Here is a 44267-nt window from a genome sequence, read left to right as displayed (position 1 = left end):
ATACCGCTGTTGTATGTGGCCCATTCGGCCGTGCCCCCGGGAGCCGCCTCAGGCCCGACTATCGCGAACACGGACTTGTGAAACAGGCGCTAGCCGCCCGCCACCAGGGCCGCGTCGATCTCCCGGTGCGCTTCGGGGTGCTCCGCCCACCACTTCGCGTACCCGGGATTGCGGGGCAGCACCGAGCGGTAGGCGCGGGCGGCGGCGGCGAAGACGTCGTGGGCCCGGCCGGCGGCGGGGCCGTCCCGGCGGGTGGCCAGCAGCAGGTCCACCATCAGCGGCGCGCCGCGCAGCGGCCGGATCACGATCCCGTCCCCGCTGCGCGACTGCGGCAGCGCGAACGACACCGCCCCGTTGGCGACCAGGCTGCGCGCGGTGCTCGCCTCGTTCACGTGGTGGGTGAACCGGGGCGTGAAACCGGCCGCCGCGCACGCCTGGAAGATCTGCAGCCGGTTGCCGACGAGCTCGTCCGGCGGCGCGACCCAGTCCCGGTCGGCCAGCTGCGCGAGGTCGACGTCGTCCTGGACGACCAGCGGGTCGGTCTCCGGCAGCGCCACGAACTGCGGCTCGCTCACCAGCCGCCGCAGCTCCAGCCCGCGCAGCTCCCGCCGCTCCAGCCCTTCGAACCGGTCGAGCACGCCCAGCTGCACCTGTCCCGACACCAGCAGCTCCAGCAGGTCCGACGCGCCGGACATGATCTCCGTGCGGACCTCCGAGCAGGGGATCACCCGGCGCAGCTCCGCCACGAACTGCCCGAAGAACAACGTGGGCACCCCGCCGACCAGCAACGGGCCGGGCTTGCCCTCGCTGGTCCGCCCGCGGGCCAGCGAGACCAGCTGCTCGACCTCGTCGAGCACCAGCCGGGCCGTGCCGACGACCTGCTTGCCGAGGTCGGTGGGCAGGGAACCGCCGGGGGTCCGGTCGAACAGCCGACCGCCCACGATCCGTTCGACGGTCCGCAGCTGGGCGCTCATCGCGGGTTGCGTGAGCCCCAGGCGTGAGGCGGCCTTCGTGAGGCTGCCTTCTTCCGCGATCGCGCACACCGCGCGCAGGTGGCGTAGCTCAAGCTCGGGCATAACGCTCTTCTATCCCCCTTTCGTATGAGCCGCCAGCCCTTCCGGCGGTCATAGTTGGCGAGGTTCCCCTGCGACCGAGGAGAAGCGGATGCGTCACGCGAGCCAGATCTACTGAAGCGGACTCGGGCCGTCCCGCCCCGCGCCACGGGTGCAGGTGACGTGCCAGGGGGTGCGAGGCCGACGTCCCCACCCCGTTCGGGGCCGCCGGTCGCGACTGCGGAGTGAGCGACCGGCGGCCCCGTCGCGTGGTCGGTGCGCGCGGCCGGCGGGGATCAGGGGTGGACCGGGATCCGCACCGCCGTCCCGGTCACGGTGACCCGGGGGTCGTCGGGCGAGACCGCGATCTCCAACAGGCTGGGCCTGCCCATGTCCACGCCCTGGTGGATGGTGATCGACCGCCGCCGGTCGACCTGCCCGACGGCCCGCAGGTAGCCGCCGAACGCCGCCGCGGCGGACCCGGTCGCCGGGTCCTCCACCACACCGCCCACCGGGAACGGGTCGCGCGCGTCGAAGACGTCCTCGCTGCGCTGGTGCACCAACTGCGCGGTCACCGCGTCGTTGGCCCGCAACAGGTCGCCCAACGCGTCGAAGTCGTACTCCAACGCCGCCAACCGCTCCCGCGTGCGCACCGCCAGCACCAGGTGCCTCGACCCGCCGAACGCCCAGTGCACCGGGTACCGCGGGTCGAGGTCGTCGGCCGACCACCCCAGCGCGCGCAACGCCTCGGCCACGTCACCCGCCGGCGCCGGCGTCGACGACGTGGGCACGCTGGTCAAGCCGGCCTTCCCGGGCGTCGCGGCGATCTCGACCAGCCCGGCGGGCGTGTGGAACCGGACCGTCCCCGTCCGCTCCAGCGCGACCGCCGACGCCACGGTCGCGTGACCGCAGAACGGCACCTCCACCAACGGGCTGAAGTACCGCACGTCGAACTCCCACCCGTCACCGCGCGGGAACAGGAACGCGGTCTCCGAGTAGCCGACCTCGGCGGCGATCTCCAGCATCGACGCCTCGGTCAAGCCGGTAGCGTCGAGCACGACACCGGCCGGGTTGCCGCCGGCGGGGTCGGTGGTGAAAGCGCTGTAGCGGAGCACGTCCGGTTCCCGGACCGCGGTCTCATGCACGTCGTTCATGCGGACAGCGTCTCCCACCACCTACCATCGAGTCCAACGATTCCCTGCGATGGATCCGATCGGTATTGTCGATGCGGTGGACACCCGCCTCCTGCGCACCCTCCTGGTGCTCGCGCGCACGGGCAGCTTCACCGCCACCGCGGCGGAGCTGCACCTCGTGCAATCCACGGTGACGAGCCAGGTCAAGGCCCTGGAGCGGCACCTGGGCGCCCGCCTGTTCGACCGGCTGCCCAGCGGCGCCCGGCTCACCGAGGCGGGCCGGCAGGCCGTCGAGCACGCCCGCGAGGTGCTCACCGCCGAGCAACGCCTGCGTGACGCCGTGCGCGGCAGCACGGCCGTGGAGGGCGACGTCCGCATAGCCGCACCCGAGTCGGTCTGCGCCTACCGGCTGCCGCAACGCGTCGCGGACGTGGCGATGCGCTGGCCGGGCATCTCCGTGCACCTCTCGCCGGCCGGCACCCGCCAAGCCCTGACCGGCGTCCGCAACGGCACCCTGGACCTCGCCCTGGTGCTGGAGGACTCGCTGGTCGCGCCGGGCCTGAAGGTCACCGCGATCGGCGTGGAGCCGATCGAGCTGGTGTCCGCGCCCGGCGTGGTGCTGGACGAGCGGTACTTCCTGCTGGAGGAGGGCTGCTCCTACAGCGACCGGTTCGTGCGCGACCTGCCCGCGACGCCGAGCATCACCCGGTTCGGCAGCATCGAGGCCGTGCGGTCGTGCGTGGTGGCCGGCCTGGGCTGGACGGTCCTGCCGCGCGTCGCCGTCGCCGAGCACCTGGACGCGGGCACGCTCCAGCGCGTCCGTGAACTGCCCGACAGCACGTTGTTCCTCGTCACGGACCCGCGCCGCACCCCTTCCGCGGCCGTCCGCGCCGTCGCGGCCGCGCTCGGCTGAGGACCGGCGCTCATCCGACCGGCTGCGCCAGCATCCCCTCGCAGCTGCGCACGACCACCGCCGCCGCCCGCCGCTGCCCGTGGTCCAGCGCGGGGTCCACCGCGTGCCCGCGCCACCGCCCCAACGCCTCCAGCACGGCCCGCCGCAACTCGCCCTCCGTCGGCTCGTGCTCCATCCCCAACCGCACCACCGGGTTCGTGCCCAGCCCGCCGACCAACCGCGACGCCTCGGCCTCCAGGTCGCCGGGCAGCCGGGTGCGCCCGCCCTGCAACGCGGCCAACAACCTCAGCTCCCGGAAGTCGTGCGCCGAAGCCAGGATCCGCTCCACCGACGCCGCCAACCCGATCGACCCGGGCCGCGGTTCCGCGCGCAGCACCACGTCCAGCCCCAGCAACGCCGCCCGCGCCTTGAGCACCTCCCGGCGCTCGGTGAAGTAGACGCCGATCGAGTCGCGCAGCTCGCCGAGCCCGCTGCGCTGCACCAGCTGCCCGGTCAGCTTCACCTGCGTGTCGAAGCCCTGCCGGATCAACGTCGTCGTCAGCCGCACGCCGAAGATGCCGAACCGGTCCACCAGGCCCCGCCGCGCCGCCGGGTCCAGCCGCACCGGGAAGTCCTCGCCGACGAACCGGTCCGCGGACAGCAGGTGGCCGTCCAACTCCGTGCGCGCCAACGACGCCAGCGACGCCAGCGCCGCGAACTCCTCCGGGCGCAACGTCCGCGCGGCCACCGCGAGCAGCCCCGCCACCGCGACCACGTTCTGGCACAACGGGGTCACCGTCGCCTCGCGCCGGTACCGGCGGGCGATCTGCTTGGCCGAGGACAGCGCGTCGATCCGGCCGCCGCCGATCTCGTCGGCCCGCGACAGCACCAGCACCGTGTTCACCGGCGCGACCCGCGCCACCGGGTGGTCGTGCGCGGTCTGCAGGAACCGCACGTCCGTGGTGTGCATGTGCCTGGTCAGGTACAGCACCGCGTCGGCCTCGCCGTAGACGTGCTCGACCGGCGCGCCCGCCGGCGTGTCGATCAGGGTCAGGTCGCGCAACGACCGCGACGGCCACTCCACGGTCACGCGCTCGGCGTCCGGCGCGTCGACGAACGCCTTGCCGTCGCGGCGCAGCACCGGCACCTCGTACTGGCCGACGTGCGCCCGCGGCCGCGGCCCGTCCTGGTACCACGTGGTGGCGCCGGTCGGCGCGAACTCCTCGCCGATCAACGCGCTGACCACGGTCGACTTGCCCGAGCGCGGCGCGCCCGCCACGGCGACGCGCACCGGCTCGCCGAACCGCGCCTGGTGCCCGCGCAGCCACGCGACCGCGCGCGGGCTGTCCCGGTAGACCACCAGGGCGTCCTCGAGCAGCGCCCAGACCTCGTCCTCCAGCGTCACGCCCGGCGGCGCCTCGCCCGAAGGCATCATGCGCTGATCCCCAGCGGTGGCGCCTGACCTCCCGCGAGCCCTTGGACCCGTTGGTAGAGCTGCACGAGGTCGTCCAGCTCCCGCTTGGCGTCCCGGTTGCGGCGCTCGCGCTCGGTGTTGTCGTCCTGCACCGCGCGACGGGCGCTGCGGGCCGATTCGAGCAGCGTCTCCTGCAGCTCCTCGGCCAGCGTGGCGAAGTGGTTGCGCAGGCTGCGCTGGATGTGCCGGGCCGCGTCGCGGCAGTCCTTGCTGAACTTGATGAAGAAGTCGTCCACGTGCCGGGCCGCGGCGGCCTTGGCGGCGGCCTGCCTGCGGCGCAGCCGCTGGTCGCTCTCGTCGATGATCGACTTGCCGCCGAACAGCGCGCCCGCGCCCAGCGAGATCGCGTTGATCAGCGGCATCCCGGCGAGGCTCGTCGCCAGGCCGAACATCAGCACGCCGCCGTAGGAGCCCTTCAGGCCGGTGAACGCCTTCTGCATCACGCTGAACTTCTCGATCACCGGCTTGTCCATGGGCGCGACCCGGTCCAGCACGTCGTCCGGGAAGATCGACTCGGGCAGCAGGTCGTCGCGGACGACCGGGAAGCTCCTGGCGACCTTCTCGGCCACCCACTCCGAGCGGTCGAGCAGCCAGGCGAAGTTCGTGGTGGCGGCCTCGGTGAGGTTGTCCTCCAGCCAGGACTCGAACTTGTCCCAGCCCAGCGCCGGGTCGGCGGTCTCGAACGTCTTGTCCACCTCGCGCATGATCTTGCGGGTGCGGTCGCGCAGGTCGTACTCGATGTCGGAGACCAGGTCGGCCATCTCGTCGGCCAGCACGGTCTGCCAGCGCGCGGACCGGCGGCGCAGCTCGTCGATGCGGCGCTGGGCCTCGTTGAGCGCGGCGATCGTCTTCTCCGGGCCCTGCGCGACCCCGGCGGTCAGCTCCTCGCGCACCGGCGCGACCAGCTGCTTGATCGCCGACGCGGCGGTGACCGCGACCGTGCGGCGGGCCAGCTGGTCGGCGGCGGCCACGATGTCCTGCCGCACGCAGGTGAGCAGCTCGGGGAAGCCGGACTCGGCGTTGAGCGCCTTGTCGCCGGTCTTGGCCGCGCGCAGGCGCAGCGCGGCGGAGACCGGGACCAGCTTCGCGGTCACGCCGGCGCGGGCCAGGTGCGCCCGGTTGCGCTCGACCACCCGCCGCCACTGCGCCGCGATGTCGATCTTGGTGAGGACCACGATCACGTTCGGGCACGACGTCATGACCTGCTTGAGCAGCTCCAGCTCCGACCCGGTCAGCTCGGCCGTCGCGTCGGAGACCATGAGCACGGCGTCGGCCTGGAGCAGCGCGGCGAACGTGCTCGCCGTGTGCGCGGGCCGCAGGTCGCCGACGCCCGGCGTGTCGATCAGCACCAGGCCCGAGTCGAGCAGGGCTCGGGGGATGCCGACCTCGGCGCGCACGACGTCGCCGCCGTGGTGCCGGTCGGCGCTCACCCGGCTGGCGAGCTGGTCGAGGGGCACGGGGATGCGTTCGGTGGGCGTGTTCGCGATGGACGCGCCGCGCACGAGTGCGGCCGACGGGGTCTCCGCGTGCTGCACGAAAGTGGGAACGGTGGTGGTGACGTCATCACCCACCGCGCACACCGGGGCGTTCACCATCGCGTTCACGAGCTGGCTCTTGCCCTGCTTCGGCTCGCCGATCACGAGCACGCGGAGCTTGGGGTCCAGCTGGCGGGCGCGCTTGTCGCGCAACCGTTCGGCCAGGTCGGGCCGGTTGTGCGCAGCGCAAGCCCGGATCGTGTCGTCGAGCACGTCGAGCCAAGGCGCGGACATCACCCGGCAGAGTGTGCCGGTAAAACCCGTCCGGGTGAAAGTCCGGGGACGTTCCGGGCATGTTCCGGGCACAAGGCGAGGGCCGGTCCCGTCGCGTGGACAGGACCGGCCCTCCGGTGGTGGATCAGTCTCAGAAGAGCAGGTTGTCCACGCCGAGCGAGTCGACGACCGGCAGGTCGAGGCTGTCGACCGTGCCGGTGACGTTGCTCACGACACCGCCGACGCCGGCGGTGTCCGCCACGCCCGAGACCACACCGGTGACGTCGGACAGGGGAGCGGCGCCGTGGGTGTCGAACTCGGCCGAGCCGTGCGCCGAGCCGGACACGCCGAGCGCGTCGCCGAGGCCCGCCACGTTGCCCAGGCCCGCCACGTCGCCGAGGCCGGCCACGTTGCCGAGGTCGCCGACGGGCAGCGAGCTGGTGAGGCCACCGGTCACGTTGCCGATCACGCCGTTGAGCGTGTCGACGGCGCCGAACGCGGTGCTGGTCAGGCCTTCCGCGCCCGGCAGCGAGCCGGTGACCCCACCCGCGGTGGCGACGGCACCGTCCAGCGTGCCGGTCGCCGTGGCGGTCAGGTCCGAGACCTGACCGGTGGCGGTGTGCAGCGTGCCGTCCAGGGTGTCGGTCACGTCACCCACCGCGGAGAAGTCGCCCTCGACCGTCAGCTCCGCCGAGGCGGCGCCGTCGAGCAGGTCCCAGCTCGACACGCCGCCGAAGACCGACAGGCCGTCGGCGTCCGCGCTGAGCGTGCCCGCCACGGCGGCCTTGACGTCGCCGGCGCCGGTGGCACCCGACACCGCGAGCTGGTCCGTGACGGCCTTGAGCTGGAAGATCGCGCCGGCCTGGCCTGCGTCGACCAGGTCGAGCGGCAGGTCCTCGAGCAGCGAGCCGTCGAGGGCGGGCAGGCCCCCGGTCGGCACGTAGTCGAGCACCAGCGGGATGACTTCCTGCACGTCCAGGGCGCTGATGTCGCTCAGGCCGGCCCTCGCCAGGGTGCCCTCGGCGTCGGCCTGGAAGTCGGCCAGCGCGGTCGGGTCGCTGAGCAGGTCGAGAACGAAGTCGTGCAGCGTGTTGGGGCTGGAGCCCATGATGGATGTCTCCTGGTCGAGTAGGACGCGGGTAGCCGGCCCGGCAGGGGTGGGGTCCGGCCTGGTGATCAAGGTATGGGCGGGGGGATCACCGGCCATCGGGGATTACTCCCAGTAGATGCCGCAACCACGATGGGGTGGTTCTCGTTCACTCCCTAGGGGATTAGGGGATGGCCTTGTGACCATCTCGTAACCCGTGTAGGTACTGCCGGTAGTTCGTTCAGGTGAGTGAAGGAGGCTCCGAGTTGCCGTACGTCCTCGGGGTCGACGTGGGCACCACGCGCACCGCCGCCGCCGTGTGCCGGTTGGGCGGGACCGGGCGCGCCGAGCCCGAGGTGGTCGGCCTCGGCGGTCCGGGCGGCGGGGTGGCGTCGACGCTGCAGCTCACCCCCGACGGCGCGTTCGCGGTCGGCGAGCCGGGCGACCCGCGGTGGACCGCGACCGGCTTCGGCCGCCGGGTCGGCGACGCGGTGCCGGTCGTGCTGGGGCCGGACCCGCTGTCGCCCGGTTTCAGGGACGCGGACGCCGAGCGGTGCCCGGCGGAGGAGCTCACCGCGCTCATGGTCATGTGGGTGGCCGACCAGGTCGCCGCGCGGGAAGGCGAACGGCCCGCGCACGTCGTGCTCGCGCACCCGTCCGGCTGGGGCGCGTACGCCAAGGGCCTGATGCACCGGGCGCTGCGGGCGGTCGGCGTGGAGGCGTCGCTGGTGCCCGAGCCCGTCGCGGCGGCCGAGAACCACGCGTACAGCCGGTCCTTCGCCGGGTCGCTGGGCGTGTTCAGCCTCGGCAGCCACGGGTTCGCCGCGTCCGTCGTCGGCCGGGGTTTCGAGCTGGTCAAGACCGTCGAAGGGGTCGACCAGGCCGCCGGCGTCGACTTCGACGACGCGGTCTTCTCGCACGTGCGGACCTCGCTCGGGCGGGAGCTGGCCGAACTGGACGCCGACGACCCCCGCACCCGCGGCCTGTTCGGCAGGCTGCGCCGCGACTGCGAGGCGGCCAAGCGGGTGCTGTCGGGCACGCTGGAGACGTCCATCCCGGTGCACCTGCCGTCCGGGCCGGTGGACGTGCCGATCACCCGCGCGCAGTTCGAGGACCTGATCCGCCCGGACGTGGAGCAGGCCGTGGCGGTGTTCGAACGCGTCGTGTCCGGCGGCGTGGAGATGACCGCGCTCGTCGGCGGCAGCGCCCGCATCCCGCTGATCGCGGCGTCCGTGCCCGGCCGGGTGGTGCTGGAGGCCGCGCCCGAGACGTCGGTGGTGAAGGGCGCGGCGCTGGCCGCGCGCAGGCTCGTGATCGGGCCCGACGCCGAGCCCGAGCCGATCGAGACCTCGGTCATGGTGCGCGACGACGACCCGTCGCTGAGGTTCCCCGTGGGTGGCTTGGAGGCGCCGGACGCGGAGCCCACCGCGCCGCCGCCCCGCCCGCCCGTCGACATCACACCGCTCGACCTGCCGGAACGGCGCACCGTGAAGCGCGTCGTGCGCGGGCTCGTGCCGACCGGTGGGCGCCGTGCCCGTGACAGCGAGGATGGCCGTTGAGCCCGAGCACGACCGCGAGTCCAGTGTTGTCCCAGCAGGTCACGCAGGTCCTGGACGCCGTCGCGGCAGCAGCCGTCGGCTCCGGGCCCGTGCTGCGGCTCGGCGTGGTCGCGCCCGGCGGGTACGGCAAGACCACCGTGCTGCGGGAGATCACGCGGGCGTTCGGTGACGCGGGCGCGTCGGCCTCGGTCGTGGACGACGCGCACCTGCTGCCGGACGCCGAGCTGCTGGCGCTGCGCTCCCTGGTCGAACGGGGTGACGAGCACGTCGTGGTGGCCTACCGGCCGTGGCCGCGGTCGCGCGCGCTGGCGGCGTTGGCCGAGTCGTTGGGCCGGGCGCGGCCGTCGTTGATGCTGGAGCCGTTCACGCGGGAGCAGGTGCGCGCGGTGCTGCCCGCGTCCGCCCGCGGCCTGGTGGACTACGTGCACCAGCAGACCGGCGGCGTGCCGCGGTTCGTGCGGCGGCTGGCCGGGCTGACCGCGGCGGAGCTCACGCCGGAGGTGGTGGCGTCGTTCCGGGCCGACCTGGACTGGCTGGACGCCGACGTGCGGAAGTACCTGCTGGCCGCCGAGGCGGGTGCGGCGCTGCGGCTGGACCTGCTCGGCGGGCTGCTCGGGGTCGACGCCGACGCGGTCGGCGACGTGATCGAGGCGGGGCGGGCCACCGGCCTGGTCGCGGCCGACGGGACGTTGCTGCCCGTCGCCCGGCAGGCGGTGGCGTCGCTGAGCCGCACCGACCGGCGGATCGCCGTGCGGCAGCGGCTGGCCGAGCTGCAGCTGGCGTCCGGCGGGCCGGTGCTCGACCTGGTGCGGCCGTTGATCGGCGTCGGCGGGACGGGCAACCAGGCCGGTGTCGTCGGACCGGAGATGGCGCAGGCGTTCCGGGCGGCGGCCGAGGAGGCGCTGGCCACCGACCCGGCGCTGGCGGCGCGGCTGCTGGCCGCCATCGGCACGGCGGGCGCGGACGTCGCCGTGCGGCGGGCGGTGGCCTCGGCCATGGCGGGCGACCTCGACGCGGCGATGCGGCTCGCGGACCAGGTGATCTCCGGCGGCGACGTCGAGCACCGCGGCGCGGCGGCGGAGGTGGCCGCGATCGCGCTGGCGCACCGGGGCCAGCTGGCCCGCGGCACGGAGCTGCACCGGTGGTCGCCGAGCTCGACGTCCTCGGCGTTCGCGGTCATCGGCCAGGTCGGCACGGGACGGCTGCCGACCGAGCCGCTGCCCGTCGCGCCGCCGACCATGCTCGACGGCGGCGCTTCCCTGATGGCGCAAGGCGTGGTGGAGTCGGTGACGTCGTCCGCGACCACGGCACTGTCCACTTTGGTGCGTGCGGCCGGGTTGCTCGAACCGGCCGGGCGGGCCGTGCTGCTGCCGGACACGCCCGCCGCGCTGGCCGCGCTGGTGGCGTTGCACAGCGGCGAGCCGGGCGTCGCGGAATCGGTGCTGGACCGGGCGATGGCGACGTCGTCGGGCGGCGCGCTGATGGTCGTGCGGCACCGGTTGCTGCGGGCGTGGATCGCGATGCAGCGCGGCAACCTCGCGCAGGCCAGGGAAGCGCTGGTGGCGCTGCGGAAGGTCGGCCGCCCGCTGGAACCGCGGGACTGGCTGTTCGCGGTGGCGCTGGAGATCGGCGTCGCGCGGCGCAACAGCGACCTGGCGACGTTGAAGCGGACGTGGGAGCAGGCGCACGAGGCGGTGCTGAGGCACCCCGTGGACCTGTTCACGTTCCTGCCGCTCGGCGAGTTCGCCACCGCCGCCGCGCGGCTGCGCGACCAGCACCGGCTCGCGCCGCACCTCACCGCCGCGCGGGAGGTGTTGCGGGACTTGGGTGAGCCGAGCCTCTGGGCCGTGCCGCTGCACTGGAGCGCGCTGCACGCGGCGATCATCGCCGAGGAGACGTCCGTCGCCGAGGAGCACGCGGCGTCGCTGGCCGCGTGCCGGGACCGCAGCCGGTACGCCGGGATCGTGTCGGCGGCGGCGGAGAGCTGGCTCGACGTGGTGGCGGGCAAGGTGGACGCCGACCAGGTCGAGGAGTCCGCGCGCGGCCTGCAGGCCGTCGGCCAGTGGTGGGACGCGGCCAGGCTCGCCGGCCAGGCCGCGATCAGGACGTCGGACCGCCAGGCGATGGTGCGGCTCCTGGACTGCGCGCGACTGCTCCAGGGGCGCACCGCCACGACCGCGCGCAAGCAGCCCGAACCGGCGGTGGAGGCCGACGCGGGCAAGCTCAGCGACCGCGAGCGCGAGGTGGCCGAGCTGGTCGTCGGCGGGCTGACCTACAAGCAGGTCGGCGACCGCCTGTTCATCTCGGCGAAGACGGTCGAGCACCACGTGGCGCGCATCCGCCAGCGGCTGGGCTGCACCAGCCGGGCGGAGCTGCTGGACCAGCTCCGCCAGATCGTCGGCTGATCGCACCTCACCTGACCTGCGGTTTCCACGCGACCGCGCACGATCTTGCTCAGCCGTGCTAACTTTTGCTCATGCGAGCAAAGTCCGTGACCGAGCAGGCACGACGGGCGCAGATCGTCGCCGCGGCGATCGAGGCGCTGGCCGAGCTCGGCTACGGGGCGACCTCGTTCAAGCAGATCGCCGCCCGCGCGGGCCTGAGCAGCACGGGCCTGATCTCGTACCACTTCAAGGGCAAGCAGGAACTGGTGGACGAGGTCTACGCGCAGGTCAGGCGGACGTTCGCCGCGTTCGTGCTGGAGCGGATGGACCACAGCGCCACCGCGGCCGGCGAGCTGCGGGCGTTCCTGAGCGCGAACCTGCGGTTCATGCGCGCCCACCGGGCCCACATGGTGGCGTTGGCACAGGTCCGCCCGCACGTGTCCGAGGTGGACACCGCCGACGACGACCACCGCGCGATGGCCGACCTGCTCCGGGAGGGGCAGCGGCGCGGCGAGTTCCGCGGGTTCGACGCGGACACCATGGCGATCTTCGTCCTGGCCCTGCGCAACGGGGTGCTGGCCAGGGCGGCCGATCACCCGGAGGTCGACCTCGACCTCTGCGAACGCGAGCTCGTCACCGCGGTGGAGCTCGCCACCACGAGGGGGTGACCCATGCGTCGGGGGACGCGAGCACTGATCACGGCGACGACCGCCCTGGTCGTGACGGCATGCGGGGGGAACGACGTGGGACCACGCGACATCGCGAAGGTGGAGAACGGCGAGGTGCGCGGCGTCGCGCACGCCGACCACACCGTCTTCCAAGGCATCCCGTACGCGGCGCCGCCGAAGGGCGAGCTGCGCTGGCGGTCGCCGCGGCCGGCGGCGGACTGGGACGGGACCAGGGACGCCACCGAGCCGGGCAACCCGTGCCCGCAGGTGGGCTCGTCCTACTCGGACACCAAGGCGACCGACGAGGACTGCCTGTTCCTCAACGTCACCACGCCGTCCACCACGGGCCGCAGGCCGGTCATGGTCTGGGTGCACGGCGACGGCGCGATCGGCGCGGGCCACCACTTCGACGCCGCCGCGCTGGCCACCAAGGGCGACGTGGTGGTCGTGACGCTCAACTACCGGCTCGGCGTGTTCGGCGGCTTCGGCCTGCCGGGCCTGGCGGGCTCCGGCGCGTTCGGCCTGCAGGACCAGCGCGCCGCGCTGGAGTGGGTCAGGCGCAACGTCGCGGGCTTCGGCGGCGACCCGGGCAACGTCACGCTGTTCGGCGTCTCCTACGGCGCGTCGGCCACCGCCGCGCACCTGATCTCGCCGAAGTCGCGCGGCCTGTTCCACAAGGCGATCATGCACAGCGGGTTCGCGCTGGTCGACCTGCCCGCGGAGGCGTGGTACCCGGACCTGGGCGCGCTGCCGTGGCTGGCCTGGCGGGACACGGCCGAGATCGAGGGCATCGGGCAGGGGGTCGCCGCCGAGCTCGGCTGCGCGGACGTCGACTGCCTGCGCGGCCTGCCCGCCGAGCGGCTGCTGGACCACCCGCAGGTGATGAACATCTTCCAGCCCTTCGGGTACGGCAACGAGGACCTGCCGGCGCTGCCCGTCGAGGCGTTCGCCGCCGGCGACATCGCGAAGGTGCCCGTGCTGGCCGGCAACACGCGGCACGAGCACCGCGGCATCGTGGAGATCTTCCGCGGCCCGGTCGCGGCCGAGGACTACCCGCGGCTGCTCGCGGCGGCGTTCGGCGACCGCGCGGCCGAGGTGGAGCGGGAGTACCCGTTGAGCGCGTTCGAGAGCCCGAGCCGGGCGTGGGCGGCGGTGCTGACCGACCGCGTGTGGGCGCGACCGACGTTCCGGCAGCACGAGCTGCTGTCCGCGCACACGCCCACGTTCGCGTTCGAGTTCGCCGACCCGGCGGCCTCCGAGCAGGGCGCGAGCCACAGCACCGACATCGGCTACCTGTTCCCGGAGGAGGAGTTGGCGGGTCCCCGGCGCGACCTGTCGGACGCGATGATCCGGTACTGGACGGAGTTCGCCCGCACCGGTGACCCGAACGGCGACGGCGCGCACGGCCTGCCGCACTGGCCCGCGTTCACCGAGGGGCGGCACGTGCAGTCGCTCGTGCCGGACGCGATCACCGGTGTGGACTACCGGGCCGAGCACCGGCTGGACTTCTGGGAGGACGAGTAGGGGACCGCCGGACCGGAGACCGCCACGAGGGGAGGCGGCCTCCGGTCCGGGGTGCGGACGGGGGGAAGGTCAGTCGCGCTTGCCCGCGTGCAGCAGGACGAGGCCGAGCGCGGCGATCACGAAGTTCTGGAACGCGGCCGACAACCCGTTCCAGTCCTTGGACTGCCACATCACGAACCACTCGCCGCCGATCGCGATGAAACCGCCACCGAACAGCAGCGCCTGCATCACCCAGCCCGTGGACGACAGCCGGCGCGCCACCTCCTCGCGGCGGCGCAGCCAGGCCACCAGGCCGGCCAGCAGCACCAGCGCGGTGACCGCCTCCCAGGTGATGATCAGCACGTACGCCGCGGTCACGACGGTCGGGTTCGTGATCGCGCGCCACGTCGTGGTGGGCGAGCCGAACGTGGTGTCCATCGCGAACACGTGCTGGACGAACGCGTGGTTGGTCTCGTAGTCGGTGATGTTCCCGAACACCACCAGACCCATGTAGAGCGCGGTGATCCCGGTCAGCGCGGTGATCGCCGCCTTCAGGCTCCCCACCCCGGCAAGTAAACGCATGATCTGTAGAACGTAGTCACGATCGACCGGAAGTCCATGAGCGGATTTCACTTCCACCGGCCCGCGCCGGGTCCGGGAGCACGTCGAACCGGCAGGTCGGCGCGGGTGGTCGCCCGGGAGGGAACGCCCACGTCCCGGATGCGGTCTGGACCACTCGGAGGTTCGGGGTGGACGTCGCTCAGGGGCAGGGCGGCTCGTACTCCAGCTGCGGCAGGTGCTCGACCCACCGCTCCTCCGGCAGCACGCCCTTGGTCTTGAGGCAGAGCCGCCCGATCACGTGCGGCAGGTCGAGGTCCCACACCCGGACCGTGCTGTCGGAGCTGGTGGACGCGAGCCGGCGGCCGTCCGGGCTGAACACGACGTCCCGCAACCCGCCGTCGTGCCCGGTCAGCACCTGGCCGACGGGGACGGGCCGCTGGAGGTCGTGCACGTCCCACAGCCGGATCGTGCGGTCCTCGGCGCCGCTGGCCAGGGTCCGCCCGTCCGGGCTGAACGCCACGGTCACCACCGCCTCGACGTGACCGGTCAGCGGCTGGCCGAGCTGCTTGACCCGGTTGGGCACGGTCAGGTCCCACAGCCGGACCGTGCCGTCGTCGCTCGCGGTGGCCAGGGTCCGGCCGTCCGGGCTGATGTCGCCCGCGCGCACCGCCAGGCTGTGCCCGCTCAGCGGGTGCCCGATCGGCTGGGCGGTGGCCGGGTCGGTCACGTCCCACAGCCGCACGGTCTTGTCCGCGCTCGCCGTGATCAGCGTCTTGCCGTCCGGCGTGAACCCGACGTAGTGCACGTACCCGCCGTGGCCGACGAGCGCGCCTCCCAGCGGCTTCGGGTGCTCCGGGTCGCCGAGGTCCCACAGCTGCACGGAGCTGTCGTCGGAACCGGTGACGAGGACCTTCGCGTCGGGTCGGAACGCCACCGGCGAGCTGTAGCGGGTGCCCACCCCGATCGGCTCGCCGAGCGGTCTGGGGTCGTGCGGGTCGGTGAGGTCCCACAGCCGCACGGTCTTGTCGCTCACGCTGGCCAGCGTCCGGCCGTCCTCGCTCAACGCCAGCGACCACACGCCACCGCCGTGCGAGAGCACGGTCGGCGACGTCGGCCGGCGCGGGTCGCTGGTGTCCCACACCCGGATCGTCCCGTCCTCGCTGGCCGACACCAGGTGGTGGTCGTCGGGGGTGAAGCGGGGCCCGATGGTGCGCGCCGAGTGCCCGATGAGCACGCTGTGCGGCAGGGACCACAGCCGCACCACCGAGTCGTGGCTGCCGGTGGCCAGGGTGCGGCCGTCCGGGCTGAACGACACCGCGTAGACGATGCCGTTGCGGCCGGTCATCGGCCGGCCGAGGGTGGTGGCGTGCGCCGGGTCGGTGATGTTCCACAGCCGCGTCGTGCCGTCCGCGCCGGACGCCGCGAGCACCCGGCCGTCCGGGCTGAACGCCACCGACCACACGCCCTCGGCGTGGTCGGTCAGCGGCCGTCCCACCGGCCGCGGCGACGCCGGGGCCGCCACGTCGAACAGCTGCACGGTGTGGTCCTCGCTGCCGCCCGCCAGCAGGCGGCTGTCCGGGCTGAACGCCAGCGAGTGCACGGTGTTGTCGAACCCGGTGATCGGCTCGCCGACGCGCCGGGGGTCGCGGGGGTCGCGCACGTCGAACAGCACCACGGTCCCGTCGTCGCCGGCGGTGGCCAGCAGCGCGCCGTCCGGGCTGATCGCGACCGCGCGCACCTGGTCGGTGTGCGCGCGCAGCGGGTCGCCCAGCCGCCGCGGGTCGGTCGGGTGGCTCACGTCCCACAGCCGCGCCGTGTGGTCGGCGTTGGCGGTGACCAGCGTGCGGGAGTCCGGGGTGAACGCCACCAGGTAGATGGTGCCGTTGTCGCCGCGCAACGGCTCGCCGAGCGAGCGCGGGCGTTCCGGGTCGCTGACGTCCCACAGCCGCACGGTGGTGTCGTCGCCCGCCGTCGCCAGCGTCCTGCCGTCCGGGCTGAACACCGCCGAGGTGACCCAGCCGCGGTGCCCGGGCAGCGGCGAGCCGAGCGGCTTGGGGTCGTCCGGGTCGCGCAGGTCCCACAGCCGCACGGTCTGGTCGAAGCTCGCGGTGGCCAGGAACTTCCCGTCCGGCGAGTAGGAGGTGAGGTACACCGGGCCGGTGTGCCCGATCAGCGGCACCGCCAGCGGCGTCGTCTGCGTGGACAGCAGCCGGGTCTGCACGTCCCGGTCGTCGGGCCGCATCCGGTGCGCCACCAGGGCCAGCTGCGCCGACAGCGACGGGTCGGACTCCTGCAACCGGTCCGCCTCGGCCACGACCTGCCGGAACACCGCGTCGTCGCGCTGCCGCACGGCCAGCACGGCGGCGGTCGCGGCGATGAGCGCGAGCACGGCCACGCAGGCCACGGCCGCCCGTCTGCCCCACGCGGCGCGCCTGCGGTACTGCATCGACACGGCGAGGAAGTCCTGGGCGGTGCCGGTCAGCCCTTCGGGGCCCGCCGCGTCCGCCCAGTGCCGCGCGGTCTCCAGCCGCGCGCCCCGGTAGAGCAGCGACGGGTCGCGGTCCTGGGCCGCCCACGTCGCCGCGTCCTCCTCCAGCCGCTGCCGCAGCAGCTGGCCCTCCCGGTCCTGGTCGATCCAGCTGCGCAGCCGGGGCCACGCCTGCAGCAGGGCCTCGTGCGTGATCTCCACGGAACCCGCGTCGAGCGTGACCAGCCGGGCCCGCGCCAGCACCTCCAGCGCCTCCTCGCCCGCGGCCCGGTTCGCGGCCTGCTCGACCAGCTCGTGCCGGGTCGAGCGGCGGCGGGTGTCCTGGGTGTCCTCGCCGACGCGCACCAACCGCAGCAACAACGGCCGCGCGGCCTGCTGCGCCTCCGGCGCGAGGTCGGCCCACGCCCGTTCCGCGGTGGCCGCGACCGCGCCCTGGATGCCGCCCGCCGAGCGGTAGCCGGAGATGGTCAGCTTGCCCGCGGCGCGGCGCTGCCAGGTGGCCAGCAGGGCGTGCGACAGCAGCGGCAACGCGCCCGCGTCGTACGCGCCCTGACCCGCCCGCGCCTGCGCGCGCCCGCTGCGCACGCCGAGGTCGCGCAGCATCAGCTCGATCAGCCCGGGCTCCAGTTGCAGGCCGGCCGCCTTCGCGGGCCGCGACACCGCCTCGCGCAGCTCCGCCGACGTCATCGGGCCGAGCACCATCTGCCGGTCCTGCAACGCGTCGGCCAGCTCCGGGAACGCCAGGCAGCGGCCGTAGAAGTCGGCCCGCACGCCGACCAGCACCAGCGCGGGCGGCGTGCCGCCGGGCGCCGCGGGCGTGCACGCCACGTGCAGCGCCTGGACGAACACCTGCAACCGGTTCTCGTCCGAGGACAGCGTGAACGCCTCCTCGAACTGGTCGACCACGACCACCACCCGGTCGCCGCCGTGCCGCGCCGCGTACGCCGCGAACGCCGCCCGGATCTGCGCGGCGAACCGCAGCACGCCCATCAGGGTCTGCCCGAGGAACGTGTCCGGACCGTGCCCGGAGGCCACCAGGTCCTGGTCCATCCCGTCCAGGGTGAGCGCCATGTCCAGGATCTCGGCCAATTCCGGGACCTGCCGGATCAATTCCTTCACCGGGTCCGCGCCGGGCGTTATGACGACCGACGGCCAATTCGTCGAGCCGGCCACGCCCAACGCGCCGGCACGAATGGACGGAATGACCCCGGCGCGCACCAGCGACGATTTTCCGGCACCCGAGGCGCCGACCAGCATCACGATTCCGCCGGTATCCGCGGCATTGCCCAACCGGGACACCAGCGCGGCCGTGCTGCGTTCCCGCCCGAAGAACCAACCGGAATCCTCGGGTTGGAACGCGGCCAATCCCCGATAAGGGCACACACCGATCTCGTCGGAGCTCGGCGGGTCCTCGTCGTCGGGCGAGGACACCGGGCTGGCCAGCGCCTCCTCCCACAGCGCGCGCCACGCGTCGAGGTCGTACAACCCGGCCACCGGCGGCTGCGGACGTGACTTCCTGGCCTCACCGATCAAAATTTCAAGTACTACCGAGAGTGCCGAGAACCGGGCGGGCACGTTGCGGCCACGACGCCAGTCGCTGACCCGTTGCGCGGTCGCCCGGATCGGTCTGCCGCGCTCGTCGGCGCGCCGCGCGCGGCCGACCGACTCGGTCACCTTCTTCAGAGGTGGATCGCCCGCCTCCGCGTAGAGCAGTGCGAACCGCTCCGCGAACACGGCACGGGGACCTGACCCCTGACCGGAACCAGCCATCCGCGGCGTGCCTCCTAGAGGTCCGGTGTTCCGGACCGGAAAACCGGGTGTGAGCGCGTGAACAGGCCGTTTGTCGACCGGTGGTGCTCTTCTCGGTCCACCCTAACGACTTGCGCTGACAAGCTGAGCGGGACGTTCCGGTGACGTCGACGAGTTGTGCGAAGGGACCGGTCAAAGTGGTTTCGCAGGCAACTACCGCGAGTGGCGGCTCGATCGTCGCTGAGGGGTCCTGGGGGTCTTCTCAGCGATGCGCGCCGAACCGACCCGCTCGGTGGAACGGCGCGGCGACCTGCCGCGCCGACCGGAGTTGACCCGGTGCGGACCACCCGTCAGCCGGTCACGGCCCGTGAGGACCGGGGAGTCCCCGGTGAAGCACGGGTCTGCCCGATCCTGAGGACGGTGCTCGACGCGCACGGCCGCGACGGGGCCGAGGTGAGGCTGGACCTGCTGGCCCGCCTCGCCGCCCCGGCGCACAGCTAGTCGGTGTCCGGCCGAAGGGCGTCGCCGCCCTCCGGGAGCGCCGCACAGCGCGGTGCGGCGCGACCGGCCCGGCGGCGTTTTCCACCATGTCGCATTTCCGCCGGCCACGGGCCCCCGCTTTGACCGATGCTGGTGTCGTGCACGAAGACGCGGAACGTTGTGTCCGGGCCGTGCGGTCGAAAGACGCCCGGTTCGACGGGTGGTTCTTCACCGCGGTCCTGACCACCCGGATCTATTGTCGGCCGAGTTGTCCGGTGGCGCCGCCCAAGGTCGAGAACATGCGGTTCTACCCGAGCGCGGCGGCGGCGCAACAAGCGGGATTCCGGGCGTGCAAGAGGTGCCGGCCCGACGCGTCGCCCGGTTCGCCGTTGTGGAACCACCGCGCCGACTCGGTGGCGAAGGCGATGCGGTTGATCGCCGACGGCGTGGTGGACCGGGAAGGCGTGCCCGGCCTCGCCGTCCGCCTCGGCTACAGCGTGCGGCAGGTCGAGCGGCTGCTGCTGGCCGAGCTCGGCGCGGGGCCGTTGGCGCTGGCCAGGGCGCAACGCGCGCAGACCGCCCGGCTGCTCATCGAGACGACCGCGCTGCCGATGGCTGAGGTCGCGCCGGCGGCCGGGTTCGCCAGCGTGCGCGCGTTCAACGAGACGGTGCGCGAGGTGTTCGCGCTGTCGCCGACCGACCTGCGCACCCGCAGGCGGCCCCCCGCGCCCGACACGCCGGGCGTGCTGTCGCTGCGGCTGCCGTTCCGCGCGCCGCTGCGGCCGGACAACCTGTTCGGCCACCTCGCCGCGACCGCCGTGCCGGGGGTGGAGGAGTGGCGCGACGGCGCGTACCGGCGGACGCTGCGGCTGCCGCGCGGCCACGGCGTGGTGTCGTTGACGCCGCAGGAGGACCACGTGGCGTGCAAGCTGGCGCTGAGCGACCTGCGCGACCTGTCGATCGCCATCGCCCGGTGCCGCCGGATGCTCGACCTCGACGCCGACCCGGTCGCGGTGGACGAGCAGCTGCGCTCGGACCCGCTGCTCGCGCCCGTGGTCGACGCGGGCCCGGGACGGCGCGTGCCGGGCACCGTCGACGCCGCCGAGTTCGCGGTGCGCGCCGTGCTCGGGCAGCAGGTGTCCACGGCCGCCGCCCGCACGCACGCCGGTCGGCTGGTGCGCGCGGCGGGCGACCCGATCGCGGACGGCGGGCTGACGCACCTGTTCCCGACGCCGGAGGCGCTGGCGGCGTTGGACCCCGCCGTGCTGGCCGTGCCGCAGGCGCGCCGGACCGCGTTCCGCGCGCTGGTCGAGGCGTTGGCCGGCGGCGCGATCGACCTCGGCGTCGGCGCGGACTGGGCGAAGGCCCGCGCGGACCTGCTGGCGCTGCCCGGGTTCGGGCCGTGGACGGTCGAGGTGATCGCGATGCGGGCGCTCGGCGACCCGGACGCGTTCACCCCGACCGACCTGGGCATCCGCGTCGCCGCCCGTGCCCTCGGCCTGCCCGACACCCCCGCCGCCCTGGTGCGGCGAGCCCAGGCGTGGCGCCCATGGCGCGCCTACGCCGTCCAGTACCTCTGGGCCACCGGTGACCACGCGGTCAACCGGCTGCCCGCCTGAAAGGACCTCGCACCGATGAGCCACACCACCGTCGACAGCCCCGTCGGACCGCTCACACTGGTCGCGCACGGCGACGTGCTGTCGGGCCTGTACATGACCGGGCAGCGATACCGGCCGGCGGACGACGCGTTCGGCCCGGAGGACCCCTCGCCCTTCGGGGACGTGGTCGTGCAGCTGGCCGAGTACTTCGCCGGCACGCGCACGGCGTTCGACCTGCCGTTGGACCCGATCGGGACGCCGTTCCAGCGGACCGTGTGGCGGGCGTTGGCCGAGATCCCGTACGGCGAGACCGTGACGTACGGGGAACTGGCCCAGCGGCTCGGCCGGCCGTCGGCCGCGCGGGCGGTCGGGCTGGCCAACGGCCGCAACCCGATCGGGATCATCGTGCCGTGCCACCGGGTGGTCGGCGCGAACGGCGACCTCACCGGGTACGGCGGCGGGCTGGAGCGCAAGCGGCAGCTGCTCGACTTCGAGCAGGGCTCAGACGACTACCGGCTGCCGATCTGACCTGTCCGCGCGGCGGGCGCGGCGCTTGCGGGCGTCGCCCCGCTCCAGCCACCACTCGGCCACCAGCAGCGGGATCACCCAGCCGAGCCACGCGGCCATCCCGGAGATCGCCTGCAGCAGGGCCACCTCGCTGCCGCCGAACGTCGTGTCGAGCTGTGGCGAGAGCGTGATCGTCGCGACGACCCCCCAGATCCGGTTGGTCATGATCGACGCGGTGAGCGCGAAGCTGCGGATCATCCACCGGCGGTGATCGACGAACCGGCGTTGCCGGGCCATCCGGAACCCCACCGCGGTGAACACCAGCCACAGCGAGCCCATCAGCACGTTGCCCGCCTGGTTGAGCGGCCCGAACGGCGACACCGCGCCGATGGCCAGCGCCGTCACCCCGGCCGGCAGCACCCCGCCGAGCACGTAGACCCGGCCGACCCGCCGGTGCGCCACCGGGTACCGCTGCCGGAACCAGGGCCAGACCTGCACCACGCAGGTCAGGATCGCCACGGACCCGAACACCACGTGCGCCACCAGCACCGGGAAGTGCCACGGGTGCGCGGGCGGCTCCGGCACCCGTGACAACGCCGGGTCCAACGTCAAGTACGGCGGCAACGAGAACGCCACGAACACCAACACCAAGAACGCGAACGGCGCCACCCAAGGCCGCCGGAACCACTTCGTCTTCCCCATGCCCCCACCCTCCCCACCACCGCGCACCACCCCCGCACCAACCGCGCACCACCACCCCTCCCACCGGGACCGACAAGAGAAGTTGTCTTGACAGAAGAAGTTGTCGGTGAGAGGGTTGGCCCATGCTTGACGTGGCAGTGATCGAGGACCCGGCGACGGCCGAGGTCTCGTTGGACCCGGTGCGGGCGAGGTTGTTGGCCGAGTTGGCCGAGCCGAGCTCGGCGACCATGCTGGCGGCGAGGATCGGCCTGCCCCGCCAGAAGGTCAACTACCACCTGCGCACCCTGGAGCAGCACGGGCTGGTGGAGCTGGCCGAGGAACGCCGCAAGGGCAACATGACCGAACGGGTCATGCGCGCCACCGCCGCGTCCTACGTCATCTCGCCCACGGCGCTCGCCGCCGTCCAACCCGACCCGGAACGCGCGCCCGACCGCCTGTCGGCCCGCTGGCTCCTGGCCGTCGCCGCGCGGCTGGTCCGCGACGTCGGCAACCTCCTCACCGGCGCCGCCAAGGCCGACAAGAAGGTCGCCACCTTCGCGCTGGACGGCGAGGTCCGCTTCGCCACCGCCGCCGACCGCGCGGCGTTCGCCGAGGAGCTGGCCACCGCCGTCACGACCCTGGTCGCCAAGTACCACGACGAAGCCGCCACCGGCGGACGCCCGCACCGCGTCGTCGTCGCGGTCCACCCCAGCATCCCGAAGGAGTGACGATGGGTCACGCGTTCGAAGGCGTCAACGAGGTCGAGCTGGACGGCGTCACGCCGGAGCAGGTCTGGGAGGCCATCGCCACCGGCCCCGGCATCGACTCCTGGTTCATGGGCGCCAACGAGGTCGAGCCGGGCGAGGTCGTCCGGCAGGCGTTCGGCGGGTACGAGCCGACCCACCGGATCACCGCCTGGGAACCCGGCAAGCACCTCGCCTACGGCGGCGACCCGGCCCCGGACGGCCGGTTCATGGCCTACGAGTTCCTGGTCGAGGGCCGCGAGCGGGGCAGCACGGTCCTGCGCATGGTCGCGAGCGGCTTCCTGCCCGGCGACGACTGGGAGGACGAGTTCGAGGCCATGACGGCGGGCGGCGAGATGTTCTGGCAGACCCTCGTCACCTACCTCCGCCACTTCGCCGGGCGCACCGCCCGACCCGTCACGGTCATGGGGCCGCCCGTCGCGGACTGGACCGCGATGTGGCCCCGCCTCGGCCGCAAGCTCGGCCTCGACGGCGCGCCGAAGACCGGGGACCGCGTCGACCTGGACGACGGCGTCGTCTACTTCGCGAACTCCCAGACCGTCGGCATCCGCACGGAGCACGCGATGTACCGCTTCTTCCAGGGACACCCCGGCGCCCTGATCGCCATGCACCACGTGTTCGCCGACGACCACCGCGACGAGCGGACCTGGTCGACCTGGATGGGAGACCTGGCATGACCACCCTGCGGCACAACGACACCAGCACCGGCGCCGGCGCCCGCACCGGCGCCCGCACCCAGACCACCAGGCTCCTGCTCGGCTGCGGCGTCCTGGCCGGCCCGCTCTACCTCGTCACCGGCTTCGCCCAGGCGTTTACCCGCGAGGGCTTCGACCCGACCCGCCACCCGTTCAGCTTCCTCTCCCTGGGCGAGGGCGGTTGGCTCCAGATCGCGAACTTCGTCCTCACCGGGCTGCTGTTCCTGGCCGCCGCGGTCGGCGCGCACCGCACGGGCGCGGTCGGCCGGTGGGCGCCGGTCCTCATCGGGGTCTTCGCGGTCGGCATGGTCGGCGGCGGCGTGTTCGTGGCCGACCCGGCGTTCGGCTTCCCGGCCGGCGCGCCGGAAGGCCAGGCGGCGGCGCTCTCGTGGCACGGCGTGCTGCACGGCGTGGCGTTCTTCCTCGCGTTCCCCGCGCTGGTCGCGTCGTTCTTCGTGCTGGCGCGGAAGCTCACCGGGCCGTGGGCGCGGGCGAGCGTGGTCGCGGGCGTGCTGTCGCTCGCGCCGATGCCCTTCCTGGGCACGGGGTTCGGCACGGTCCTGCTGTACGGCGGCGCCGTGGTGGGTTGGTTGTGGGCGTCCGCCGTCGCGGCGAAGCTGCGCTCCGGGATCTGAGGGGACGGGCACATCATGGGACAGGTCGTTTCGAAGGACGGCACCGCGATCGCCTTCACGCGCATCGGGTCCGGGCCGGCGTTGATCATCGTGGACGGCGCGCTGTGCTACCGGGCCTTCGGCCCCTCGACGGCGTTGGCCGAGGCGTTGTCCGAGCACTTCACCGTCTACACCTACGACCGCCGCGGCCGGGGCGAGAGCGGCGGCGGCACCGCGCCGCACGAGGTCGGGCGCGAGGTCGAGGACATCGCCGCGCTGATCGAGGAGGCGGGCGGGTCGGCGCACCTGTTCGGCATGTCCTCCGGCGGCACGCTGGTCGCCGAGGCCGCGCACCGGGGCGTCGCCGCCGAGCGGATCGCGATCTACGAGTCGCCGATGATCGTCGACGGCACGCACGAGCCGATGCCCGAAGACCTGCCGGCCCGCGTGGCTCGCGCGGTCGCGGAAGGGCGCCGGGGCGACGCGGTCACGCTGTTCATGCGGTACGTCGGCACACCGGGCCTCGTCGTCGCGGTCCTCCGGCTCATGCCACCGTGGAAGAAGCTCAAGGGCGTCGCGCACACGTTGCCGAACGACTTCGCGCTGGTCGGCGAGTTCCAGCGGGGCACACCGCCGCCCGCCGACCGGTGGTCGCGCGCGGACGCGCCCGCGCTGGTGATCGCCGGTGGCAAGAGCCCGGAGTACATGCGCAACGCGCAGCGGCACCTGGCGTCGGCGCTGCCGCACGGCGAGCTGACCGTCCTGCCGGGACAGACCCACATGGTCAAGCCCAAGGCGACGGTCCCGGCACTCGTCGACTTCTTCCACCGCGGCGAGGGCTGAGCAGGCGCGCGGAACCTGGTGGTGGGCGAGGACTTCCTCGTCCACCACCGTCGCGCGCGACGGCTTCAGGGCTTGCGGCCCACCGCGCCCGCGATGCAGTAGCTCACCGAGTCGAGCTCCTTGAGCCGCGGCCCGTCCGGCCACCAGTCCGCGCAGATCACCAGCCCCGGCTCGACCAGCTCCAAGCCGTGCAACAGCTCGTGCATCTCACGCCTGGTGATGAACCGCCCGCTGCCCATCGGCGAGTGCAGGAACGTCTCCTCCATGCGCCGCGCGATGGCGGAGTGCTCCTCGGTCTCCGGGTCGAGGAAGTGGGAGATCGCCACGTACGAGCCGGACGGCAGCGCGTCGATGTACTCGGCCATGATCTCGGCCGACGTCGGCGCGTCGCCGTTGTAGTGGTGCAGCGTGCCCATCTGGAACAGCGCGAGCGGCTCGGTGAAGTCGATGTGCTTGCGCACGACCTCGTCGTTGAGGATCTCGCGCGGCTTGAAGATGTCGGCGGCCGAGAAGTGCGTCCGGTCGTTCTCCTCGAGCAGCGCGCGGCCGTGCGCCAGTACCACCGGGTCGTTGTCGACGTACACGACTCGGGCATCCGGGTTGACCCGCTGGGCCACTTGGTGGGTGTTCTCCGCGGTCGGCAGACCGGACCCGCAGTCGAGGAACTGGTTGATGCCCGTCTGGCTCGCGACGAACCGGGTGGCGCGGATCAGGAAGCTGCGGTTGTCCACCGCGAGGGTGGCCGCCTCGGGCGCGATCTGCTGCACGCGACGCAGCACCTCGCGGTCGATCTCGTAGTTGTCCTTGCCGTTGAGGAACGCGTCGTAGACCCTGGCGATGCTGGCCTTGGTGGTGTCGATGTAGACGGGGGCGGCGGCGTCCGAGGACGTACCCGGCATTGTGGTGACCTCGCATTACGGGGGTGGGAGTGATGTTGTGTGCACCGCGTCACAGTCCGGTCAGCGTAAGGGTATGGGCTCAACGCGCGAGTGAGCCTCGTGCATCTGACCGGGCAAGATCATGGGTGTACGTTCAGTGACGATGCGAGTAGGCCCTCCTCGGGCGCAACCGCTGTTCGGGTGGGACGGGCACGACGGGCGGGAGGATCGGCTATGGCGGCGGACGAATCCACGCCGGAGCGGGACAGCGGTCCCACCGCGCTGCGCATCGTGCTCGGCGCCCAGCTGCGCCGCCTGCGCGAGGCGTCGGAGATCACCCGGGCGGACGCGGGCTACGCCATCCGCGGCTCGGAGTCGAAGATCAGCCGGATGGAGCTCGGGCGTGTCGGGCTGAAAGAGCGCGACGTGAACGACCTGCTGACGATGTACGGGGTCGACGACGCGGGCGAGCGGGCGAAGTTCCTCGACATGGTCCGCCGGTCCAACTCGCCGGGCTGGTGGCACCGCTACACCGACCTGATGCCCGACTGGTTCCACGACTTCGTCGGCCTGGAGGAGGCGGCGTCGCGGATCCTGATCTACGAGACGCAGTTCGTGCCCGGCCTGTTGCAGACCGAGGACTACGCGATGGCCATCGCGAGCCACGGCCGGCCGGAGCTGGTGACGCCCGACGTGCGGCGGCGGGTGTCGTTGCGGATGCAGCGGCAGAGGATCCTGTCCCGGCCGGGCGCCCCGAGGGTGTGGGCGGTGATCGACGAATCGGTGCTCTACCGGGCGATCGGTGGCCGCGAAGTCCTGATCAATCAGCTCGACCACTTGCTCAGCGTGACCAAAGATGGGCCCGTCACTCTGCAGGTAGTGCCATTTCCCTTGGCCGGTTACGCGGCGAAGGGTCCCTTCGCGATGTTGCGGTTCGGCGAGCCCGACCTGCCGGACATCGTGTACCTCGAACACCTCGCCGGTGCCCTCTACCTGGACAAACTCGAAGAGCTGGAGATCTACAGCCGGGTCTTCGATCGCCTCACGGTGGACGCCGAGACGCCGGACCGGAGTCGACAAATGCTCGCAAAACGGCGGGCTGAGCTTTAGTTGTCGTCCGACCGGGTGGGATTCACGCTCTGCATCTGCACGTGCATTTACCCGTGCACCAGCCGGTGCTACGGTCCGTGCACAACCGGATGCACGTGCAGATGCATCTCTGGCTCGGAAGGTGAGTCGATGGCCACCAAGGTTCACAACGGCATGTCCGCGGCCGACCTGAACGGCGTCACGTGGACCAAGAGCTCCTACAGCGACGCGATCGGCAACTGCGTCGAGTTCGCCGTGGTCGACGGCGGCGAGATCGCGATGCGCAACTCCCGGTTCCCCGAAGGCCCCGCGCTCGTCTACACGCGAGCGGAGATGGCCGCGTTCGTGGCCGGGGCCCGGGACGGGGAGTTCGATGACCTCGTCGACTGACCACCCCTCGCGGACGACGTTCCAGCTTCGCGAGTTGATCGCGCGGGGGTTCCAGTTCCTCCACCCTCGCGACGCCAGGGGAGAACTGGCGGCGGTGGTGGGGGTGCGGGCGCACGACGCGGTGATCGACGTCGTGCGACTGCACAACGAGGACGACGCGGTGGCGATGCGGATGCCCGCCGACGAGGTGAACGTCCTGTCGCCGAGCCGTTTCTCGTGGCGCCGTCGCGGTCCGGCCACGCACGTGCTCGAAGAGCTGCTCGACCTGCCCGACGAGGACGAGCGGACCGCGTGAAGGCTTCCCGTCCACATCCGCGGTGGTGGACGGGACGAGAGGGGAGAGCCCTCTCACCGGCGAACCTGACCTGGAGACGCAGCGGGAGTCGACTCCGCGCCGGACAAGGCGTCGACACCACGCTCGGAGCGCAACTCCGTGTTCGTCGCGTTCGGTGCGGAGGCCGAGGTCGGCTTCGGCCTCCGCACTGGCCACTCCCCGGGCGGGGGTGGCGGTTCACGGGCGGCGCAGGCCGCTCAGCACCACGTCCAGGCCGCGGCGGAACTCGATGTCCGGCGGGATCACCCGGGCGGTGCCCGCGGTCTCGGCCAGGAGCGGGTACTCCTCGCCCATCCGGGACATCGCGTCGGTGCCCAGGCCCGACAGCGGGCTGCGGTGCTCGGTCTCGGTCGCGCCGATGAGGTAGCTCAGCAGCGCGCGCAGGGCGAAGACCCGCTGCTCCCCGGTGAACCCGGCCTCGGTCAGCACCACCAGCACGGCCTCCGCCCAGCGCAGCAGGCTCGGGCACCGGTGGCGGTGCGCCATCGTGAGCGGCACGGCGTTGGGGTGCGCGGCGATCGCCGCGCGGACCCGTTCGACCAGGACCGCGAGCTGCTTGTCCCACAACGCCTTCGGCGGCACGGTGTCCACTCCGGACATCGCCTGCTCGACCGCGAGCGCTTCCAGCTCGTCGCGGTCGGCGACGTACCGGTACAGCGACATCGTGCCCATGCCGAGCTCGGCGGCGACGGCGCGCATCGACAACGCCGCCAGCCCGTCCCGGTCCAGGACGGCGAGCGTGGCGGCGGCGAGCGCGGATCTGGTCAACGACTTGGGGCGGGGCATCGCCTTGACAGCGTACAAGTTACGCGCATAACTTGCGTAGGCGTACACCGCACGCTTACGTCGAGGGGGATGCCGTGAAGGTCAGCGCACGTGAGTGGGAAGCCGTGCTCGGTGGCACGGTGCGGGTGCCCGACCCGCGCAACCTGGTCCACCTGCAGTTCCGCCGCTTCGCCGGCTGCCCGGTGTGCAACCTGCACCTGCGGTCGATCGTCCAGCGGCACGACGAGATCACCGCGCACGGCGTCACCGAGGTGGTCGTGTTCCACTCCTCGGCGGCCGAGCTGCGCCCGCACGCCGCGGACCTGCCGTTCGCCGTGGTCGGCGACCCGGAGAAGCGGCTGTACGTGGAGTTCGGCGTGGAGTCCGCGCCGCGCTCGGTGCTCGACCCGCGCGCGTGGGGCGCGATCGTGCGCGGCGTCGTGCGCGACCTCGGCCCGGTGCTGCGCGGTCGGCGCCCGCTGCCCAAGCCGGAGGGCGGGCGGCTCGGCCTGCCCGCCGACTTCCTCATCGCGCCGGACGGCGAGGTCGTCGCGGAGAAGCGTGGACAACACGCGTACGACCAGTGGTCGGTGGACGAACTGCTCACCCATGCACAGGCTCTGACCAGCAAGAACTGAGTTGTCCACAGGGTTGTCCCCAGTTGTGGACGGATCGAACACGCGTTCGATCAACGACGAGGCCCCGCCCGTCGGCCAGGGCGGGGCCTCGTCGGACCAGGGCTCAGCGCGACGGGTCGCGGTTGAACAGGACCCGGGCCCTCGCGTACCCGACGGCGCTGAGGACGAGGCACCAGCCGACCGCCCAGTACCCGCTGTCGCCGATCGGCGTGCCGATGAGCAGCCCGCGCAGGGTGTCGGTGATCGGCGTGAACGGCTGGTGCTCGGCGAACCACGCCAGCCCGCTCGACATCGAGTCGGTCGGCACGAACGCGCTGCTGACGAACGGCAGGAACTGCAGCGGCAGCGCGGAGCTGTTGGCGCCGGCCACCGTCATCGCGCCCATGCCGAACGCGATGCCCAGCCAGGTGAACGCGAACGCGATGAGCACCAGCAGCCCGGCCGCGGCGAGCCAGCCGGTGAGGCCCGCCGACGGGCGGAACCCGTTGAGCAGGGCCACCCCCACCACCAGCGCCAGGCTGAGGACGGTGTTGAGCAGGCTGCTCAGCGCCTGCCCGGTCAGCACCGAGTAGCGGGAGATCGCCATGGTGCGGAACCGGGCGATGATGCCCTCGCCCATGTCGGTGTTGATGTTCACCGACGTCCACGCGGCGCCGGCGCCGACGGCCATCACCAGGATGCCGGGCACCAGGTAGTCGACGTAGGACGCGCCGCCGGCGATCGTGGTGTCGAGCGAGCCGCCGAAGACGTGCACGAACAGCAGCATCATCACCACCGGCATGCCGATCGTGCCGATCGACATCATCGGGAAGCGCTGCATGTGCCGCAGGTTGCGGCGCAGCATGGTGGTGGTGTCGCGGATGGCCATGGTGCTCATCGCAGCACGGTCCTCTCGGTGGTCAGGGCGAAGAAGACGTCGTCGAGGTCCGGCGTGTGCACGGACAGGTCCTGCACGTCGACCGCGGCGTCGTCGAGCCGGTCGAGCAGGGCCCGCAACTGGTGCACGCCACCGTCGCCGGGCACGTCGAGGGTCAGGCCCTCGTCGTCGCGGGTGGCGTCGCCGATCGCCTTGGCGGCGAGGTCGAGCGTGTGCGCGTCGGCGAACCGCAGCCGCACGTGCCCGCCCGGGATCAGCCGCTTCAGCTCGGCCGCGGTGCCCTCGGCGACGAGCCGGCCGCCGTTGAGCACGGCGATCCGGTTGGCGAGCTCGTCGGCCTCCTCCAGGTACTGGGTGGTGAGGAAGATCGTGACGCCGTCGGCGACCAGGCCGCGGATGACCTGCCACATGGCGTGCCTGCTGCGCGGGTCGAGGCCGGTGGTCGGCTCGTCGAGGAAGATCAGCTTTGGCCCGCCGACCAGCGTCATCGCCAGGTCGAGGCGCCGGCGCATGCCGCCGGAGTAGGTGGAGACGGGCTTCTTCGCCGCCTCGAGGAGGTCGAACTGCTCCAGCAGCCGGGCGGTGCGGCGTCGTCCGTCCCGGCGGTCCAGGTGGGCGAGGTCCGCCATGAGCCGGAGGTTCTCCTCGCCGGTGAGCAGGTTGTCCACGGCGGAGAACTGGCCGGTAACGCCGATGGCCTCGCGGACGCCGGCCGGGTCGCGGGCGAGGTCGTGGCCCGCGACCTCCGCCCGGCCGCCGTCGGCGGTGATGAGGGTGGACAGGATCTGCACGGTCGTGGTCTTGCCCGCGCCGTTGGGCCCGAGCAGGGCGAACACCGTGCCCGGCTCGACCCGCAGGTCGAGGCCGTCGAGCACGACGTGGTCGCCGTAGGACTTGCGCAGACCGGTGGCGGTGATCGCCATGGTCGTCTCCTTCTAGTCGGTGAGCAGCGGCAGGGACCGCACGCCGGTGAGGTTCGGCGACGGCATGAACGTCGGCCGCCGGTCGGGGTCCGTGCGCAGCTTCGGGAAGCGGTCGAGCAGGACGTCCAGCGCGAGCCGCCCCTCCAGCCGCGCCAGCGGCGCGCCGAGGCAGAAGTGCACGCCGCGGCCGAAGCCCAGGTGGGGGTTGGGGTCGCGGGTGACGTCGAGGACGTCGGGGTTCGCGAACTGGCGCGCGTCCCGGTTGGCCGCGCCGACCCACAGCATCAGCAGCTGGTCGGCGGGGATCTCGACGCCGCCGAGCGTCTCGGGCTTGTTCGTGACCCGGGCGAGCACCGCGAACGGGGTGAGGAACCTCAGCGACTCCTCGATCGCGGCCGGGATCAGCGCGCGGTCCCGGCGGACCTCCTCGAACTGGTCCGGGTGCGCGTCGAGGGCCAGCACGGTGTTGCCGAGCAGCATCGTGGTGGTGATGTGGCCCGCCACCAGCAGGACGGCCGCGAAGTTCACCACCTGCGCGTCGGTCAGGCGCTCACCGTCCACTTCGGCCTGGACGAGGTCGTTGAGCAGGCCGGGGCGCGGCGAGCGGCGGCACTGCGCGGCGTGCTCGCCGAGGTAGTCCATCAGCGGCCGGATGGCCTCGACGCTGTCGCGCAGCTCTTCGCGCTGCTTGGCCTGGTCGTCCTTGAGCGAGAACTGGTTGGTGCTCTCGAACATCTTGTCGACCCACACCTTGAACAGGTCGCGGTCGCTGCTCGGCACGCCGAGCAGTTCGGCGATCACGATCACCGGCAGCGGGTAGGCGAGGTCGCGGACCAGCTCGAAGTCGTCGCCGCTGACGTCGTCGAGCAGTTCGCCGGTGAGCTCGGTGATGCGCGGTTCGAGGTCGGCGACGACCTTCGGCGTGAACGCGTGGCTGACCAGGCGGCGCAGTTGGCGGTGCTCCGGCGGGTCGATCTGGATGATGTTGCCCTCGGTCAGCGACGCGTCGTCCACCGGGAACAGCCGCGTGGTGTCGGACGAGAACCGGGCCCAGTCGCCGAGGACCTCGACGGACTCGGGGTGGCCGTAGACGTTCCAGAAGCCGAGCTGCTCGTCGTACTCGACCGCGTGCTCGGGTCGTTCTCCGCGCAGCCAGAACTGCTGCGGGTTGGTGTCCCACATTGTCGTTGTCCCCCAATGGTGTTGTGTTTACGCGCGGTGGATGACGATGTCCCCCAGCGAGGTGCGAGCGCGCACCTCGACCCGCTCTTCGGCCTCGCCCGGGGCGTCGGCGCTGGTCAGCTCGTTGCGCACGCGGCCGGTGACCGCGCGCACGTCGAGCCAGGCGGCCGTGCCCTCGCGGATGCCGACCTCCAGCTCGCCGGCCGAGGTCTCCATGACCACCGTGCCGCGCACGACCTCGTCGAGGCGGATGCGGCCGTTGGCGGTCTTGGCGTGCACGTCCCCGGCGGCGTGGCCGACGAAGATGTCGCCGTTGGCGGCGCCGATCCGCACGTCGCCGGTGACCTCGCCGATCCGGGTCGAGCCGTTGGAGTTCTTCACGGTGCCGGAGCCGTCGAGCCGGTCGACGCGCAGCTCGCCGGAGCCGGTCGACAGCTCGGCGCGGCCGGTGACCGACTCGACCGCCACGTCGCCGTGGGAGGTGGCGGCCTTGAGCGCGGCTGTGTCCTGGAGCCTGATGTGGCCGGCGGAGGTCTTGAAGCGGCACTCGCCCAACGCGCCCTCGGCGCGGAAGTCGGCGAGCGAGCCGTGCGCGACGACGTGCGAGCCGGCGGGCAGCCGCACCACCACGTCGACCGTGCCGGATTTGCCGAAGATGCTGCGGGACCTGGGTGTCCGGACAGTGAGGCGGCCGGCGGCGAAGTCGACCGAGGTGCCCTCGGCGGCCGTGACGTCCTTGCCGTTGTCCGCGTCGGCGGGCTCGACCTCGACCACGGTGTCGTCCCGGTCGGAGGCGGTGATGAGGACGCTGCCGGCGACGATGTCGAGGTCGAGCGTGATGGTCTCGGGCGTGGCGAAAGAAGGCATGGCTGTCCCCTGGGAGTGTGTCTGGTCGGCGTTTGCGCTGGTGTCGGGCTCGCTGCCGGTTGGCCGGTGGCGGTTGGCTGGTGCCGGTGTGGCTAGCGGACCCAGCCGGTGTAGCTCTGGCGCGAGGCGGAGCGGCCCGCCGGTCGACCGCCGTGCCCGAGCCCGGCCGCGGCGGCCCGCACCAGCCAGGCGTTGACGGAGACGCCCTCGCGGCTCGCGGCCTCCTCGACCCGGAGCTTCAGGTGCTCCGGCAGCCGCAGGTTGATCCGCGCGACCGCACCCTCCTCGGAGACCACCGGTGGCAGCTCCGTGGCATCACCTTGGCTCGGCGTGGCATCATCCGGCACCGAGACGACGAACTCGGGGTCACGGCCACGCAGCCGCACGTCGACCGATCCCGGCGCGAGGTCGCGTGTGATCTCGTCCACGGCCGTGGAAAGGGCTTCCAGCAGCGTCAACCGCACCGCTGACTCCAGCGGGGCCACGAGTCGTTCGGCCAGTGCCCGTGCCTCCGCGCCGCCCGCCTCGGCGGCGGTGGCGAGCTCCCGGCGGAGGTTGTCGACGTACGGCGTCAAGTCCATGGCACCACTATGGCACCACTGTGGTGCCAATGCAAGTCCGGCTGGTGCCACGGCGGTGCGTGGTGGCTCCGGGCTCGTCGCCACCCGATTGGATGAAATTGCGGTTCAGGGAGACCAGTGGTCCATTTCGGAACGTGACACGATGCCGTGATCGTTTTCCGGCTTGGTCGCGTCGGGTGGAATAACGCTGCTCCCGGCCGAGCGTGCGGGAATCACCGACGGTCGTGATCGAATGGCGCTAGCATGGGTCCTGAGCTGGTCATATGTCCCGATCGTGGGTGGTGATCCGTAATTTTGCGGACGTCGACCACAGTGTTGACTCGAATGGCCTAATCGAGCTATCCGGATGGATGTGTAGTGAAGGGCTTGCTGACTTCACATCGGTTGAAGAATGCCTTGCCAAGGCGTCGGCCGTCGTGGAAGTCTTCCGCCCATGAATTTCCGCCCTCTGCCTGACGGGCAGTGGTCGCCGGTGCCCCACCTGCCCGGCATCCCCGAAGCACTCCGGCGCGAAGGCGCCTACCTGCCACCGCCGCTGCCCTCGGACCTGCAGCTGCCGGTGTCGACCTACCGCCGGTGCGCCGAGGCCGAGCACGCGCTCGGCCGGCTGGACGAGGCGGCGGGCCGGCCGAACGTCCGGCCCGCGCTCGTCCGGGCGACGCAGGTCCGCGACGCGAACAGCTCGGCCGGGCTGTCCGGTGTCGCCGTCGGTCTGCGCGAGACGTTCGCGGCGGACCTGCTGGCGTCGCAGGACGGGGCGCCGCCGACCGACAGCGCCGCGCCGTCCCAGCTGGTGGCGCCGTTCCTGCGGGCGTACGACCACGGCCTGGCGCGGGTCCGCGACGGCGCGGCGGTCGACGCCGAGGTGGTCGGCGAGGTCGCCGCGATCATGACCGGCGGCACGCCCGGCCGCCGCCTGACGGACGTGCTGCGCGACGCGCCCGGCCGGTTGGGCGTCAGCGACGCGCGGGCCTACCTGCTGACCGCGACCGGCGCGCACCTCGTGGCGCTGCTGGAGCAGTGGTCGACGTGGGTGCGCGAGGAGGACGAGCAGCCGCGGATCGCCAAGGTCGCGCTCGCGCACTACCAGCTGGAGGTGCTGCAACCGTTCCCCACGGCCAACGGGCACGTCGCGCGCACGTTCTCGACGTTGGAGATGGTGCGGTGCGGGCTGGTGCGCGACCAGGTGCTGCCGCTGTCGGTGTGGCTGGACACCGCGTTGGCCGAGTACCAGCGGCAGCTCCGCGCGGTGGTCGACACCGGCCGGGTGGACCGCTGGGTCGAGTTCTTCGCGACCGCCGTCCGCGACCAGGCGCTGGCGCAGCTGCGGCTGATCGGTCACCTGGAGGAGTTGGCCGCCGAGTACGCCGCCCGGTTGCCGCGCAAGGGGAAGCTGCCCCTGGTGGCGGCGGAGCTGATCGGCTTCCCCGTGGTCGACAACCGGTCGCTGCGCACGCGCTACGGCGTCTCCGCGAAGGCCGCCACCGACCTCACCGCCCGCCTGGTCGAGCTGGGCGTGCTCGTCCCGTGGGAGTTCCTGCCCTACCGCCGGGTGTTCCTGTGCCGCGACGTGCTGCGCCTGCTGGCCGACCACCCCGACACCACCGCCTGACCACCGTCCGACGACCCGGAAAGAGACGCGACGACGACGATGAGCGCACTCCCCGACGAACCGTCCCCCCGATGCCGCCGCACCGGCTGCCGCCGGCAGCACTGCCGCCGCCGACGCCACCGCTCACGGGGCCTGCCGCGGGTCCGCCTCGTGGTCGGCCTGCTGATCCAGGTCGGCGTCGCCCTGCTGCACTGGTTCCGCGACTGACTCCAGTCCGGCCACCAGGTCGCGCACGCGCTGCGCCGCGTCGTCGTCGACGCCGATGAGCAGCGCGAGCGCCCGGTTGAACCGCCGGTGGGCGACGGCGCGGTCGCCGGAGAGCCACAGCGCCCGGCCGAGCGCGGTCAGGGTGCGCGCGCGTTCGACGGGGTCGGGCAGGTCTTCGAGGATCTTGTCCGCCCGGGACAGGTACTTGATCGCGGAGTCGGGCCGGCCGACCTCGATCATCAACTCGCCGAGGTGGGCCAGCGCCCGCGCGGCGCCGGGCCGGTCGTCGTGCAGCAGGTAGAACTCGAGCGCCTCGTCGGCGCACCCGATGACCTTGTGCATCCGGCCCTCGGCGCGGTAGGTGGCGGCCAGGTCGTGCAACGCGCCCGCGGCGGCGTCCGGGTCGTCGTCGCGGAGGCGGTGGACCGCCAGTTCGCGCATGCCGGCGACGGCGGCGAGGCGGAGCGCTCCCCGCCCGCGTAAGTGCGCCGCGGCCCGGCGGAAGCCGGTGGCCAGCAAGAGGGACGTGGGCAGCGCGGCGGCGAGCTCGGCGCCGACGTCGAGCAGGTCGCGCGACCACGCCTCGTCCACGTCGGCGGGCAGCGCGGGCCACACGTCGGCGAACAGCGCGACGGCGGCCTCCGGCTCGGCCAGCGCGGCGCGCAGCGTCGCCGGCAGCTCGTCCCGGTGCGCGTCGAACCAGTCGTGCCCGGTGGTCCGCAGTTCCCGGCGCAACCGCGCGACCTCGTGCCGTGGCTCGTCGCTCACCTCGTGCCGTCCTTCCGCGTTCCCGTGCCGAACCGACCCCTGGTCTCATCGCCCCGCGACGTCACTTGATCACGAGTGTCAACCAGACGGGTGAGACCGCACACCGCTGGAAGTGGCCGACTGTCGGCGGACCGGGTCACCCGCGCGCACCACGCACCGTCATCACCGCTGGCCGGGGGCGATCTCGAAGAGGTCGTCGAACTGCATCGGCGCGAGTGCCGTCAACGCGCCGCCGATGAACGCCGCCCCGGGCTGGAGGTCGCCGCCGAGGACGCGCGCGACGGTGGAGCGGTTGACGTCCATCGCCTTGGCCAGCGCGTAGTCCGAGCGGAACCCGGCGAGCCGTGCGGCTTTCGTGAAGACATCGGTGCGGAGCTTGATCGTGTACGGCATGGCCTGCCTCGTGTTGTGCACGCCCAACGCATGTTGTGAGGCCACAACGCTAGGCACTTCGTTTTGTATGCGCAACTAATGTTGTGCGTGAACAACGTGCAGGTCAGCGGCCGCCTGGGGGGAGTGCCCAACCAACGTTGCGTGCGCGCACGTACCATGTCGGAGTGACCAAAGCCGAGAGTGCGGACTCGTCCTGGTCGGACTTCGTCCAGAAGCAGATGGACGACCGCGGGATGAGCACCGGAGAACTGACCGACAAGACCGGCTTCGACCGGAGCAGGCTGACGGCGTGGCGCAAGGGCGAGCGCCCGAACCTCGACACCGCCCGCGTGGTGGCCAAGGCGTTCGGCATGAGCCCGCTGGAAGTCATGGTGGCCGCGAAGCTGATCACCGCGGAGGAGGCGGACCTGAAGGGCGTGTCCAGCCCCGATCCGGGCGCGCTGACGGATCAGCAGCTGGTGGCCGAGCTGAGCCGCCGGCTCAAGAACCGGTCCTGACCCTCGGTCAGCCCGCCGACGACCGGTCCGGAAAGACCTCCGGGCCGGTCGCGGCGTCCAGGGCGGTGGGTTCGCGCAGCGTGCGGATCACGAGCCAGCCGAGGGCGGGCAGGACGATCAACGGGGTGAGCGCCGTCCGCAGGGAGGTGTGGTCGGCGAGCGTGCCGATGAGGGGGCTGGTGATGCCGCCGATGCTGACGGTCAGGCCGAGGGTGACGCCGCTCGCCGTGCCGACGCGGCTGGGCAGGTAGTCCTGGGCGAGCGTGATCTGCAGGGAGAACGGGACGTAGAGGCCCGCGGAGGCCAGGGCGACACAGGGGTAGAGGGCCGGGCCGGGGACGAGCACGACACCCGCGACGGCGCCGACCGTGATCAGGTACGACCACCGCACGATGGTGATCCGGTCCCAGCGGTTGGCGAGCCTGCTGCCCACGACGGTGCCCGCGGCCCCGCCGAGGTAGAGCAGGACCAGCGCGGCGGTGCCTGCCGCCGTGCCGCCGGTGGTCCGTTGCTGGGCGTGCAGCGCGATGAACGCGCTGAGGCCGACGAACACGACGGACCGGCAGACCACGGCCAGGGACAGCTTCAGGAACGAGGCCTTGTCGTCGCCGGCGCGGTGGCTTGCCGCGGTCGGGGTGGTGCGGACGGGGTCGGCGAGCGCGCGCAGGACGGGCAGGCACAGCACGCTGCCGGCGAGGGCCGGGACGATGAGCAGCGGGGACCACCGCAGCCCGCCGACGGCCACGACCGCGGCGACCAGGACGGGTGCGGCGGCGAGCCCGAGGTTGCCGCCGAGGAGGAACCAGCCCATCGCGGTGTGGCTGCCGCCGCTGACGGCTCGCGCGGTGCGGGCGGCCTCGGGGTGGTAGGCGGCGACGCCGATCCCGGCCACCGCCACGAACGCCAGCGTCAGCGCGTAGGAACCGCTGAGGCCGCTGAGCGCGATGCCGAGCCCGGCGAGCACGGTGCTCACGGGCAGCAGCCACGGCAGGGCCCACCGGTCGGTCAGCGCGCCGAAGAGCGGTTGTGCCACCGAGGACAGCAGGGACGCCGCGAGCACGATGCCCGAGACCGCCGCGTAGCCGTAGGCGCGTTCGGCGACGAAGAACGGCACGAGCGAGGCGACCGCGCCTTGGTAGACGTCGACGCACGCGTGGCCGACCGAGAGCAGGGTGATCGATCTTCTGCGCGACACCACGCCATGCTCGTGACCGAGGGAGGTGTCGCGCTTCCGATAACCTGCCGTTCGATGACGGAAATCCGCCACAACCCCAGGGCGCCGACCCAGGCGCGGACCCTGGCCCCCGGCGCGGGGATCGACGCGCACCGGCACGACGACCACCAGCTCGTCTACGCCGCCAGGGGAGTCCTGGCCATCACGACCGACCGGGGTTCCTGGGTCGCGCCGGCCAACCGCGCCGTCTGGGTGCCGGCCGGGACCGTGCACGCCCACCAGGCGCACGGTGAACTTGAACTGCACCTCGTGGGTCTGCCCGCGACGGACAACCCGCTGGGGCTGGTGGAGCCGGGCGTGCTGTCCGTCGACCCGTTGCTGCGCGAGCTGATCCTCGCCTACACCGGCTCACCGCACGACGACTCGCCCGAGCGGCAACGGTTGCGCGCCGTGCTGCTGGACCGGCTCCGGGTCGCGCCGCAGCAACCGGTCCACCTGCCCGTGCCGACCGATCCCCGACTGGCGGCGCTGTGCGCGATCCTGCAGGCCGACCCCGCGGACAACCGCACGTTGGCGGCCCTCGGAGCGGTCGTCGGCGCCAGTGACCGCACGCTGACCCGTCTCTTCAAAGCGGACCTGGGCATGACGTTCCCGCAGTGGCGCACCCAGCTGCGGCTCTACCACGCCCTCGTCCTGCTGGCCGAGAGCACCCCGGTCACCACCGTGGCCCACCGCTGCGGCTGGTCGTCCACCAGCGCGTTCATCGACGTCTTCCGCCGCGCCTTCGGCCACACCCCGGGAACCCACAACCGCTGACGCCCGCCCCCGCTACCCTGGTCTCGGCTGCAATCCCGGTGCTGCAACGACGGGCGACCGGACGACGGCCACCGGGACTTCCCGCCGTTCGCGCCCGTACCAAGCCCGCGAAGGTCCTCGGTCGCCTTGACCGGGGACCTTCCGCTCGGGTGCCTGCCGGCGTTCAACGGTCGGTCGCGAATCCCTCGACGAAGTAGCTCACTCCAGGGGCCGGCGGTCCGCACCGGAGCAAGGCTTGGACACGGGGCCAGACGTCCGCCGAGACCGGGTAGGAGTCGGCGAACCAGAGATCGCCCGCCACGTCGAAGAACGGCCGGAGCCGGATCAGCTGCTCCCGCGTGACGGCGTGCTCGCCGACCGCCTCCTCCGTCCGGTCCGAGTAGCCGACCAGCGCCCATCTCATGTCGTCGCCGTTCGCGTACCTGCGCGGGTCATCTCTCACCGGCTCAGTGTGTCCACCCCGACGACCGCAGCCAACCGGGTTCGCCAAGGGCCGGGCCCCGACTGACGGCTACTGCCGGAAAAAAAGATCAAGCCCCGAGCGCGTTGCCGCAGCTCAGGGCCTGATTCACCCGGCGAAAGGTGAGTGCCCCCGGCAGGATTCGAACCTGCGACACACGGTTTAGGAAACCGATGCTCTATCCCCTGAGCTACGAGGGCGCGGTGGTGAGCGTACCCGGTCGGGGATCCGGCTTCCGGTGGTGGGGTTGTCACTCGGTGGGCCTAGGAACGTGCACCTTGGGTTAGGGGGTGGGCCTCACCGGGTCGGCTGTCCGGGGGATGTGGGCGACCGCACCTGTTCCGCATCGGTCCAGTGAGGTACAGAAGGGGCCATATCCCCCTCCGACGAAAGCCATCCCATGAGCAGCCGACCCTGGCCTGACTTCCGTCCCGGCCCCCTGGGCTCCGTCGGCGCGTGGTGGCGGCGGCTCCGCGCCCGCCCCAACGCCGAGCAGTACACCTTCGTCCCGGCCTCGACCTCCCACCAACACCCGTTCGAGTCGCCGCTGCCCAGCGCGGTCTACGGGCTCGACTTCCACGCCAAGATGACGATCCACTGGCGCGTGGACCTGACGACGGGCGCACGGCACAACGCACCGCGCAGCGCCGCCGTCAACGACGTCATCCACCGGGCCAAGGCCCTCACCGAACGGGCGATGCTCGTCCACCACGCCCCGCTCCAGCACCAGCTCGGCGCGGAACTGGCGGCCGAACGGCAGGTCGAGGGCACGCACGTGTGGGCCCGCGCGGACGCGGTCGAGCTGACCGTGGACGAGCACGACCTGGCGATGGCGCGCAAGCACATCGAGCTGCTCCAGACCACCACGATGCGCCAGGCCGAACGGGACGCCGAACGCGCCGAGATCAAGTACCTGCGCGACGAGGTGCTGACCGACCTGTCCACCGCGACCATCTGGTGGCTCGTCCGCAACGGCTACGAGGTCGAGCAGGCGGTGGTGCTGAGCAGGCACCTGGCCGAACTGGTCGGCATCGCCTCGCAGCGCCGCGACCGGCACTGGGCCGACACGCTCGTCACCTCCTTCGAGAGCGCCCTGCCCCGCCTGGACGACGGGCACCGCGCCGACGTCCGCCTCCACCTGGCCAAAGCGCTCGGCATCTACGGCGGCTCGACGGTCGCCGCGGAGTTCGCCGAGCAGGTCGGCCTGCCCGCCCAGCTCCAGCAGAACCAGAACGGCGCCAAGCCCCTGACGTGATTCCCTAATCTGGTCCTCGTGACCCACAACCTGACCGAGGTGCGCGGCGCGGCCGTGGCTGGCGCGTTGCGCGTCCTCGCCCGGCTCACGCCGTTCGTCGAACCCGAGTTGATCGGCCTGCGCGAGGTGGTGCGGCCCGGAGACGTGTGCGTCGACGTCGGCGCCGCGCTCGGCCTCTACACCGTCTCGCTGTCCCGCCTCGTCGGTCCACACGGGACAGTCCACAGCATCGAGCCGCTGGTGTTCGCGCACCCCGCGCTGTCCTACCTGCTGCGCCCGCGCGAGGGCCGCAACATCGTCCGGCACTCCGTCGCGCTGGGAGTGAGCGAGGGCCGCCAGGTCATGAGCGTCCCGGTCCGGCACGGCACACCGGTCACCGGCCGCTCGTTCCTCACCGCCGGCGCGGACGGCCTCGGTTCCAACGCCGAGTTCGCCGAGCACCTCGAGGTGCTGGTCCGCACGGACACGTTGGACCGGTTCCGCGCGGCCAACGCCATCGACCGGCTGGACTTCGTCAAGGCCGACGTGGAAGGCGCGGAACTGCGCGTGCTGGAAGGCGGAGCGGAGACCATCGAGAGGTTTCGACCGAAACTTCTCCTGGAGATCGAGGAACGGCACGTGGCGCGATTCGGCTACCGGGCGCGCGACGTGCAGGACTGGCTCGCCGAACGCGGCTACCGGATGCACGCCTGGCACCGCGACACGTGGCGCCAGGTCGACCGGATCGATGATCGCGTGCGCAACTACCTGTTCGTCGCACGGTGACGGTGACGGCGGCGCGGCGGTCGGAGTGCCGGGTGGAGTGCGTGACGGAGCGCGGGATGGGGCGCGGGACGCGGTGCTGGTCGCGGCGGCGCGGCGGCGGTAGGTAGGCGCTGGTCAGGCCCGGAACAGCGGAAGACCCCGGTCCCTGGGGGTGGACCGGGGTCTTCCTGTGGGCCGGTCTACAAGGCGTAGACCTCAAGTTCGTAAATCGAGTATCCGTATCCGGTGGCCCGTTGGATACCCGTCATTCGTACGAATCGTGCCGCATCAGGGGCGAAGGACGCAAGATCCCGGCCACCATCTCCCGCGGAAGTCGTGTACGCGGTCCGCCACGTGCTGCCGTCGGTGGACAGTTCTATGCGATATGTCTTGGCATAAGCCGCTTCCCAGGAAAGCACGACGCGGCCGACGGTGCGCGTCGCGCCCAGGTCCACCTGCACCCACTGCTGGTCGGACCAGTCGCTGGCCCAGCGGGTGTCCGGCTTGCCGTCCACGACGTGCGACGGCGGTGAGCTGAACCAGCCGCGCTCGTGGCTGCTGGCGGTGGCCGCGGCGCCCGCGGCGAGGTTCGCCAGGTTCGTGCCGCGACGGGACGGGAACTGCACGACCTGCTGGTAGGTGGGCCGGTTCTGCCAGTGCACCTTGTCGTGCGTGATGCCGCCCATGGCGCGGTGGATGATGGTGTCGGCGCACCACTGGTCACCGGCGGCGCACGAGTCGTCGCCGGGGTAGACGGTGGACGGTGGGACGGCGGCGGCCGCGTTCAGGGTGTCGAGCAGGACCTGGCGGCAGGCCGCCACGTTCCCGTTGCCGCAGTAGCGGGCCCCCAGGGCGCCGTCCACGCGATCGCCGAGCACGGCGCGCAGGTCCTTGTCGACGTAGCTCCACCAGCCGTTCTGGAACGACGAGCCCTTGTGCGGAGCCGCGCCGTGCGTGTCCGAAGGTGGTTCGTCGATCTGGAGTGCGCCGGTGAGCCGGCCGTAGAGCGCGTCGCCCAGGCCGGGCTTGAACTGCGCCTCCACCAGGCGCGGCCACCACGCGTCGAGCAACCGGATGGCGTCGGCGTGCGCGTAGGCCTTGCTGCCGCGCGAGGTCTCCTTGCGCAGCGACCCGGATCGGTGCCAGTCGCGGAGCTTGGTCACGGCGGCGGCGAGGGCGGGATCGGTGATCGGCGTCGTGTCGATCACGCGGAGGAGGTCGGGCAGGACCTGTTCGGCGCGGAGGTCGGCGACTCCCGCTTCGGCCATGGCCTGGGTGAGGGAGGTCCGGGTGACCTTGCCGCGGGCGATGAGCGCGCGCACCCGGTCGTCGAGCAGGTCGCCGCGGTGCACCGAGCCCATGCCGTAGCCGGACGCGGAGTAGTCGAGCGCCTGCTTGTTGTTCCAGCTGATGTAGTAGTCCTGGTTGACGGAGTTCGGGTGCTGCGCGAACGGCGTGTACGCGGCCGTGTTGCGGTCGGCGTCCCAGCCCTCCCACTCGTACGCGGCCTCGGCCTTCACCGGGAGGTGCGGGTCGACGGTCGCCTTGCGCACGGGGTTCGCGCCGGAGTTGAAGTACGCGGTGTCGCGGGAGTCCACGTAGAACCAGTTGAACGCGTAGCCGATGTGCTCGGCCGCGCGCTGGAAGTCCGCGGCCGACTTGATCGCGTCGGGGTCGTTGAACTCCTGGAAGCCGATGATCGAGTCGACCTCGTGCAGGTAGGTGGAGCGCAGCGAGGTGTACGCGACGAACTTGCCGTCGACCGCGGCGCGGCTCTGCACGAGGCCGTACTTGGTGCGGTGCATGACGAGCGTGTACGAACCGGCGGGCGTGGGGTCGGCGACGGTCGGCTTCCACGCGTTCTTGCGCTCGAGGCGTTCCATCGGCAGGCACTGGCCGTGGTAGCGGTAGTGCAGCGACGCGGCGGTGGGCGTGCCGTTGCCGGGCTCGCACAGCTCGACGGCGTAGGTGTCGGTGATGTCCTGGCCGGCCGAGGTCGCGCTCCACGAGTAGTCGACGCCGCGCCCGAGCTGCACGTACATCGACACGCCTGCGAACGACACTCCGCGTGCGCGCAGGCCGGGGCCGTGCAGTTCCTGCAGCATGAGGAGTTGCGGCGCGAAGTAGCCGGTCTGCGGGCCCCACACGGCGATCGGGTTGCCGGTGTCGGTGTGCCGGCCGGACACCGCCAGCGCGTTGGACATGCCGTGCTTCTTGGTGAGGAGGTCGGGCGGGAGGACGCCGTCGGCGAAGAGGCCTTCGAGGGGCTTGAGGTCCGGCGGCGTGTCCACTGTGGAGTGCGCGGTGGTGGTCTGGTCGTGCACCATCGGTTCGGGCGTCACGACGCCGTTGTCCGGCAGTGCCACGCCCTGGGGTGCGGTGGGCGTCGTGCCGTAGGGGAAGCGCCGGCCGTCGTGCAGGGTGAGCACGGCTTCGGGGTCGTTCTGCTCGCGGAACGACCGCCACACCTGGTCGCCGACGGTGGCGCCGTACTTGTTCTGCGCGGCCAGCTTCACCAGGGCGTTCTGCACCTCGCCGCCGCCGCCCGCCCCGAACAGCCCGCCCACGACGGCGGCGATCGCGACCAGGTCGGTCGGCTGGAACGGCTTGATGTCGTTCCAGTTGGTGATCGCGTCGGCGTGCCCGGTCAGGACGTACTCACCCGGGAACGTGCGGTTGGCGATGGACTTGGCGATGTAGGCGTTGATGCCCGCGATGTAGTCCTTGACGTCCTGCAACGCCTGCGCGCCGCGCGGGCCCTGCGCGGCCACCTGGTCGATCTGCGCCTGGAGGTCGGCCTCGGTGTAGGGGATCTGGTTGTAGAAGCTCTGCTCCAACGCCCGGTTGCCCTCGGCGCCGCCGGCGAACCCGGACAGCTGGCCGCGACCGAGGTGGCGGAACAGGTCCATCAGCCAGAGCCGGTCCTGCGCGGCGGCGTAGCCGGCGCCGAACTCCGTGCCGGAGCGGGTCGTGCCGTAGATATGCGGCATGCCGAGCGCCTTGTCGCGGACGATCGTGACGTCGGCGCGCGGTTTGACGGTGCTCTCGACCTGGTCGGCCGCGACGCCGAAGGAGGCGTCGTTGAAGAACGTGCCCAGCTGCTCGTTGGTCAGGCCGCCGTAGCCGGAGACGAGGGAGTCGTAGCGGCCCAGTTGGTCGGCGGAGTGCGCGGGACGGGTGCCGAGCGCGCGGTGGGCCAGGATCTCGGCGAGGGTGGCGTTGCCGTTCTGGCCGGGCGGCAGCAGGTCGTGGCACTGGCCGAGGCAGTGGTCGTCCGGGGTGAAGGCGGTGGTCCTGACCTCGGTGGCGGTGGCGGTGGGGGTGGTGATCGGGGTGG

The 44267-nt window shown here is 72.4% G+C and carries 41 protein-coding genes and 1 tRNA gene (1 of these 42 running past the window's edge); 21 read left to right on the top strand and 21 right to left on the bottom strand.

What is annotated here, in order from left to right:
• Positions 1-89: 89 nt before the first annotated feature.
• Together AB0I91_RS21695 and AB0I91_RS21690 are read right to left on the bottom strand one after the other, a co-directional pair.
• Entirely contained in the window at positions 90-1076 is a 987-nt protein-coding gene (locus AB0I91_RS21695; RefSeq protein ID WP_499617100.1) for a LysR family transcriptional regulator, read from the bottom strand.
• A gap of 272 nt (positions 1077-1348) precedes the next feature.
• Positions 1349-2206, bottom strand: a complete 858-nt coding sequence (locus tag AB0I91_RS21690) for a PhzF family phenazine biosynthesis protein (protein WP_499617102.1) — start codon at positions 2204-2206, stop codon at positions 1349-1351.
• 76 nt (positions 2207-2282) lie between these two features.
• On the opposite strand from AB0I91_RS21690, the gene AB0I91_RS21685 reads away from it, so the two are divergent.
• Entirely contained in the window at positions 2283-3098 is an 816-nt protein-coding gene (locus AB0I91_RS21685; protein WP_498786825.1) for a LysR family transcriptional regulator, read from the top strand.
• Positions 3099-3108: 10 nt separating this feature from the next.
• On the opposite strand, the gene AB0I91_RS21680 is transcribed toward AB0I91_RS21685, so the two are convergent.
• The 3 genes from AB0I91_RS21680 to AB0I91_RS21670 form a co-directional block, all read right to left on the bottom strand.
• The gene (locus AB0I91_RS21680) at positions 3109-4512 is read right to left on the bottom strand and encodes a P-loop NTPase family protein (protein ID WP_498786826.1); all 1404 of its coding nucleotides are present in this window, start codon (positions 4510-4512) and stop codon (positions 3109-3111) included.
• Positions 4509-6320 carry a dynamin family protein gene (locus AB0I91_RS21675; RefSeq protein WP_498786827.1) on the bottom strand — a complete coding sequence of 604 codons (1812 nt, stop codon included), beginning with the start codon at positions 6318-6320 and terminating at the stop codon, positions 4509-4511. Before AB0I91_RS21675 ends, AB0I91_RS21680 begins: the two co-directional genes overlap by 4 nt.
• 130 nt (positions 6321-6450) lie before the next feature.
• Positions 6451-7407 (bottom strand): IniB N-terminal domain-containing protein, encoded by a 957-nt coding sequence (locus AB0I91_RS21670; RefSeq protein ID WP_498786828.1) that lies wholly within the window; start codon positions 7405-7407, stop codon positions 6451-6453.
• A gap of 245 nt (positions 7408-7652) precedes the next feature.
• Between AB0I91_RS21670 and AB0I91_RS21665 the strand changes: the two genes are divergently transcribed.
• The 4 genes from AB0I91_RS21665 to AB0I91_RS21650 all read left to right on the top strand — a co-directional run bounded on the left by AB0I91_RS21665 (position 7653) and on the right by AB0I91_RS21650 (position 13521).
• Positions 7653-8945 (top strand): Hsp70 family protein, encoded by a 1293-nt coding sequence (locus tag AB0I91_RS21665; RefSeq protein WP_499638396.1) that lies wholly within the window; start codon positions 7653-7655, stop codon positions 8943-8945.
• Entirely contained in the window at positions 8942-11350 is a 2409-nt protein-coding gene (locus AB0I91_RS21660; RefSeq protein WP_499638394.1) for a helix-turn-helix transcriptional regulator, read from the top strand. The genes AB0I91_RS21665 and AB0I91_RS21660 overlap by 4 nt, the downstream gene beginning before the upstream one ends.
• A 71-nt stretch (positions 11351-11421) precedes the next feature.
• The gene (locus AB0I91_RS21655; RefSeq protein WP_498781203.1) at positions 11422-11997 is read left to right on the top strand and encodes a TetR/AcrR family transcriptional regulator; all 576 of its coding nucleotides are present in this window, start codon (positions 11422-11424) and stop codon (positions 11995-11997) included.
• Between the two features lie 75 nt (positions 11998-12072).
• Entirely contained in the window at positions 12073-13521 is a 1449-nt protein-coding gene (locus AB0I91_RS21650) for a carboxylesterase/lipase family protein (protein ID WP_498781204.1), read from the top strand.
• Positions 13522-13590: 69 nt separating this feature from the next.
• On the opposite strand, the gene AB0I91_RS21645 is transcribed toward AB0I91_RS21650, so the two are convergent.
• Positions 13591-14064 (bottom strand): DUF2165 domain-containing protein, encoded by a 474-nt coding sequence (locus AB0I91_RS21645; protein WP_498781206.1) that lies wholly within the window; start codon positions 14062-14064, stop codon positions 13591-13593.
• Positions 14065-14260: 196 nt separating this feature from the next.
• Positions 14261-18283: an nSTAND1 domain-containing NTPase gene (locus AB0I91_RS21640; protein ID WP_499617120.1), complete on the bottom strand. Its 4023-nt coding sequence runs from the start codon at positions 18281-18283 to the stop codon at positions 14261-14263.
• Between the two features lie 351 nt (positions 18284-18634).
• Here AB0I91_RS21640 and AB0I91_RS21635 point away from each other — a divergent pair, with 351 nt between their 5' ends.
• The 3 genes from AB0I91_RS21635 (at position 18635) to AB0I91_RS21625 (ending at position 20904) form a co-directional block, all read left to right on the top strand.
• Positions 18635-18799: a hypothetical protein gene (locus AB0I91_RS21635; RefSeq protein WP_498781210.1), complete on the top strand. Its 165-nt coding sequence runs from the start codon at positions 18635-18637 to the stop codon at positions 18797-18799.
• 137 nt (positions 18800-18936) lie between these two features.
• Positions 18937-20397 (top strand): AlkA N-terminal domain-containing protein, encoded by a 1461-nt coding sequence (locus tag AB0I91_RS21630; RefSeq protein ID WP_499617125.1) that lies wholly within the window; start codon positions 18937-18939, stop codon positions 20395-20397.
• A gap of 15 nt (positions 20398-20412) precedes the next feature.
• Positions 20413-20904, top strand: a complete 492-nt coding sequence (locus AB0I91_RS21625; protein ID WP_498781213.1) for a methylated-DNA--[protein]-cysteine S-methyltransferase — start codon at positions 20413-20415, stop codon at positions 20902-20904.
• Here the strand turns inward: AB0I91_RS21625 and AB0I91_RS21620 are convergent.
• Positions 20878-21585, bottom strand: coding sequence for a DUF2306 domain-containing protein (locus tag AB0I91_RS21620; RefSeq protein WP_498781215.1), 708 nt, complete (start codon positions 21583-21585; stop codon positions 20878-20880). The genes AB0I91_RS21625 and AB0I91_RS21620 overlap by 27 nt on opposite strands.
• 122 nt (positions 21586-21707) lie before the next feature.
• On the opposite strand from AB0I91_RS21620, the gene AB0I91_RS21615 reads away from it, so the two are divergent.
• From AB0I91_RS21615 to AB0I91_RS21600, 4 genes are read left to right on the top strand one after another with little or no spacing between them, the layout of a single operon-like run.
• The gene (locus AB0I91_RS21615; RefSeq protein WP_498781216.1) at positions 21708-22292 is read left to right on the top strand and encodes an ArsR/SmtB family transcription factor; all 585 of its coding nucleotides are present in this window, start codon (positions 21708-21710) and stop codon (positions 22290-22292) included.
• Positions 22293-22294: 2 nt separating this feature from the next.
• Positions 22295-23005: an SRPBCC family protein gene (locus AB0I91_RS21610; protein WP_499638391.1), complete on the top strand. Its 711-nt coding sequence runs from the start codon at positions 22295-22297 to the stop codon at positions 23003-23005.
• Complete coding sequence (locus AB0I91_RS21605; RefSeq protein WP_498781220.1) at positions 23002-23658, top strand: DUF998 domain-containing protein; 657 nt, start codon at positions 23002-23004, stop codon at positions 23656-23658. The genes AB0I91_RS21610 and AB0I91_RS21605 overlap by 4 nt, the downstream gene beginning before the upstream one ends.
• Positions 23659-23673: 15 nt before the next feature.
• Positions 23674-24480: an alpha/beta fold hydrolase gene (locus AB0I91_RS21600; RefSeq protein ID WP_498781221.1), complete on the top strand. Its 807-nt coding sequence runs from the start codon at positions 23674-23676 to the stop codon at positions 24478-24480.
• 65 nt (positions 24481-24545) lie between these two features.
• Here the strand turns inward: AB0I91_RS21600 and AB0I91_RS21595 are convergent, their stop codons facing one another.
• On the bottom strand, positions 24546-25379 hold the full coding sequence (locus AB0I91_RS21595) for an SAM-dependent methyltransferase (RefSeq protein WP_499638389.1): 834 nt from the start codon (positions 25377-25379) through the stop codon (positions 24546-24548).
• A 213-nt stretch (positions 25380-25592) separates the two neighbouring features.
• Between AB0I91_RS21595 and AB0I91_RS21590 the strand changes: the two genes are divergently transcribed.
• The 3 genes from AB0I91_RS21590 to AB0I91_RS21580 all read left to right on the top strand — a co-directional run bounded on the left by AB0I91_RS21590 (position 25593) and on the right by AB0I91_RS21580 (position 27132).
• On the top strand, positions 25593-26468 hold the full coding sequence (locus AB0I91_RS21590) for a Sco1979 family transcriptional regulator (protein WP_498781225.1): 876 nt from the start codon (positions 25593-25595) through the stop codon (positions 26466-26468).
• 129 nt (positions 26469-26597) lie between these two features.
• A complete protein-coding gene (locus AB0I91_RS21585; protein WP_498781227.1) occupies positions 26598-26837 on the top strand; it encodes a DUF397 domain-containing protein in 240 nt (79 codons plus the stop codon).
• Complete coding sequence (locus tag AB0I91_RS21580) at positions 26821-27132, top strand: hypothetical protein (protein ID WP_230569898.1); 312 nt, start codon at positions 26821-26823, stop codon at positions 27130-27132. Before AB0I91_RS21585 ends, AB0I91_RS21580 begins: the two co-directional genes overlap by 17 nt.
• Before the next feature lie 216 nt (positions 27133-27348).
• On the opposite strand, the gene AB0I91_RS21575 is transcribed toward AB0I91_RS21580, so the two are convergent.
• Positions 27349-27957, bottom strand: coding sequence for a TetR/AcrR family transcriptional regulator C-terminal domain-containing protein (locus AB0I91_RS21575; protein WP_499617135.1), 609 nt, complete (start codon positions 27955-27957; stop codon positions 27349-27351).
• A 74-nt stretch (positions 27958-28031) separates the two neighbouring features.
• Here AB0I91_RS21575 and AB0I91_RS21570 point away from each other — a divergent pair, with 74 nt between their 5' ends.
• Positions 28032-28574, top strand: a complete 543-nt coding sequence (locus AB0I91_RS21570; RefSeq protein ID WP_498781232.1) for a peroxiredoxin-like family protein — start codon at positions 28032-28034, stop codon at positions 28572-28574.
• Between the two features lie 103 nt (positions 28575-28677).
• Here the strand turns inward: AB0I91_RS21570 and AB0I91_RS21565 are convergent, their stop codons facing one another.
• The 5 genes from AB0I91_RS21565 to AB0I91_RS21545 form a co-directional block, all read right to left on the bottom strand.
• Positions 28678-29451: an ABC transporter permease gene (locus AB0I91_RS21565; RefSeq protein ID WP_499638387.1), complete on the bottom strand. Its 774-nt coding sequence runs from the start codon at positions 29449-29451 to the stop codon at positions 28678-28680.
• Positions 29448-30374, bottom strand: coding sequence for an ATP-binding cassette domain-containing protein (locus tag AB0I91_RS21560; protein ID WP_498781234.1), 927 nt, complete (start codon positions 30372-30374; stop codon positions 29448-29450). The genes AB0I91_RS21565 and AB0I91_RS21560 overlap by 4 nt, the downstream gene beginning before the upstream one ends.
• A 12-nt stretch (positions 30375-30386) precedes the next feature.
• A complete protein-coding gene (locus tag AB0I91_RS21555; protein ID WP_499617144.1) occupies positions 30387-31556 on the bottom strand; it encodes a cytochrome P450 in 1170 nt (389 codons plus the stop codon).
• Positions 31557-31583: 27 nt separating this feature from the next.
• Positions 31584-32423: a DUF4097 family beta strand repeat-containing protein gene (locus AB0I91_RS21550; RefSeq protein WP_499638385.1), complete on the bottom strand. Its 840-nt coding sequence runs from the start codon at positions 32421-32423 to the stop codon at positions 31584-31586.
• Between the two features lie 92 nt (positions 32424-32515).
• Positions 32516-33004: a toxin-antitoxin system HicB family antitoxin gene (locus tag AB0I91_RS21545; RefSeq protein ID WP_498781236.1), complete on the bottom strand. Its 489-nt coding sequence runs from the start codon at positions 33002-33004 to the stop codon at positions 32516-32518.
• Positions 33005-33437: 433 nt separating this feature from the next.
• Here AB0I91_RS21545 and AB0I91_RS21540 point away from each other — a divergent pair, with 433 nt between their 5' ends.
• On the top strand, positions 33438-34616 hold the full coding sequence (locus tag AB0I91_RS21540) for a Fic family protein (RefSeq protein ID WP_498781237.1): 1179 nt from the start codon (positions 33438-33440) through the stop codon (positions 34614-34616).
• Between the two features lie 123 nt (positions 34617-34739).
• On the opposite strand, the gene AB0I91_RS21535 is transcribed toward AB0I91_RS21540, so the two are convergent.
• Positions 34740-35591, bottom strand: coding sequence for a tetratricopeptide repeat protein (locus AB0I91_RS21535; RefSeq protein ID WP_499638383.1), 852 nt, complete (start codon positions 35589-35591; stop codon positions 34740-34742).
• Positions 35592-35753: 162 nt separating this feature from the next.
• On the bottom strand, positions 35754-35984 hold the full coding sequence (locus AB0I91_RS21530; protein ID WP_498781332.1) for a transcriptional regulator: 231 nt from the start codon (positions 35982-35984) through the stop codon (positions 35754-35756).
• A gap of 164 nt (positions 35985-36148) precedes the next feature.
• Here AB0I91_RS21530 and AB0I91_RS21525 point away from each other — a divergent pair, with 164 nt between their 5' ends.
• Positions 36149-36481, top strand: coding sequence for a helix-turn-helix domain-containing protein (locus tag AB0I91_RS21525; protein WP_499617155.1), 333 nt, complete (start codon positions 36149-36151; stop codon positions 36479-36481).
• Between the two features lie 7 nt (positions 36482-36488).
• Here the strand turns inward: AB0I91_RS21525 and AB0I91_RS21520 are convergent, their stop codons facing one another.
• A complete protein-coding gene (locus tag AB0I91_RS21520) occupies positions 36489-37676 on the bottom strand; it encodes an MFS transporter (RefSeq protein ID WP_499617158.1) in 1188 nt (395 codons plus the stop codon).
• A gap of 54 nt (positions 37677-37730) precedes the next feature.
• Between AB0I91_RS21520 and AB0I91_RS21515 the strand changes: the two genes are divergently transcribed.
• The gene (locus AB0I91_RS21515; protein WP_499638381.1) at positions 37731-38471 is read left to right on the top strand and encodes an AraC family transcriptional regulator; all 741 of its coding nucleotides are present in this window, start codon (positions 37731-37733) and stop codon (positions 38469-38471) included.
• Positions 38472-38634: 163 nt separating this feature from the next.
• Here the strand turns inward: AB0I91_RS21515 and AB0I91_RS21510 are convergent, their stop codons facing one another.
• Positions 38635-38913, bottom strand: coding sequence for a hypothetical protein (locus AB0I91_RS21510; RefSeq protein WP_499638379.1), 279 nt, complete (start codon positions 38911-38913; stop codon positions 38635-38637).
• A 145-nt stretch (positions 38914-39058) separates the two neighbouring features.
• Positions 39059-39131 (bottom strand) — tRNA-Arg (locus AB0I91_RS21505).
• A gap of 200 nt (positions 39132-39331) precedes the next feature.
• On the opposite strand from AB0I91_RS21505, the gene AB0I91_RS21500 reads away from it, so the two are divergent.
• Together AB0I91_RS21500 and AB0I91_RS21495 are read left to right on the top strand one after the other, a co-directional pair.
• Complete coding sequence (locus tag AB0I91_RS21500; protein ID WP_498781258.1) at positions 39332-40186, top strand: hypothetical protein; 855 nt, start codon at positions 39332-39334, stop codon at positions 40184-40186.
• A gap of 18 nt (positions 40187-40204) precedes the next feature.
• Positions 40205-40951, top strand: coding sequence for an FkbM family methyltransferase (locus AB0I91_RS21495; protein WP_498781260.1), 747 nt, complete (start codon positions 40205-40207; stop codon positions 40949-40951).
• A gap of 179 nt (positions 40952-41130) precedes the next feature.
• On the opposite strand, the gene AB0I91_RS21490 is transcribed toward AB0I91_RS21495, so the two are convergent.
• Positions 41131-44267, bottom strand: partial view of a penicillin acylase family protein gene (locus tag AB0I91_RS21490; protein WP_499638377.1) — the 3' portion only. 55 nt of this gene lie beyond the right edge of the window; the window shows 3137 of its 3192 coding nt (coding positions 56-3192); the start codon falls outside the window, past its right edge — the gene reads right to left on this strand; its stop codon occupies positions 41131-41133.

The sequence above is a fragment of the Actinosynnema sp. NPDC049800 genome (genome assembly GCF_040656635.1).
Classification (GTDB): domain Bacteria; phylum Actinomycetota; class Actinomycetes; order Mycobacteriales; family Pseudonocardiaceae; genus Actinosynnema.
The sequence above is the reverse complement of the archived record's forward strand: the minus strand, read 5'-3'. Positions and strand labels throughout refer to the sequence as shown.

Bases quoted from the DNA above. Each gene is read 5' to 3' on its own strand.
- AB0I91_RS21695 (WP_499617100.1), bottom strand. From the start codon at position 1,076: ATGCCCGAGCTTGAGCTACGCCACCTGCGCGCGGTGTGCGCGATCGCG.
- AB0I91_RS21690 (WP_499617102.1), bottom strand. From the start codon at position 2,206: ATGAACGACGTGCATGAGACCGCGGTCCGGGAACCGGACGTGCTCCGC.
- AB0I91_RS21680 (WP_498786826.1), bottom strand. From the start codon at position 4,512: ATGATGCCTTCGGGCGAGGCGCCGCCGGGCGTGACGCTGGAGGACGAG.
- AB0I91_RS21675 (WP_498786827.1), bottom strand. From the start codon at position 6,320: ATGTCCGCGCCTTGGCTCGACGTGCTCGACGACACGATCCGGGCTTGC.
- AB0I91_RS21670 (WP_498786828.1), bottom strand. From the start codon at position 7,407: ATGGGCTCCAGCCCCAACACGCTGCACGACTTCGTTCTCGACCTGCTC.
- AB0I91_RS21655 (WP_498781203.1), top strand. From the start codon at position 11,422: ATGCGAGCAAAGTCCGTGACCGAGCAGGCACGACGGGCGCAGATCGTC.
- AB0I91_RS21625 (WP_498781213.1), top strand. From the start codon at position 20,413: ATGAGCCACACCACCGTCGACAGCCCCGTCGGACCGCTCACACTGGTC.
- AB0I91_RS21620 (WP_498781215.1), bottom strand. From the start codon at position 21,585: ATGGGGAAGACGAAGTGGTTCCGGCGGCCTTGGGTGGCGCCGTTCGCG.
- AB0I91_RS21615 (WP_498781216.1), top strand. From the start codon at position 21,708: ATGCTTGACGTGGCAGTGATCGAGGACCCGGCGACGGCCGAGGTCTCG.
- AB0I91_RS21610 (WP_499638391.1), top strand. From the start codon at position 22,295: ATGGGTCACGCGTTCGAAGGCGTCAACGAGGTCGAGCTGGACGGCGTC.
- AB0I91_RS21605 (WP_498781220.1), top strand. From the start codon at position 23,002: ATGACCACCCTGCGGCACAACGACACCAGCACCGGCGCCGGCGCCCGC.
- AB0I91_RS21600 (WP_498781221.1), top strand. From the start codon at position 23,674: ATGGGACAGGTCGTTTCGAAGGACGGCACCGCGATCGCCTTCACGCGC.
- AB0I91_RS21595 (WP_499638389.1), bottom strand. From the start codon at position 25,379: ATGCCGGGTACGTCCTCGGACGCCGCCGCCCCCGTCTACATCGACACC.
- AB0I91_RS21590 (WP_498781225.1), top strand. From the start codon at position 25,593: ATGGCGGCGGACGAATCCACGCCGGAGCGGGACAGCGGTCCCACCGCG.
- AB0I91_RS21585 (WP_498781227.1), top strand. From the start codon at position 26,598: ATGGCCACCAAGGTTCACAACGGCATGTCCGCGGCCGACCTGAACGGC.
- AB0I91_RS21580 (WP_230569898.1), top strand. From the start codon at position 26,821: ATGACCTCGTCGACTGACCACCCCTCGCGGACGACGTTCCAGCTTCGC.
- AB0I91_RS21575 (WP_499617135.1), bottom strand. From the start codon at position 27,957: ATGCCCCGCCCCAAGTCGTTGACCAGATCCGCGCTCGCCGCCGCCACG.
- AB0I91_RS21565 (WP_499638387.1), bottom strand. From the start codon at position 29,451: ATGAGCACCATGGCCATCCGCGACACCACCACCATGCTGCGCCGCAAC.
- AB0I91_RS21560 (WP_498781234.1), bottom strand. From the start codon at position 30,374: ATGGCGATCACCGCCACCGGTCTGCGCAAGTCCTACGGCGACCACGTC.
- AB0I91_RS21555 (WP_499617144.1), bottom strand. From the start codon at position 31,556: ATGTGGGACACCAACCCGCAGCAGTTCTGGCTGCGCGGAGAACGACCC.
- AB0I91_RS21550 (WP_499638385.1), bottom strand. From the start codon at position 32,423: ATGCCTTCTTTCGCCACGCCCGAGACCATCACGCTCGACCTCGACATC.
- AB0I91_RS21545 (WP_498781236.1), bottom strand. From the start codon at position 33,004: ATGGACTTGACGCCGTACGTCGACAACCTCCGCCGGGAGCTCGCCACC.
- AB0I91_RS21540 (WP_498781237.1), top strand. From the start codon at position 33,438: ATGAATTTCCGCCCTCTGCCTGACGGGCAGTGGTCGCCGGTGCCCCAC.
- AB0I91_RS21530 (WP_498781332.1), bottom strand. From the start codon at position 35,984: ATGCCGTACACGATCAAGCTCCGCACCGATGTCTTCACGAAAGCCGCA.
- AB0I91_RS21515 (WP_499638381.1), top strand. From the start codon at position 37,731: ATGACGGAAATCCGCCACAACCCCAGGGCGCCGACCCAGGCGCGGACC.
- AB0I91_RS21500 (WP_498781258.1), top strand. From the start codon at position 39,332: ATGAGCAGCCGACCCTGGCCTGACTTCCGTCCCGGCCCCCTGGGCTCC.